This is a genomic window from Pseudonocardia nantongensis (assembly GCF_046546495.1).
In the GTDB taxonomy this organism is placed as follows: Bacteria; Actinomycetota; Actinomycetes; order Mycobacteriales; family Pseudonocardiaceae; genus Pseudonocardia; species Pseudonocardia nantongensis.
On the sequence record NZ_JBKGXT010000001.1, the window covers coordinates 1 to 56,700 of the forward strand.

The following is a 56,700-nucleotide window of genomic DNA, read 5'->3' on the forward strand; positions in this document are numbered from 1 at the left end:
CCGCCTCCACGGCGAGCTCGGCCTGATCCCACCCGTGGAGCACGAAGCCCTACACGCCGCCACCGAGGCCGCCCGGCAACCCGCCGGAGCGTGAGAACCGAGCCTCTACCAAACCCGGGACTTGACAGTGCTGTTCATCGCCTCCCGCGTCGGTGAGCAACGGATCGAGCCGGTCATCCGACGCCTCGTGCCGTTCCTCGTCGCATTGGTCGTGGTGCTGGCCGTGGTCGTCTTCGTCCCGCAGCTGTCGCTGTGGTTGCCCACGCAGCTCGGCCTGCTCTCAGGAGGCTGACGACGCCGGCGATGAGCTGCCTCCCGACGCCGCCATACCGCAGGTAGAAGGGGGTCAGCACGGCATCGGAGCGGGACCGGGCGGGTCAGAGCTTGAACACGTTCCGGGGATTCTCCGACACCAGGGAATGCAGGGTGTCCGCCGCCTCGTCCTCGCCGAGTCGGTGCCGGACGACGAGGTCGGCGAGATGCGCGGCGTCGAGCCGGCGGGACATGTCGTGCCGGGCCGGGATCGAGCAGAAGGCGCGGGTGTCGTCGATGAAGCCGGACGTCCGGCTGAAACCGGCGGTCTCGGTGACTGCAGAGCGCCAGCGCGCGATCGCGTCCGGGGCGTCGAGGAACCACCACGGGGCTCCGATGTAGACCGACGGGTAGAACCCGGCCAGCGGGGCGAGCTGGCGGGAGAACACCGTCTCGTCGGTCGTGAAGACCACGAGGTGGAACCCGGGGGTGGTGCCGAAGCGCTGCAGGAGCGGGCGGAGGGCCTCGGTCAGCTCGATGCCGGTCGGGATGTCGTGCCCGCGGTCCGGACCGAAGCGTTCGAAGGTCGGACCGTGGTGGTTGCGCAGGATCCCTGGGTGCAGGGTCATGACCAGGCCGTCCTCGGCCGACATCGCCGCCATCTCGGTCAGCATGTGCCTGCGGAAGGCCGTCGCTTCCGCGGCCGAGGCGTCCCCGCGCAGCGCCCGACGATAGATGTCGGCGGCGACCGCCTCCTCGAGCGGATCGGTCCGGACGTCGGCGTGGCTGTGGTCGGCCGAGGTCGCGCCGTTGTCGATGAAGTACCGGCGGCGCCGGCGCAGCGCCTCGAGGTAGCCCCGGTAGTCGGCGGTGTCGGTGTCGGCGGCCGCCCCGAGCGCGGCGACGGCTGCGGGCCAGTCGTCGGCGGCGGGCTCGAGATAGCGGTCCGGCCGGAAGGTGGGGATCACCCGTCCGGCCCAGGACGGGTCGTCGCGCAGCGCGCGGTGTGGTCGCAGGTCGTCCGCGGGGTCGTCGGTGGTCGCCAGCACCTCGATCCCGAATCGGCGGAACAGGGCGCGCGGCCGGAACTCCGGTGTCGTCAGGGCGGCCGAGATGTGGTCGTACAGCGCGTCGGCGTTGTCCGCCGAGGGACGCTCGCGGACGCCGAAGATCTCGCTTAGCTCGACCTCGAACCAGTACTGCACCGGGGTGCCGCGGTAGACCGGCCACAGCTCGCAGAACGCGCGCCATGCCTTGCGCGCGGCGCCCTCGTCCAGGGGCGCCCGGGCGCCCACACCGAGGTGCTCGAGCGGGATCCCCGAGGCGTGCAGCAACCGGGTCACGTAGTGGTCCGGGCTGATCAGCAGCGAGGTGGGGTCGCTGAACGGGGTGTCCTCGGCGAGCCACCGCGGATCGACATGACCGTGCGGCGAGACGATCGGCAGGTCCCGGACCGAGTGGTGCAGCTCGCGGGCGATCCGGCGGGTGACCGGGTCGGGCGGGAACAGGCGGTCCGGATGAGGCTGCAGCGCAGGCATGATGCGCAGGATCGACGTCACTCGGGACACCGGGCAAGTGGTTGCCACGGCTTGCGGCAGACCTTGCGACGTTCGCCGGAGCCGACGAGCGTGGCCACATGGCGATCCCGACGCTGCAGGTCCCGATGACCGGATCGGCCGAGACGGTCCTCGAACCCGACGAGGTGCGTGGCTTCGTGGACGACCAGCTCGGCCGGCTGCCGGTGGAAGGGCGGTCGGTGTGCGTCGTCGTCCCCGACGGGACGCGCAGCTGTCCGCTGCCCCTGCTGATCGAACGCATCCACCGCTCGCTGGCCGGCCGCGCCCGGCGGCTGGTCGTGCTGGTCGCGCTCGGTACGCACCAGCCGATGGCCGACGCCCGGCTCGCCACCCACCTCGGCTACGACGCCGACGGCCCGGACCGGGTCTATCCCGGTATGACGGTGCTCAACCACGAGTGGTGGGACCCGGACAGCCTGGTGTCGGTCGGCGTGATTCCCGGCGACCGGGTCCGGGAGCTGTCCGAGGGCCGGCTGGGTGACCCGGTCGACGTCCGGGTGAACCGGCACGTGGCCGAGGCCGACCTGGCGCTGGTGGTCGGGCCGGTGTTCCCGCACGAGGTGGTGGGGTTCTCGGGCGGCAACAAGTACTTCTTCCCCGGTGTGGCCGGTCCGGAGATCATCGATCTGTCCCACTGGCTCGGTGCGCTGATCTCGAGTGTCGAGATCATCGGTACCCGGGGGATCACCCCGGTCCGGGCACTGATCGACGAGGCCGCCGGGATGATTCCGACCGAGCGCCACGCCCTGTGCCTGGTGGTGCGGTCCGGCGCCGTGGATCTGCACGCGATGGCGTTCGGGTCACCGGAGCAGGCATGGGCCGCGGCCGCCGAGGTCTCCGCGCAGACCCACGTCCGCTACCTGGACCACCCGGTGCGTCGGGTGGTCTCGGTGATGCCTGCCAAGTACGAGGACATCTGGACCGCGGCCAAGGGCTTCTACAAGCTCGAACCCGTCGTCGCCGACGGCGGTGAGGTGGTGATCTACGCGCCCGGCATCAGCACGGTCTCGGAGACCCATCCGGAGATCGAGGAGATCGGCTACCACTGTCGGGACTACTTCACCGCGCAGTGGGAGCGGTTCCGGCACGTCCACTGGGGGGTTCTCGCGCACTCGACCCACCTGCGCGGGGCCGGGACCTATGACCCCGTCGGCGGTGAGCGGTTGCGGGTACGGGTCACGTTGGCGACCGGTATCCCGCGAGCGACGGTCGAGGGTGTGAACCTCGGCTGGGCCGATCCCGCCGGGATCGATCTGGAAGCCGCGCGCGCCGACCCGGAGACCCTGGTCGTGGAGCCGGCGGGGGAGATCCTCTACCGGTTGCGCCGGCCTGCCTGACCGGCCGCGGTGCCGGTGGACTCGCGCGCCACCAGCCGGACCGGCAGCCGGGCGCTGCGGACCGTCGTCGGGTCCGGTGACGCCAGCCGCTGCAGCAGGTTGCGCATGGCGGACTCGCCCAGGGTCCGCAGCGGTGCCTCCACCGAGGTCAGCTGCGGCCGGACCAGCCGCCCGAGCGGGATGTTGTCGAACCCGACGACGCCGACCTCGCCGGGGACCCGCACCCCGCGCAGCACGAGCTCCTGCAGGACGCCGATCGCGAGCAGGTCGTTGTACGCGACGACCGCGCCGACCCGGGCCGCGACGACGTCGGCGGCGAGGCGGGCTCCGCCGTCCAGGGTGGGGCTCGCCGTGGCGAGGCGGACGAGCTCGACGCCGAGCGACCGCGCCGCCCGGTCGAGGCCGGCACCGCGCTCGCCCTCGACCGGCGAGGTCGCCGGTCCGGGGAGGTAGCCGATCCGGCGGTGGCCGAGCCCGTGCAGGTGCTCGACCGCCAGCAACGCGCCCCGGGCGTGGTCCAGCACGATGTGCGGGACGTCGGCCGGCGAGCGGTTGAGCACGACGGTCGGTCGAGCGCGGGCGACGGCGCTCACCTCGTCGTCGGTCAGCCGCGAGCTCGCCAGGACGACGCCGTCGACGACCGGCAGGATGCGGCGCAGCACGTCCGCCTCCCGGTCCGCGGACTCCCGGGTGTCGCACAGCAGCATGGTGTAGCCGTGGTCGGCGGCCTGCTGCTCCGCCCCGCGGACGATGTCGGAGACGTGCGGGTTGGTGATGTCCGACATCACCAGCGCGACCACCGACCCGGACTCCGGCGGCGTGACCCCGCGCGGCGCGGTGTACCCGACCTCGGCCGCGACCCGCCGGACGAGCTCGGCGGTGTGCGCGCTGACCCGGCCGGGGCGGGTCAACGCCCGCGACACGGTCGACGGCGCCACGCCCGCTGCCCGAGCGACGTCGTAGATGGTCGGGCGGCCGCTCACGACCGGCGAGCCTAGCGGCCGCAACTCCTGGCAACGCATTGCCGGGACCGCCCGCCGGTTGCCTGAATGACGCCGAGCCGTTGCCGCACCGCCATGACGAGGGAGTCACGAAGTGCTTCGCCCCCAGGACACGCGAACCCGCGAGCGCAAGTCGCTGAACGGCCTCTGGTCGTTCCGGACGGACCCGGCCTCAGCCGGGCGGACGGAGCGCTGGTTCGCGGATCGGTTGCGGGACTCCGTCGAGATGGCCGTGCCGGCCAGCTACAACGACCTGCTCGCCGACGAGTCCGTGACCCGGTACTCGGGCGACGTCTGGTACCAGCGCACCGTGCGGGTCCCGCGCGGCTGGGACGGGCAGCGCATCGTGCTGCACTTCGAGTCGGCCACCCACCGGGCCACCGTCTGGGTCGGGGAGACCGAGGTCGTGTCGCACGAGGGCGGTTACACCCCGTTCGAGGCCGACGTGACCGGGCTCGTCCGCCCGGGCGACGAGGTCCGGATCAGCGCCTGCGTCGACAACCGCCTGAGCTTCCGGACGATCCCGCCGGGAGTCGTCGAGGACACCGCGACCGGGCCGAAGCAGCGCTACTGGCACGACTTCTTCAACTACGCCGGCCTGCACCGCACCGTCTGGCTGTCGGCGACCCCGACCACCTACGTCGACGACGTCACCGTCGTCACCGGGCTCGACGGTGCGACCGGCACGGTCGGCTACACCGTGGCGGCCGTCGGCGCCGATGGGCTGACCGTCCACACCGAGCTCACCGACGCCGAGGGCCGGCCCGCGGGGTCCGCCGACGGGGCCGAGGGCACGATCGTCGTCGAGGACGTGCATCCGTGGGCACCTGGCGACGGGTATCTCTACGACCTCGAGATCCAGCTCGTGGACTCCTCCGGTGCGGTCGTGGACAGCTACCACCAGCCGGTCGGCGTGCGCACCGTCGAGGTGCGGGGCACCGAGTTCCTGATCAACGGTGAGCCGTTCGCATTCACCGGGTTCGGCATGCACGAGGACCACGCCGGGATCGGCAAGGGCCACAACGACGCCCTGCTGGTGCAGGACTTCGGGCTGTTGCGCTGGATCGGTGCCAACTCGCTGCGCACCTCGCACTACCCGTACTCGGAGGAGGTGCTCGACCACGCCGACCGGCACGGCATCGTCGTGATCGACGAGACCGCCGCGGTCGGGCTGAACATGGGCCTCGGCGGCGGGATCTTCGGCAGCCAGGGCTACGAGACCTACTCCGCGGATACGATCAACGACGCGACCCGCGAGGTGCACGCCCAGGCCATCCGCGAGCTCGTCGCGCGGGACAAGAACCACCCCTCGGTGGTGCTGTGGTCGATCGCGAACGAGCCCGAGTCGGACACCGAGGGTGCCGAGAAGTACTTCGAGCCGCTGTTCCGGGTGGTGAAGGAGGCCGACCCGACCCGACCGGCGGGTTTCGTCAACGTCATGCTCGCGCCGCACGGAAAGTGCCGGGTGTCACAGTTCGCCGACGTCCTGATGCTCAACCGCTACTACGGTTGGTACGTCCACACCGGCGACCTCGAGGCCGCCGAGCTCGCCTGGGACGCCGAGCTGGCCGCGTGGTCCGGCGAGGGAAAGCCGATCATCGTCACCGAGTACGGCGCCGACACCGTGCCCGGGATGCACTCGATCGGCTCCGAGCCGTGGACCGAGGAGTACCAGGTCGCCTACCTGGACATGAACCACCGGGTGTTCGACCGGCACGACGCCGTGGTCGGCGAGCACGTCTGGAACTTCGCCGACTTCGCCACCACCGCCGGGATCATGCGCGTCGGCGGGAACAAGAAGGGCGCGTTCACCCGGGACCGGCGGCCGAAGAACGCCGCTTTCGCCCTGCGTCGCCGCTGGCGCTCCGACAGCTGATCCCTCCCAGCGCCCCGTGGGCGCGCAACCCACTCGGAGACCCACGTGAGCTTCACCGTCGAAGCCGAGGCAGCCTCGCTGCGGGCACCGCAGTATCTCGGATACGCCGCCGGGGACGCGGCCAACAACCTCGCGTTCTCGATGACCTCGATGTTCCTGCTCGTCTACTACACCGACGTCGTCGGGATCTCCGCCGCCGCGGCGGGGACGCTGTTCCTGGTCATCCGGATCTGGGACGCCTTCGCCGACGTCGTCGCCGGCCGCGTCGTCGACAGCACGATGACCCGGTTCGGCAAGTTCCGGCCGTTCTTCCTGTTCGGCGCGGTGCCGCTGATGCTGCTGTCGGTGGCGACGTTCTCGGTGCCGGCCCTCGCCGAGGGCGGTACCGCCCTGCTGCTGGCCTACCTCACCTACGGCGTGCTCGGGCTGGTGTACAGCCTGGTCAACATCCCGTACGGGTCGCTGGCCTCGGCCATGTCCCAGGTGCCGGAGGAGCGCGGCAGGCTCGCGAGCTTCCGCATGATCGGCACCGCGACGACGATGATCGTCCTGGCGGTGGTCGTCGCCCCGCAGATCAAGCGGTTCCAGGGCGACCCGGAGGGGTTCCAGCAGTCCCTGCTGGTCACGACCGGGATCTTCGCGGTGGCCGGCGTGCTGCTCTACCTGTTCCTGTTCCGCACCGCCCGCGAGCAGGTCCACCGCGAGGTGCCGAAGGTCAGCCTGCGGCAGAGCCTGGCGACGCTGCGCCGGAACCGGCCGCTGGTCGTCCTGTGCCTGTCGTCGCTGGCGTTCCTCTGCGGCATGTTCACGATGCAGACCGTGCAGGCGTACTACGCGCGAGACGTGCTGCAGAACGCGAACTACATCATCCTGCTCACGATCCTGAGCTCCGGCGCGATCTTCGCCGTCGCCCCGTTCATCCCGCGGGTGGTCCGCTCGATCGGCAAGAAGCGCGGCTTCATCGGGTTCGGCCTGGTCGGCGTCGTCGGTGGCGCCGTCATCACCGCCGGCCCGGCGTCGTTGCCGGTGGTCCCGCTCGTCGGGTTCGCCCTGCTCGGCGTGTCGGTCGCCGGCGTCAACACGCTGATGTGGGCGCTCGAGGCCGACACCGTCGAGTACGGCGAGTGGCGGACCGGGGTGCGGACCGAGGGCACCACCTACGCGGTGTTCTCCTTCACCCGCAAGCTCGGCCAGGCGATCGGCGGCGCCGCCGCGGCCTACGGCATCGGCGTCGGCGGGTACGTGGCGAACGCCCCGGCCCAGCCCGACTCCGCGCTGACCTGGATCGCGGTGACCGCCGGGCTGCTCCCGGCCGCCTTCATCGGCATCGGGGTGCTGCTGTTCCTGCGGTACCCGCTGACCGAGCAGACGTTTGCGACGATGGTCGAGGAGACCCGCGCCCGGCAGGCCGCGGCCGCGGACGGTTCCGGAGAGCGGACGGCGACCTGACGCCGCGGCGTCGGGGTGAGGAGCGAGGATGACGGACGAGACGGTGACCGGCGGGTGGTACGACGCCCTCGACGACGCCGACCGGGCGGCCGCCGACCGCGTGCTGGACGAGCTGCGCGGCGTCCGCAGGGTCGGGGTCGCGCTCTCCGGTGGCGTCGACTCGTCCACGCTGCTCGCCCTCGCCGCCGCGGCGCTCGGGCCGGGCCGGGTCCTCGCGCTCGTCGGGGTGTCGGCGAGCCTGGCCGCCGACGAGCGAGCAGGCGCCCACCGGGTCGCCGCCGTCGCCGGGGTCGAGGTCGTCGAGATCGAGACCACCGAGCTCGACCGGCCCGACTACCGGGCGAACGGCCCGGACCGCTGCTACGCCTGCCGGGACACCCTGTTCACCGCCGTCGACGAGACGGTCCTCGACCGGCACGACCTCGACGCCGTGGCCTACGGCGAGAACCTCGATGACACCCGCCGGACCGACCGGCCCGGGGCCCGGGCGGCGACCGAGCACGGCGTCCTGCGCCCGCTGGCCGACGCGGCTCTCGACAAGCAGGCGGTGCGCCGGATCGCCCGGGCGATGGGCCTGCCGAACGCCGACAAGCCCGCGGCCCCCTGCCTCGCCTCCCGCATCCCGCACTTCGAGCAGGTCACCGCGGACAAGATGGCGCAGATCGAGCGGGCCGAGCGGGCGGTGCGCGCGCTCGGGTTCGACGACGTGCGGGTCCGTCACCACGGCGAGGTGGCCCGGATCGAGCTGCCCGAGGACGCGATCGTGACGGCGTTGGGACCGCGCCGCGCCGAGGTCCTGGCCGCCGTGCGGGAGGCGGGGTTCCGGTTCGTCACCGTCGACCTCGCCGGGCTGCAGTCCGGCGCGTTCACCCTCCCGCTGGTGTCCGCGCGGTGACCGGAGCCGGCGACGAGCCCACCGTGCCGGTGGGCGACTTCGCCCGGCTGGACCTCGGCCGGGAGCGCCGCCGCGGGCACGGCGAGGCCGTGTTCTGCGAGGGCAAGACCGCCGGGCAGGTCCGGGAGATCGCGCGCGAGCTCGTCTTCCGCGGCGCGCGGACGTTGTTCACCCGGGCCTCCGACGGGCACGCGGCGGCCGTGCGGGAGGTGGCACCGGACGCGCGGCACGTCCAGGACGCCCGGATGCTCGCCTGGCCCGCTGAACCACCGGCACCCGCGGGCGGGCCGGTCGTCGTGCTCGCCGCGGGGACCTCCGACCTGCCCGTCGCCCGCGAGGCGGTCGTCACCGCCACCCATCTCGGGCGCGGGACCGAGCTGATCGCCGACGTCGGCGTGGCCGGTCTGCACCGGCTGCTCGCGCACCTGGACACGCTGCGAGCCGCGCGGGCGGTCGTCGTGGCCGCCGGTATGGACGGCGCGCTCCCGACGGTCGTCGCCGGGCTGATCTCGGCGCCGGTGGTCGCGGTCCCCACCTCCGTCGGCTACGGCGCGTCGTTCGGCGGGGTGGCCGCCCTGCTGACCATGCTCAACGCCTGCGCGCCCGGCGTCGCGGTCGTCAACATCGACAACGGTTACGGCGCCGGGCACCTCGCCGCACAGATCGCGGCCCCGGCCTGACGCGCCCGCCCCCCAGCTGATCTTCGGATCAGCCGGCCGGGGCCGGGGTGCCCGGATGCAGGCCGGCCGCCGCGGCCGCCGCGACGGCGGCCTCCAGCACCTGCCGGACCGGCAGATCGCGGTCCGCCGCGAGCGCCGCCACGTCCTCGTACTCCGGAGCGGCGTGCACGATCCTGCCGTCCTCGACGCCCAGCTTGATCCGGATCGGGGCCGACTCGACGGCGACCTGGGTCCAGGTCCGGTCGAGCGCGTGCCGGGTGACGGTCGTCTGGCGCACCCCGAGCGTCGACGTCGCGCGCAGCACGAACGCCCGCAGCGTCCCGGCGAGGTCGGGGCGGGCCAGCACGTGCAGGGTGTGGGCCGGGCGCCCCTTCTTCATCAGGATCGGGGTGAGCCACGCGTCCGCGGCCCCGCGGTCGAGCAGCTCCCGGAGCACGCCCGGCCACACCCGCGGGTCCATGTCGTCGACATTGGTGTCCAGGACGACCAGCTCCTCGGTCGCCGGGGCCGCCGGAGACCGGTCCGGGGCGCCGAGCACCACCCGCACCACATTCGGGCGGCCCTCGACGTCCCGGCCGCCTGCGCCGTAGCCGGCCCGGTCGACGGTCATCGCGGGCATCGGCCCGGACCGCCCGGCGAGGCCGCGCAGCAGCGCCATGCCGGTCGGGGTGGCCAGCTCGCCCTCGCCGCCGGCGGACACCGGCCAGCCGGCGGACAGCTCCAGCACCGCCGGCACCGGCACCGGCAGGTCGCCGTGCTCGGTGCGGACCCGGCCGGACCCGAGCGCGACCGGCCCCGCGACGATCTCGGTCAGCCCCAGGTCGGCGGCGGCCGCGCAGGCCCCGACGACGTCGGTGATCGAGTCCCAGGCCCCGACCTCGTGGAATCCGACGTCGTCGACCGGTACTCCGTGCACCCTGGCCTCGGCGTCGGCCAGCAGGCCGAACACCGCCAGGGTGGCGTCCCGCACGGGCTGCGGCAGCGTGCTCCCGCCGAGCAGCCTGCGGATGTCGGCCCACGAGCGGTGCGGGTGCTCCTCGGCGGTGCTGCGGACGACGGCGCGTGTCGCCCGCAGGCGTGCGCGCCACACCGTCCCGACCTCGATCTCCACCTCGTCCGGGACCACCGCCGCGACCTGACGCCGCACGGCGCCGGGGTCCGCGCCGGCGTCCAGCAGGGCGCCGAGCAGCATGTCCCCGGCGATGCCGGCACCTGCGTCGATCCACGCCGTGCGCCCGGGCCGCTCCACCGTCACCCCTGGAGTGTCCACGCCTCGTTCGCGACGGCGGCGGCGACCACACGGTCGGCCGCCAGATCGGGGTCCAGCAGTCCCAGCACCCGGACCGCGGCGTCGTGCAGCGGGCCGCGCGCGACGTCGGTGAGCTCCCCGGCCATCGGGTCGGCGACCTCGCCCGCGCGCAGCGACAGCAACCAGGCAGCCAGCGTCCGCACGGCGGCGAGCGGCAGCCGCCCGGCCTCGCGCTCGGCCCGCAGGACCGGCAGGACCCGGACCGGGAGCTTCTGCGATCCGTCGGTGGCGATCTGGCTCAGCAGGTGCCGGATGCCCGTGTTGGCGAACCGGTCGGCCAGCTCGGCGCGGTAGCGGGCGAGCTCGTCGTCGGTGAGCGGGACGTGCCGCCGGGCCAGGTCCCACCAGTCCTCGACCCGGCCCCGCACCACCGGATCGGCGATCGCCCCGGCGACCGTCGTGTGCCCGCGCAGGGGCGCGAGGTAGGCGAGCAGCGAGTGCGCCCCGTTGAGCATCAGCAGTTTCCGGCGCTCGTACGCGGTGACGTCCGGGACGAACCGCGCCCCGGCGTCCTCCCACCGGGGCCGCTCGGCGCGGAAGTCGTCCTGAAGGATCCACTCGCTGTAGGGCTCGGTCACCACCGCTGCCGGATCCGGCACGCCGGTGGCGGCACGCACCGTCTCGAGATCGCTCTCGACCGGGCGCGGGGTGATCCGGTCGACCACGGACGACGGGAAGGCGACGTGCTCCTCGATCCACGAGGCGAGGGAGGGGGCGACCGCCCCGGCCGCGTCACGCACCACGCGGGCCAGGACCTGGCCGTTGCCGTCCACGTTGTCACAGGAAAGAACGGTGCACGGACCCGCGCCGGCGGCCCGGCGTGCGGCGAGGCCCGCCAGCACCCGGGCGGGCACCGTGGAGACGGGGGAGCACGGCGAGTGCCGTAGCTTCTCCAGGTCCCCGGCGACGGCCGGGTCGGCCGTGTCGAGGGACCCGTCCCGGCCGCGCCGGTAGCCGGACTCGGTCACGGTCAGCGTCAGGACCTGCACGCGCGCGTCGCCCAGCAGTCGCAGGAATGCCGGGTGGTCGGTGGCGGGCAGGCAGGCGGAGAGGCTGGACACGACCTCGACGGCCGGGCCGTCGGGGCCGAGCGCGGCCAGCGTGTAGAGACCGTCCTGTGCCTGCAGTGACCGTGCGAGGTCGGGGCTGCGACCGCTGAACGCCGCGATGCCCCACGCGTCCCGGTCCGGTGTGTGGTCGGTGTACCAGGCCTGGTGAGCGCGGAAGAAGTTGCCGAGTCCGAGGTGGACCATCCGCACCGGCGCGGCCGGGCGGGCACCGCCGATCCCGCGCGTCAGGCGGGTCCCGGTCGTCGCGACCACCGCCGGCCCCCTCACATCTCGAACGCGTCCGAACACCTGCACTGTGGCTCGCGCCGCGTCGTCGTGACGACGCGTTGCCAGATCTTGCGCTGCGCGGTTCAGTCGGGTCGGGAAGGTTCCGGCGTGACGTGCGTCCTGCGCGGTCCGGTCGACTCACGAACGATCAGGTCGGCGGGCATCTCGGTCGAGCCTCGCACCGAGCTCGTCCGGCCCGCGAGGAGGTCGACGGTGGTCGAGATCGCGCTGCCACCCATGCGGCGCAGCGGCGTGGCGATGGTCGTCAGACGCGGGACGACGAGCCGAGCGAGTGTCGTGTCGTCGAAACCCAGGACGCTGAGATCGGCCGGCACACGGACACCGGCCGCGGCCATGCCGTGGGCCAGTCCGACGGCGATCTGGTCGTTGAAGGCGATGACCGCGGTCGGCGGCGACCCGCGCAGCTTCTCGGCGAAGCCGATTCCGCCCTCGACCGTCGGCAGCACGGGACCCGTCCGGCGCAGGCGGAGTCCACCGTCACGTGCCGCCCCCAGCAGCGTTCGCCAGCGCGCCCCGTCGGCCCAGGAGGCGGCGGGCCCCGCGAGATAGTCGACCGAGTCGTGGCCGAGTTCGCGGAGGTACCGCACCGCCTCCGCGGCTGCGCCGCGGTAGTCCGTCGAGACGCTCGCGACGTCGCGCACCGCGCGGTTCAGCACCACCGTCGGGCGTTGCTTCGCGATCATGCGGATCGCCGAGTCCGGCAGCCGTGAGCTGACGAGGACCACGGCGTCGATCCGGGACATGGCCCGTTCGACGAGTGTCCGTTCGCGAGGGCCGGACTCCCGCGAGTCCGCCACCGCGACCGCGAGGCCCGATGCGAACGCGACGTCCTCCGCGCCGTGGATCAGTTCGAACACGAACGGATTGGTGACGTCCGAGGTGACCAGCAGCACTATGCCGGTCGAGCTCGACGATCGGGGAGCGCCGATCGACGACGTCCGGTAATCGAGGGTCTCGGCCGCGCTCCGAACCCGCTCCGCCGTGACCGCACTGACCTCGCCAGGGCGGGCGAGTGCCCGTGAGACGGTGGACGGAGAGACCCCCGCCGTCTCGGCGACGTCGTAGATCGTGGGCCGTCCGGTCATGAAGCCTCCGCGTGCGTCGATGCCACGGTACGAGCGTCTCGCTGGCCCCCGTGTGCCCATCGCTCGGCGTCGGCGGCGCGGAGGGCGTCGACGATGGCCGGGTACTGGCGGGCGGAGTGCAGGTCGCGGCCGGTGAACTCGCGTCTCCACGTTCCCGCCTTCCAGCCGTCGACGGCATCGATGGAGATCAGCTCGAGACCGTCGAAGAGCTGGTGCGCCGATGTCATCTCGCTCGCGCGAAGCCCACGGACGATCTCTTCGACGTTGATGCCGGTCGTGCACGGGTCGTCGCCACGATCCTGCAAGGACCGGACGTGCTGCACCGCGGGGCGCCCGCGAAGGAAGTCGATGAGGATCGTCGAGTCCAGCAGGCTCGCCCGGCTGCACCTGGACCGAGCAGTAGCCGCCACCGGGACCGGTCCGGTCAGCCGGCGTGGCCGCGGAGGCGGCGCAGCCGCAGGCTGTTGCCGACCACGAACACCGAGCTGAAGGCCATGGCGGCGCCCGCCAGCATCGGGTTGAGCAGCCCGGCCGCTGCCAGTGGGATCGCTGCGATGTTGTAGGCGAACGCCCAGAACAGGTTGCCCTTGATGGTGCCGAGGGTCCTGCGCGACAGGCGGACGGCGTCGACGGCGGCACGCAGGTCGCCGCGGACCAGGGTGATGTCGGAGGCCGCGATGGCGACGTCGGTGCCGGTGCCCATGGCCAGCCCGAGGTCGGCCCGGGCGAGCGCGGCGGCGTCGTTGACGCCGTCGCCGACCATCGCGACGACCTTGCCCTCACCCTGCAGCCGCTCGATCACGGCCAGCTTGTCGGCCGGCATGACGTCGGCGATGACCGTGTCCGGGCCGACCTCGATCCCGACGTCGGTGGCCACCGACTCGGCGACGGCCCGGTTGTCCCCGGTGAGCAGGACCGGCGTCAGCCCGAGCCCGCGGAACCCGGCGACCGCCCCGGCGGAGCTGCCCTTGATCGTGTCGGCGACGACGAGCACGGCCCGGGCCGCGCCGTCCCACGCGACCGCGACGGCCGTGCGTCCCTGCGCGGCCTCGGCTGCTGCGGCGTCGGCGAGCGCGCCGGTCAGCGGGACCGACCACTGCTCGAGCAGCCGTGGCCGGCCGACGAGGACGGCGTGGCCGTCGACCGTGCCCGCGACGCCGAGGCCCTCGTGATTGGTGAAGTCCTCGACGGGCGGCAGGCTACCGGTGCGCTCGGTCGCGCCGTCGGCGATCGCCGCGGCGATCGGGTGCTCGGAGGCCTTCTCCAGCGCCCCGGCCAGTCGCAGCGCGGTCCGTTCGTCGACACCGTCGCCCGCGTGCACCCCGGCGAGGGCCATCTTCCCGGTGGTCACCGTGCCGGTCTTGTCGAGGACGACGGTGTCGACCTTGCGGGTCGACTCCAGCACCTCCGGGCCCTTGATCAGGATGCCCATCCGGGCGCCGCGGCCGGTACCGACGAGCAACGCGGTCGGCGTCGCGAGGCCGAGCGCGCAGGGGCAGGCGATGATCAGGACGGCGACGGCGGCGGTGAACGCGGCGGTCGCGCCGGCGCCGGCGGCGAGCCAGACCGCGAGCGTCGCCGCGGCGATGACGATGACGATCGGCACGAACACACCGGAGATGCGGTCGGCCAGGCGCTGGACGGCGGCCTTGCCGGTCTGGGCGTCCTCGACCAGCTTCGCCATCTGGGCGAGCTGGGTGTCCGAACCGACGCCGGTCGCCCGCGCGACGAGCCGTCCGCCGGCGTTGATGGTGGCACCGACGACAGAGTCGCCGACCTGCACCTCCACCGGCACGGACTCGCCGGTCAGCATGGAGGTGTCGACGGCGGAGCGGCCCTCGACGACCTCGCCGTCTGCGGCGATCTTCTCGCCGGGCTTGACGACGAACCGGTCGCCGACCGCGAGCGCGGAGGTCGGGATGCGGACCTCGGCGCCGTTGCGGATCACCAGCACGTCCTTGGCGCCCAGATCGAGCAGCGCGCGCAACGCGGCACCGGCGCGTCGCTTGGACCGCGCCTCGAAGTAACGCCCGGCGAGGATGAACGTGATGACCCCGGCGACGACCTCGAGGTAGATGTTCCCGGCGCCGTCGGTCCGGGAGACCGACAGCTCGAAGGGGTGCGTCATGCCCGGCATGCCGGCCGTGCCGAGGAACAGGGCGTAGACCGACCAGGCCATCGCGGCGGTCGTCCCCATGGAGATGAGCGTGTCCATAGTGGCCGCGCCGTGGCGCAGGTTGGTCCAGGCGGTGCGGTGGAACGGGGCACCGCCCCAGGCCCACACCGGTGCGGCGAGCACCAGCGAGAGCCACTGCCAGTGGGTGAACTGCAGCGGCGGGACCATCGCCAGGACGACCACCGGCAGGGCCAGCAGCGCGGAGACGAGAAGCCGCTGCCGGAGTGCGCGGAGCGCGCCGGTCTCCTCGGTGCCGTCGTCGTCGCCACGATCGTCGGCGTCGGTCGCCGGGGTCGGCGGCGTCGCGGTGTACCCGGCGGACTCGACGGTGGCGACCAGCTGAGCGGTGCCGATCCCGTCGGGGGCGGACACCGTCGCCTTCTCGGTGGCGTAGTTGACGGTGGCGCTGACGCCGTCGAGCCTGTTGAGCTTGCGCTCGATGCGGTTCGCGCAGGAGGCACAGGTCATGCCGCCGATGGCGAGCTCGACCTGTAGCGGTGCGGTGGTGGTCATGGATCGGTCCTTCGATCGGACCTGGTCCGGGTGGACGGCGTCGAACACCGTGACCCGAGCCGGGTGGCGGGCTCCGGATGTGGGGCTCGGACCCGGCGCCGACGGCCCGCGCGTCGGGCGCGGGCGGGTTCGACCCCGGGAGCGGGGGACCGGCTCAGGAACGGACCAGGCGCGCGATCGCGGCGCTGGCCTCCTGGATCTTCTGGTCGGCGACCTCCCCGCCCTGGCCGGCGGCGTCGGCGACGCAGTGCTTGAGGTGCTCGTCGAGCAGGCCGAGCGCGACGGCCTCGAGCGCCTTGTTGACCGCCGAGACCTGGGTCAGGATGTCGATGCAGTACTGGTCCGACTCGATCATCTTGTTGATCCCGCGGACCTGGCCCTCGATCCGGCGCATCCGCTTGATGTGTGCACTCTTGTTGTCGGCGTAGCCGTGTTGCATCGCCACCTCCTCGGTCGCCCCCGACCATACCCCTAGGGGGTAGGTGTATCAAGTCGCCACCAGCGCGCGCCGTATGCGCTACGGGGGTAAGGTACGCACCCGTTCCGGCTGTTCAGGGGGTGCGAGGTGGAGGAGTTCGTTCCGCCGGCGATCCTCGTTGGGGTGGTTCTGGCGGGCGTGGCGGTGATCGTCGGAGCGTCCCGGCTGGTCCGGGTCGGCCCGGTCGTCGGGGAGCGGCTTCCGCACCTGGGCGGGCTGCCGCCGGTCGAGCACGCGGTCTCGCGGTTCCACGTCCGCTGGTACGCGGTGACGATGGTCTTCCTCGCCTTCGACATGGAGATGATCTTCATGTACCCGTGGACGCTCGTCGTGGCCACGATGGGGACCGGCGTGGTCGTGGAGATGTTCCTGTTCCTCGCCCTCCTGCTCGCCGGGGTCGTCTACGCGTGGCGGGAGGGGGCTCTGCGATGGACCTGACCGCCACGCTCCTGCGGTTCGCCGCCCGGGTGCCGCACGTCCTGCTCGTCCCCGTACCCGGTCGCCCCGGGCTGCGGATGGACGCCGAGCACGCCGTCGCACACCGCGGATGGCCGGAGGCGACGGGTCCCGCCGATGCCGATGTGCTCCTCGTCGCCGGGACGCCGGGGCCCGAGCTGGACGGGGTGGTCGGGAACGTCTGGCGCCGGATACCCGCGCCCCGTATCCGGGTCGATCTCGACGACGGCAGCACGGCCGCCGATATCGAGGTCGTGCTCGACCGCGTCCCGGGGAGCCTGGCCGACCCGCGACGGGCGCGGGAGGAGGCGACCGCCGCAGTCACCGCTGCCGACGTGACCGACGCCGGATCGCACGACGAGCACGGCGGGCAGGACCACACCGACGGCACCGACCACACCGACGGCACCGGCCACACCGACGGCACCGACCACACCGACGAGGCCGCCTCCGGCGGGCACCACCACGATGACCACATGGACATGTCCCTGCCCGGGGGCCTGTCCATGGCCGATGTCGCCGAGGACCGCGACGGCCTGGCCCTCGACGTCCTCCGTCTCCCGCTCGGTCCGGTGCTCCCGGACTGGCCGGCCGGCCTGGTGGTCGACGTCGAGCTGCAGGGCGACGTGGTCACCGCGGCCGAGGCCCGTCTGCTCGACGCCACGGGGCCACGCCCCCCTGCGACGGCTCCGGTCCTCGCGGCTCCGGTCCCCAGGGCAGTGCGGGACCTCGACGTCGTGGCGCGCGTGCTCGCCGTCGCGGGCTGGCCGGGCCCGGCCGCGCGGGCGCGGGACCTGCGGGACCGGATCCGGGCCGGTGACCCGGCCGCGGACCTCGCGAGCCTGCTCCGCACGGTCCGCCGGTCCCGCGTGCTGCGTCTGATGCTGCGCCGGATCGGCGACGGTCACGGAGCCGACGTGGCCGGCCTGCTGGAACAGCGCCTGGCCCGGCTCGACGCGTACGGCGCCGGTGCGGCGGTCGACGAGCTGCACCGTCCGGGCCCGGCCGATCTCGGCGCCCGTCTCGCGGGAGCGGAGCTCGCCGCGGCCCGGCTGCTGGTCGCGGCGCTGGACCCGGACGTCGATGGCGCCGTGTCCGTGGCCGGCGTGGGTGACGGGCAGGAGGACGGCCGGTGAGCGCGTCGACGGTGCTGCTCCCGCTGCTGATGGTCGGCGCCGTGTGGCTCCTCGCGGCGCTCGACGTCGCACTGGGCGCCCGGGCGGCCGGACGCCCGGCCGGGGCCGGGTCGGCCGCTGTCGAGCCGGTCCGCGCCACGGCGCGGCTCCTGGTTACCCAGCGGCGCGGCACCCTGGCCGCCGACGGCACGTTGCGGTGGGCGGGCATCGTCGCGCTGATCGTCGCCGCGGTGCTGGCGGCGGCCGTTGTCCCGCTCGGCGAGCGTCCGGTGGCCGATCTGTCGGTCGGCGTCGTCTGGTTCAACGCGATGGAGGTCGTCGCGTGGGCCGCGGTGTGGCTGGTCGGGTGGGGGCCCAACGGCGCGTTGTCGATGATCGGGGGGTACCGGTTCGTCGCCCAGGGGCTGTCCTACGAGCTCCCGCACATGTTCGCGATCATCACCGCGGCACTCGCCGCGGGCAGCCTGCGGATCACCGACATCGTCGACGCCCAGGCGGACCTGTGGTTCGTCGTCCTGATGCCGGCCGCCTTCGTCGCCTACCTGCTCAGCGCCGCCGCGATGGCCTTCTGGGGCCCGTTCGACGCCCCGGTCGCCCGGGACGCCGCGGGCGGCGCGGCCGCGGAGCTGTCCGGCGTCGACCGGCTGCTGTTCGAAGGCGGGCGCCGGCTGCTGCTCGTCGCCGCCGCGGCGGTGGCGGTCCCGCTGTTCCTCGGTGGTGGCCACGGGCCGTGGCTGCCCGCGTGGGCCTGGGTGTTGCTCAAGACGGTCGCGGTGCTCGCCCTGCTGGTCTGGCTGCGCCACCGGCTCCCGACGATCCGGACGGACCGGTGGGCCGAGATCTCCTGGATCGTGCTGTTGCCGCTGACGATCGTGCAGGCACTCGTCGTCGCGCTGGTCGTGCTGGCAAGGGGAGGGTTCTAGATGACCGTCGTCGTGTTCTGCGTGCTGGCCGTGCTGGCGATCATCTCCGGCGTGCTGGTCTTCGTCGTCGACTCGATGGCGCGCGCGACGTTCGCGCTGCTGGTGTCGTTCCTCGCCGTCGCCGCACTGGTGCTGATGACCGGGCTCGCCTACCTGGGCACCGTCATCGCCCTGATGATGATCATCGAGATGGTGATCATGGCGGTCTTCATGGTCATGTTCATGATGAACCCGGGCGGGCTCATGCCGATGTCGATGTTCCACAACACCCGCGGTGCGGCGGTCATCTCGGGTCTCGTGTTCGCCGGACTGGCCGTCGGGATCGTCGCCGCGGACTGGCCGCAGCGGCGCGGCGTGCCGCCGCCGGATCCGACCCTCGCACTGGGGGAGGCGCTCATGGGCGGGCACATGCTGACGATGATGACGCTCGGGGTGACGTTGTTCGCCACGATCGTCGCCACCGTCGTCCTGGCCACCGGACGCGGTCGCTACGACCGCCTCGGCGACGACCTGGACGCCGAGCATGCCGACGATCCGGCCGGAGGGGGAGCCGGCCGATGATCCTCGAGGCGTTCCTGCTCGTCGCCGCCGCGCTGTTCTGCATCGGGCTGTTCGGCGCGCTGACCCAGCAGTCGATCGTGATGCTGATGATGGGCCTGGAGCTGATGATCAACGGGATCATCCTGGCCGCGGCCGCGTTCTGGTACTTCCTCGCCCCGGCGTCGTCCGACGGCCAGGTGATCGTGGTCGCCGTCGTGACCGCGATGGCGATCGAGATGGCGATGGGCTTCGCCGTCGTGACCGCGATCTACCGCGCCAAGCAGATCGACATGACCGACGCCGCCGCCGAGCTGGAGGGCTGAGCCCGTGCTGCTCGTCGCGCTCGTCGGCCTGCCCACCGTCGCCGGGGCGGTACTCCTGCTGGCCCGCCCGCCCCGCGGCGCGACCGCGGCCGGCGTCGGGACGGCCGCGGTCACCCTCGCCGTCGCCGTGGCCGCCGCGGTGACCCGGCCCGCGTCCGACGTGGCGTTGCTGGCCGGCGTCCGGGCCGGGTTCGCCGTCGACGGGTTGTCGGCGGTGCTGGGCGTCCTCGTCGCGGCGGTGCTGCTCGCGGCGCTCGTCGTCGGCGCCGCCGAGGCCGACCTGCGGACCGGCCGGTTCCACGGCCTGATGCTGCTCTTCGCCGGCGCGATGCTGGCCACCGTCACCGCGACGACGTTGCCGCCGCTGCTCATGGCCTGGGAGGTCATGGGCGCGACCAGCTGGGCGCTGATCGGTTACCGGATCGACGACCGGGCGGCCGCACGGGCCGGCACGGTCGCGTTCCTGACCACGCGCACCGCCGACCTGGGCCTCTACGTCGCGGCCGGGGCACTTCTGGCGGGCGGGGCGGGCGCGATGGCGTTGACCGACCTGGCCGTGCTCGACGGCGGCTGGCTGCACGTCGCGGTCGCGGGTGTCGTCGCCGCCGCGCTCGGGAAGTCCGCGCAGCTGCCGTTCAGCTTCTGGCTGTCCGGGGCGATGCGCGGCCCGAGCCCGACCTCGGCGCTGCTGCACTCCGCGACGATGGTCGCGGCCGGTGGCTACCTGCTGCTGCGGACGGCCCCGGCGCTGGACGCCGCCGGCTGGGCGGCCCCGCTCGTGGCGTGGGTCGGCGTGGCGACCGCGCTGCTGCTCGGCCTGGTCGCCGCCGTCCAGGACGACCTCAAGCAGCTGCTCGCCGCCTCCACCTGTTCCCAGATCGGGTTCATCGTGCTGGCCGCCGGGACCGTGGCCACGCCGGCCGGAGCGCTGCAGACCGTCGCGCACGGCGCGGCGAAGAGCCTGCTGTTCCTGGTCGCCGGCCTGTGGCTCGCCGCGCTCGGCACCCGCAGCCTGAGCGATGGGCTGCGCGGAGCCGCCCGCCGGCACCCCGCCATCGGTGTCGCCTTCACCGTGGGGGCGCTCAGCCTGGCCGGGCTGCCGCCGCTCGGGCTGTGGGTCGGTAAGGACGCGGTGCTGGCCGCTGCGCTGGATGCCTCGCCGGCCCTGTACGTGGTCGGCCTGGCCGCCGGGTGGACCTCGGCGCTCTACAGCGGACGGGCGCTGTGGTTCGTGTGGCGGCCGATCGCTCCGGGCGGTGCGACCACCGCCGGCGACCGGACCGGGACGCCCGCGCACGCCGGCGGCGACCGGGCCGGGACCCCCGTGCCGGCCGTGGCGACGGTGGGCGGGCTCGCCGTCGCGGCTGCGCTCGCAGGCCTCCTGGCGCTGGGTCCGGAGCCGCTGCGACCGGACCCGGCGCCGCACGCCTGGGAACTCGTGCTGTCCGCGGTGCTCGCCGGAGCCGGCCTGCTCGTCGCATGGCGGTTCGCCGAGCGCTTCCCCGTCCCGCGCCCGCTCGTCCGGTGGCTCGGCCTGGAGGACCTGGCGCACCGCACGCTGGTCCGGCCCGTGCTGGCACTGGCCGCCGTCCTGGCCCGGCTCGACGACCGCGGACTGGCCCGCGTCCCGTCGGGCGTCGCGCACGCCGCCGTGGCCCTGGCCCGCCGCACCGACACCGACGGCGAGCGGGCCGTCGACCGGACCGTGGCCGGGATCGCCGACGGCGCCCGTGCGCTCGGCCGGGTCGCCCGCCGTCCGCAGACCGGGCAGCTGCACCAGTACTACGCGCAGGCATCGGTCGGGTTCGCCCTGCTCACGGTGCTGGCCGTCCTCGTGATGTCGTGAGGTGACCCGGTGCTCTCGCTGATCGTGTTCCTGCCCGCGCTGGTCGGGGTGGTGCTGTCGGCGCTCCCGGCCCGATCCGGTACCCGGGTGTTCGCCGGCGCCTGGGTCGCGACCGGGCTGGCGCAGCTCGGACTGGTCGTCGTCGTCTGGGCGGGCCTGCCCGCGACCGGGTACGGCTCCGTCGAGCGGTACGCGTGGATCCCCAGCGCGGGGATCTCCTACCACCTCGGCGTGGACGGGCTCTCGCTGCCGCTGCTCGCGCTGACCGCGGTCGTCTACACCGCGACGGCGGTCTACACGCTGCGCGGGATCGACCGTCCGAAGAGCTTCGTGATCCTCTTCCTGGCCCTGCAGGCGGTCAGCGCGGGACTGTTCGTCGCCCTCGACCTGATCCTGTTCTTCCTGTTCTTCGACCTGTCGATCGTGTTCATGTACTTCGTGATCGCCGGGTGGGGGACCGGCGCGCCCGCCCGCCGGGCGGCGCTGACCTTCTTCCTCTACACCTTCCTGGGCTCGCTCGCCCTGCTGCTGGGCTTCATCCTGCTCGCCCTCGCCGGGCCGCGGGTCACGTTCGACATCCCGACGCTGGCCGAGCAGAACCCGCTCGCCGGCGGTGGCGTGTACGGCGCGCTGACGCTGCTGGTGATCGGGATCGGCCTGGCGGTGAAGACCCCCGTCTTCCCGTTCCACACCTGGCTCCCGCCCGCGCACACCGAGGCGCCCGCGGCCGGGTCGGCGATCCTGGCCGGGATCCTGCTGAAGATGGGCACCTACGGCTTCGTGCGGGTCGCGATGCCGCTGCTGCCCGCGAGCTGGCGGCAGTTCGCGCTGGTCGCCGTGGTGGTCGGGGTGATCTCGGTGATCTGGGGGGCGCTGGTCGCGCTGGCCCAGACCGACCTCAAGCGGATGATCGCCTACACCTCGGTCAACCACATGGGCTACGTGCTGCTCGGGCTCGGCGCGGCCGGCCTGGTCGCCGCCGGTGACGAGCAGGCCCGCCAGCTCGCCACCTCGGGCGCGACCTACCAGATGGTGAGCCACGGCCTGATCACCGCGGCGCTGTTCCTGCTCGCCGGGTCGCTGCACGAGCGCGGGCACACCTACGACATGAGCGCCTACGGCGGGCTCGCGACCCGCACGCCGCGGTTCGCCGGGCTGTTCGCCGTCGCCGCGCTCGCCTCGCTCGGCCTTCCCGGGTTCTCCGGGTTCATCGCCGAGTTCCAGATCTTCGCCGGCGCCCTGGGAGCGGTGCCGATCCCGACGGTCGTCGCGGTGACCGGGGTGCTGCTCACCGCGGCGTTGTTCCTGGTCGCGATGGGGCGGATGCTCTCCGGCGAGGTCCGGGTGCCGGACGCCCCCGGTACGCCGCGCCCGTTCGCCGACCTTGACGCCCGGGAGCTGCTGGCGATCGGTGCGCTGCTGGTCCTGGCCACCGTCCTCGGCCTGCTGCCGCGGGTGGTGCTCGACGTGGTCGAACCGGCCGCCCGGACGCTCAACGACCTCGTGGCGCGGTGACCCGGCCATGATGGTGCACAGCGACCCGTCGACCCTGATCCCCGAGCTCGCGCTGCTGCTCGGCGCGGTCGTCGGGCTGCTGCTCGGTGCCTGGACCCCGCGCCGCCGCCAGTGGACGATCCGGGCGCTGGCCGCGCTCGCCTGCGTCGTCGGCCTCGCGGCGACCGCCGTCGCCGCGACCCGGCCACCCGGGGTGGTGTTCGGGACCTACGTCCTCGACACCGCGACGCACGCGACCCGGGCGATCGTGCTGGTCGCGACGTTGCTGGTGGTCACGCTGTGCGGCGACACCGTCGCCGGGCACCGGCGGGAGACCGAGTTCGTCGTGCTCGTCCAGCTCGGAGCGCTGGGCTCGATGCTGCTCGGCGGCGCGGGCGATCTGGTCCTGCTGTTCGCGGCCTTCCTGCTCGCGAGCGTCCCGCTCTACGCGCTGGCCGGCTGGTCCAAGCAGGGCAGCGCGCCCGAGGCGGCGCTGAAGTACTACCTGGCCGGTGCGCTCGCCGGGGTGACCACGGTGGCCGGGGTGACGCTGCTGTTCGGCGTGGCCGGCGCGACCGGCTACGACGCCGTCGCCGACGGGATCACCCGCGGCCCGGGCGGCGCCGCCGCGGTCGGGCTCGTGGCCGTCCTCGCCGGGCTGGCGTTCAAGGCCGGCGCGGTCCCCGCGCACTTCTGGGTACCCGACGTCGCCGACGGCACGCCGCCGGCGGTCGCCGCAGCCCTCACGACGTTGCCGAAGATCGGTGCGCTGGTCGCCATCTACCGGCTGCTGGACACGGCGATCCCCTCCGGGATCGTCGACTGGCCGCTGGTCGTCGCGATCCTGGCCGCGGCCAGCATGACGCTCGGCAACCTGGCGGCGTTCGCCCAGACGTCGGTGCTGCGGCTGCTCGGCTACTCGACGGTCTCGCAGGTCGGCTACCTGCTGATGGCGGTCGCGGTCGCCGGGAGGGCCCCGCTCGCCCAGCCGGCGCTGCTGTTCTACCTCGCCGCCTATGCCGTCACCAACGTCGCGGCGTTCGCCGTCGTCGCGGCCACCGCGCAGCGCACCCTCGACGGCCACCGGGGGCTGTTCCGCCGGGACCCGCTGCTCGCGGTGGCGCTCGCCGTCGCCCTGCTCGGCCTGGTCGGGACACCGCCCACCGCGGTGTTCCTCGGCAAGCTCGTCGTGTTCACGGCGGGCGTGAACGGCGGTCTGCCCTGGCTGGTCGTGCTCGCCGTGCTCAACAGCGTCGCGTCGCTGTTCTACTACCTGCGCTGGGTCGCGCCCGCGTTCCGCGACCCGGAGCCCGACCACGAGGGACCGGTGACCCGGGTTCGCCCCTGGGCGCGGGGAACCGCGCTCGGCGCCGCCGCGGTGTCACTGCTGCTCGGCGTGGGCGGTGGCGTGGTCCTGGCCGCCTTCGGAGCGACCACATGATCGGCGGGCACCGGTTCGCCGGTAGCGTGCGGTGCGTGCGGAACGGTCGAAACGGGCGGCTCCTGCTGGTGCTCGTCCTGCCCGTTCTGCTCGGTCTGGTGGGGATGCACGCACTCGTCGTCCCGGCGCCGACGACGGCCACGTCACCGACGGTCGCGAGGATCCCGGTCGAGCACGCCACCCCGCAGCACGGCCCGGTGGTGCCCGCAGGCGGTGCGGGCGAGCACGGGGCGCCGGCCGGCCACGACGACCACCACGACGACGGTGCCTCCCACCTGATGCACCTGTGCCTGGCGGTCCTGGCCGCGGTCGGTGTCGCGCTGCTGTCGGCGTGGTTGTTCCTCGGCCGTCTCTCGCTCCCCGGGTCGTCCACGCCGGTGCGGCGGTGGACGGGCGGCATGCCGGCGGCGCGGCCGCCGCCGGTGCCCAGGCGTCTCGCCCAGCTCTGCGTGCTGCGGAACTGATCGGCCCCCGGCGCGGGAGAGCGCCGGAATCGGGAAGATCACACGTTCCGACACGGGAGCCAGAACTCACTATGAAGATCAAGAACGTGGCGTCCGCCGCCACGGCGCTGACCGCTGTCCTGGTCCTGACCGCCTGCGGCGGTGCGGACACCTCCGGGACCGCCACGAGTCCCGCGCCGGTCGCCCCCACCAGCGCGGCCGCACCGGGCGCACAGGTCTCGGCCGAGCACAACGACGCCGACATCGCCTTCGCGCAGGGCATGATCCCGCACCACCGGCAGGCGGTCGAGATGTCGGCGCTGGCCACCGGCCGGGCGGGCAGCGACGAGGTTCGCCGGCTCGCGGCGGCGATCGAGCAGGCCCAGGCCCCGGAGATCGCGCAGATGCGCGGGTTCCTCGCCGCCTGGGGTGCCCCCGAGCCCGGCGGGATGGGGCACGGCGGCATGGGGCACGGCGGGATGGCCGGGATGATGACCGGGGACCAGATGCGCCGGCTCGAGCAGTCGACGGGTGCCGCCTTCGACCGGATGTTCCTCGAGATGATGATCGCCCACCACGAGGGCGCGGTGCAGATGGCGCAGACCGAGCTCGCCGACGGGGTCGACCCGCAGGCGAGGGCACTCGCCCAGGAGATCATCGACGCGCAGCAGTCGGAGATCACCGTGATGGGTCGACTCCTCGGCTGACCGGCCGGCCGCGGCGGGCGGCATCCGGGGTGCCACGGGCCCGGCGAGCCTGATGCGATGAAGGAGCCACTCCCTTGACGCCCGCGGCGGCGTCAAGGGAGTGGTTGTCACCACGGTCCTTGCCCACCCGGACTCGATCGACGCGGGCATCGTGCACGTGCGTGACGAGGTGATGCCCACGCTGCGGGGGATCGACGGCTACGTGGCCTGTCGATGTTGGTCGATCGGACCTACGACGGGTTCTGCAGCGCCAGCCTGCTCGTCGACCGTGGTTCGGGACTTGCGGTGTCCTCGGTGACCTACGACGGCGTCGAGATCATGGCGCGCAGCCGTGATCGGGCGGATGCGTTGCGGGGTTCCGGTGCGCGGGAGGCGAGCACTCACTTGGCCGGAGAGCGGGATCGGGTGCGCGGGATCTGCTGGGCGAACTCGACGACGAACCCGTCCGGGTCGGCGACGTGGAGCGTGCGGTGGCCCCATGGCCGGTCTGCAGGTGGAGAGAGCACTGTCGCGCCGCGCCGGCGAATCTCGTCTGCGGTGGCGTCAACGTCGTCGACGAGGAGGACGACCTCCCCCGCGGGACCGGGGCTCACCGGCCGGCCGGTCAGCCACTCGGCGCGACGGCGCTCGTAGAGCGCGAGCCGCGCACCGCCGGTGTCGAACTCGGCGTAGCCGGCATCGGTGAAGCGGTGGGTCAGCCCGAGGACATCGCGGTAGAAGCGCACCGAGGCGTCGAGGTTCGAGGCGTAGAGGATCACATGGCCGAGCCGGGGCATGCTCGAGAGTATCGGGGCTCCGTGCGGTCCTGTCACGATCGAGGTGCCATCTCGACCACGACCGGCATTCTGATTGCGGTCGGTGCAGCGGAGGGGCGGAGTCGTCACTCGAACGAAAGGTGACGGTGTCACCCGTTCGCTGTGTCCTGGCAACGATCGGTTGCAGCACGACGGTCGCTGGGTACCGTTCCGGCAAATGCGTACCTCGATCTGCCCGCGCCGTTCCGACCGACTGCATGCCGTCGTCACGAGCAAGACGGCATGGCTGGTTGTCGTGGCGGTTCTGGTCGCCGGTGGCGGATTCGCGCCGCAAGGGGATGTCGCGAACAGGTCGGGCGGAGGTGTCGTCACCGCTTCGGGCGAGAGCGTTTTCGGTGACAGTGGGTCCGCTTTCCGGGAGACGGCTTCCGGATCGTCCGCGGAGAACGATTCTGTCGGCCCGACGATCTCGATCGACGGTGCCGCCTATCCGGACCCCTTACGGTTCACCAACGGCGGTCCGGTAGGGAGTCCGGAGATGTGGGAAAGCACCCGCCGTGGTGAACTGCTGGCCCAGTTCCGGGAGCACGTCTACGGGCAGAGCCTGCCGGAGCCGACCGAGCAGACCTTCGACGTGGCCCCGGCCGAGGTCGGAGGTGTCACGCGCAAGACCGTCACGATCAACGTCACCGGCCCGGAAGGGTCCGGCAGCTTCCCCCTGAAGCTGTTCGTCCCGAAAACCGGCGCCAAGCCGCGCGGGACCTTCCTGATGATCGACCATCGCGGTTCGGTGCCCGACGACCCGGGCGGGTCCTCGGACTACGCACCGGTCTCGAAGATCACCGACGCCGGCTACGCGTTCGCCTCCCTCGACGCCGAGCAGATCGCGCCCGACGACAGCGAGAGCTACCGCAGCAAGATGATCGACCTGTTCCACCCGTCCGACCAGGAACTGCCCGACGACGCCGGCCGGACCATCAGCGCCTGGGCGTGGGGAGCCAGCCGGGCCATGGACTACCTGCAGACCGATCCCGACATCGACCCGGAGAAGGTGGCCGTCATCGGTCATTCGCGGGGCGGTAAGGCGTCGTTGTGGGCCGGGGCCCAGGACACGCGTTTCGCGGCGGTCATCACGAACAATTCGGGGTCGACCGGCACCAAACCGGCCCGTCGTGGGGACGGCGGCGTCGGTGCCGAAACGGTCGAACGCGTCAACAGTTCTTTTCCGCACTGGTTCCCGCAGACCTACAAGGAATACGGCGACGATGTGAGTTCACTGCCGGTCGACCAACACCAACTGCTGGGGCTCGTTGCGCCACGTCGAGTGGTCGTCGGAAGCGCGGCGGGCGACACGAATGCCGACCCGGAGGGTGAGTTCCTGTCGTACGTCGCGGCCTCCAGGGTCTATGAATTGTACGGGCTGGGCGGCACCGGGCTTCCCTCGCCGAAATGGAAGCCGACCACCGATACGGCATTCCGTGGCCCGGCGATGAGTTACCATCTTCGGTCCGGCGAGCACGGTCTTAAATCGCAGGATTGGGACACCTACCTGAACGGAGATCTGTTCTCGCGATAGTCGTTCGATCTGCCCGGTCGGCCGCGCCCACGCCGCCGATCACGGCCGGGCCTCGAGCACGATGTTGACGGGTGTCTCCGCGGCGTGGCGGAACCGGGTGAACCCGGCTTCGGCCATGACCTCACCCATGCGGGCCGGGCCGGCCTGGGCGCCGAGCCCGAGGCCCACCGGCTGGGACAGCGAGTGGGGGGTGCACAGGAAGAGTGACGCCCCGTAGTACATCCGGCCGATCGGATTGAGGTTGTCCTCGACCCGGTCGCCGGCGGCCGGTTCGACCAGCAGCACGGTGCCGTCGGGGTCGAGAGCCTGGTGGGCCTGCCGGGCCGCGCCCACAGGATCGCCCATGTCGTGCAGGGCATCGAAGAAGCACACCAGGGCGTAGCCGCTGCCGGGCAGGCCCGCTGCGTCGGCGACCTCGAACCTGACCCGGTCGGCGACCCCTACCTGGGCGGCGTTCTTGCGAGCGGCCTTGATCGAGGCCTCGTGGTAGTCGACCCCGAGGAACACCGAGTTCGGGAAGGCCTGGGCCATCACGATCGTCGAGGCGCCGTGCCCGCAGCCGACGTCGGCCACCCGGGCGCCTGCGGACAGCTTCTGCTCGACCTCGTCCAGGGCGGGGATCCACTCGGTGACCAGGTGGGCGCGATAGCCGGGGCGGAAGAACGCCTCGGTGCCCGCGAACAGGCGCGGGTGGTGCTCGTGCCAGCCCACGCCCTCCCCGGTGGTGAACGCCTCCTCGATGCGGTCGGCGCCGGCGAAGATGGCCGCGAGCAGGTCGAACCCGCCGGCCAGGTACACGGGACTGTCCGGGTCGGCCAGGATCATCGCCCGCTCGTCGGACATGGTGTAGGTACCGGCGTCGGGGTCGTAGTCGACGTAACCACCGGCGGCCTGGTTGTTCAGCCACTCGCGCACGTAGCGCTCCCGGGTCCCGGTGACCTCGGCGAGCGTTCCGGAGCTCATCGGGCCGGCCCCGGCCATGGCCTGATACAGGCCCGCCTTGTGCCCGACCAGCGCGGCGGCCATGGATACCGCCGCAGCCATGTCACCCACCGTGGCGAACAGCGCCTCCTCGACCTTGCCCTGATCAACAGTCATGACGCCCGTCCTGTCCCAGCGGGGCGGGTGGTTCCCACACCCTCGAGGACAGGTTCGGCGACACCCGGCGCGGGCGTCATGAGCAGTCGAATGCTCAGTTCTGCGGATCCCGGCTGCTCACGGACGGCCGTAAACTCGCGCGATGTCGCCCGCGTGGACGTTGGTGGGCAGGCAGGACGAGCTGGGGCGCATCCGAGCGGCGATGAGCCGGCCGGATGCGCGAGGGCTGGTCGTGACCGGGCCGGCGGGGCAGGCAAGACCCGGTTGGTGGAAGAAGCCCTGACTCGGGTGCCTGCAGCGAGGTTCTCGGTGCGCCGAGCCACGGCGACGCGCGCTGCGGCGAGTATGCCGCTCGCAGCCCTGAACCATCTGCTGCCCGAGCGTGTCCACGAGGTCTTCGGGTGGTCGGACCTGTTGCGGCGCACCGCCCGCGATCTCGTCGCTCGCGGTCATCCCTGCCGGGTCGTGGTGGCGGTCGACGACGTGCACCTGCTCGACGAGGCGTCGGCCGCTCTGGTGCATCACCTCGCGACGGCCTCACCGGTGTTCGTACTCGCCACGACGCGTGACGGCGAGCCCGGGCCGGACGCCGTGCGACGGCTGGGCAAGGATCACGTTCTTGAAGAGCTGGCGTTGGCCCCCCTGTCGGCAAACGAGGTGGGCGCCGCGGTGCGCCGCGTCCTGGACGGTCCGGTCAGCGGATCCGTCGTGCACCGCCTGACCGCCCTCTCGGGCGGCAACCCGTTGCTTCTCACCGAGCTGGTCGACACCGCCCTGGCCGAAGGCCGCTTGACCCGCAGCGCGGGCCTGTGGTGCCTCAGCGGGCTGTGGGTGAGCGCGCAATCCCTCCCGGAACTGGTCCGCGATCGCCTCTCCCGCCTGCACCCCGACGTCTACGCCGCGACCGAACTGCTCGCCCTCGGGGAACCGCTGGGTGCGGCCGACGTGGAGGCGATGATTCCTGCCGAGGTCGTCACCGCAGCCGAACGCGAGGGGTTGGTCGTGGCGAGTCCCAGCGGGCGGCGCCAACAGGTCCGGCTGGTCCATCCGCTGTACGAGGAGGCCGTCCGGGCAGCGATCACGCCGCTGCGGGCGCGGGCGATCTACCGGCAGCTGGCCGCCTCCGTGGCCGCCTCGGGCGCGCGCCGGCGTGGGGACGTGCTGCGCCTCGCGCTCTGGAGTCTGGAAGGTGGGCAGACCGCCGACCCGGAGCTGCTGATGCGGGCGGCCCGCGAGGACGGAGCCCTCTACGACCGCGACACGGCCGAGCGGCTGGCGCGGGCCGCGGAGGAGGCCGGCGGGGGGCTGCCGGCACGCCTGCTCCGGGTCGACGCGCTGCGATGGCTGGGCCGTGCCGAGGAAGCCGATGCGTTGCTCGGCGAGGTGGACCTGCGAACCGCAGGTCCCGAGCAGCGATGCCGGGTCGCGGCGGTTCGCGCCAGCAACCTCTACTTCGGGCTGAACCGGTCGGCCGAGGCCGAACGTGTCGTCGGCGAGGCACGCGAAGGCGTGGGCGCCCACGCGCTGTGCGGGGCGCCGGAGCCCGGGTCGGATTTGTGCAGCGAGCTCGACGCGCTCGAAGCGGAGTTCCGATTCAACGCCGGCCGCGTCGGGGAGGCCGTCGACCTCTCCAGCGACGTCCTCTCCCGCTCCCACGTCAGTGCTCGCACATACGCCGACGTCGCCGTGATCGCCACGATCGCCCGAGCGTTCTCCGGGCAGACCGACGACGCCGGGACGGTGGTCGAGGGCGCCCTGGACTACCTCGGGCAGGCCCACGGCGACGTCTCGTTCGGTGCGGAGCAGCGCCTCCAGCTGAGCCGTTGCCTGGCGCATCTGCACGCCGGTCGTCTCGAGCCCGCCGGCCGGCTCGCCCACGAGGGCTATCGGCAGGCACTCGAACTCCACGCCGAAACCCCGCAGGGGCAGTGGGCACTCGCGCTCGGTCAGCTGGCCCTGGCCCGCGGCCAGGTGGCCACGGCCCGGCGATGGCTCCAGGAGTCCGCCGCCCTCATCGAAGCGCGCTCACCGACCCTGGGTCGCTATGGCGTGGCCTACGCGCTCACGTTCCTCGCCGAAGCAGCGGCGCTCGCGGGAGACCACGACGCGGTGGACGCCGCCCTGACCCGAGCAGACACCTTGATCCCCGGGACCGCGCTGCTCTGTAACAGGGAGCGTGGCCGCGTCTGGGCCGCGGTCGCCCGCGGGGAGCTCACGACGGCCCGTCGTCTCTCCCTGGACAGCGCCGACGCCCTCGCCCGGCGTCGAGCCCACCTGTACGAGGCCAAGGCCTGCCATGACCTCGTCCGGCTCGGCTCCCCGAAGCCGGTGCTCGAGCGCCTCGACCGGTTCGCCGCCAGAGATCAGGGCAGGTTCGGCGCGATCTACGCGCGGCACGCACGGGCGCTCGCCGTCGGCGACGGCTGCGACCTGAGCGAGGTGGCGACGGAGCTCTCCGGCCTGGGGGCGAACCTGCACGCGGCCGAGGCCGCCGCGCAGGCCTGCGATGCTCACCGCCGAGCCGGTCGGAGAGCCGGCGCCGCGGCCGCTTCGGAACGCTCGCGCGAGCTCGCGGCCCTCTGCGAAGGAGGCCACACACCGGCCCTCGCGCTCGCCGGCGAGCCGCTGCCGCTCACCCCCCGAGAACGGGAGATCGCCACGCTCGCCGCACGCGGGCTGAGCAACCGTGACATCGCCGAGGCGGTGGTCGTCTCCGAACGCACCGTGCACAACCACCTGCACCGCGCCTACGCCAAGCTCGGAATCAACAGCCGACGCCAACTGCGCTCCATCCTGCCGTGATGTGCCTGCCCGGCCGGTAGCGGCGTTCGCATTTGCACGAACGAACCCGGAACGTCAGGAGCGCACGTCGGCGCCGAGACGCCGGGCCTCGTCGCGAGCGATCGCCCGCGCCGTCCCGCAGTTCGGGCATCGCGTCTCGAGGCGGCTGCGCAGCGGCAGGACGGGCACGAAGAACAGCGTGAACCGGGTCCGGCGATGCACCAGGGACAGCGGACCGGGATGCCCGCAGGCCGGGCAGCCGAGCGCGATCAGGCCCAGCGGCCGTTCTTTGTGGGACAGGCCGAAGATGACCAGCATCAGGCCGTCACCGCAGGTGCGGCCGGTCGGTGTGCGGGCGAGAGCTCACGGGCCCACCTTCCTGACGTCGTTCCGTTCCAGCCTAGGTGACCGTCAGCCTACGCAACCGTCGCGACGGCGACGGCGTCCTGCGCCGTCGCCGGTTCCGGCCCGGTCCGCCGCGTGGCACGATTCGCTCGTGACCAGCAGGCCCGCCGCGGCACACCAGCATCTGCGTGACCTCGTGCGGCTGCGCCGCGTCCGCGACCGGATGGACCGCGAGTACGCCGAACCGCTCGACGTCGAGGCGCTGGCGCGCGGCGAGCACATGTCGGCCGGCCACCTGTCCCGGGAGTTCCGCCGCGCCTACGGCGAGTCGCCCTACAGCTACCTCATGACCCGCCGCATCGAACGCGCGATGGCGCTGCTGCGCCGCGGCGACCTGTCCGTCACCGAGATCTGCTTCGCCGTCGGATGCTCGTCGCTGGGGACCTTCAGCACCCGGTTCAGCGAGCTCGTCGGCATGCCCCCGAGCGTCTACAGGCAGACGGTGGCCCACGAGACCGATGGCATCCCGTCGTGCCTGGCCAAGCAGGCGGGCAGACCGGTCAGGAATCGAGAAGTCCGGGACACCGCGCCGGTCCTAGCGTGACCGGCATGGATATCAGCATCCACTCCAGCTTCCTCCCGCACGACGACGCGGAGGCCGCTCTGGGCTTCTACCGCGACGCCCTCGGTTTCGAGGTCCGCCTCGACGTCGGCTACGGCGACATGCGCTGGATCACCGTCGGCCCGCCCGGCCAGTCGAACACCTCGATCGTGCTGGCACCGCCTGCGGCCGACCCCGGGACCACCGACGAGGAGCGTCGCGTCGTCACCGAGATGATGGCCAAGGGCACCTTCGCGGCGGTCCTGCTGGCCACCCCGGACCTCGACTCGACGTTCGAGAAGCTGCAGGCCACCGGCGCCGACGTCGTCCAGGAACCGGTCGACCAGCCCTACGGCGTGCGGGACTGCGCCTTCCGTGACCCCGCCGGGAACATGGTCCGCATTCAGGAACGCGGCTGAGCCGAGCCGGGCCCTGGCCCGTCCGGCGTAACGACCGGCCCGCCCCGACGACACACCGTCGGAGAGCGACGTATCCGCCCGGGACCGGGCGACGAGGGGGAGACCTGATGAGTGCGGCCACCCGGCAACCCGCCGCCCGGCACGGCGCCGACAGCCACGACCTGATCCGCGTGCACGGCGCCCGCGAGAACAACCTGCGCGAGGTCAGCGTCGAGCTGCCGAAGCGCCGGCTGACACTGTTCACCGGTGTCTCCGGCTCGGGCAAGAGCTCGCTGGTCTTCAGCACGATCGCTGCCGAGTCCCAGCGGATGATCAACGAGACCTACAGCGCGTTCGTGCAGGGCTTCATGCCGACGCTGAACCGGCCCGACGTCGACGTCCTCGACGGGCTGACCACCGCGATCATCGTCGGGCAGGAGCGGATGGGTGGCGACGTCCGCTCCACCGTCGGCACCGCCACCGACACCGGTGCGCTGCTGCGGATCCTGTTCAGCCGGATCGGGCGACCGCACGTCGGCGGGCCGCAGGCGTTCTCGTTCAACGTCGCCTCGATCAGCGGCGCCGGCGCGGTCACCTTCGAGAAGGGCGGCCGGGAGGTCAAGGAACGTCGCGACTTCAGCATCACCGGCGGCATGTGCCCGCGCTGCGAGGGGCGCGGCACGGCGTCGGACTTCGATCTTACCGCGCTCTACGACGACCGCAAGTCGATCAACGAGGGTGCGCTCACGATCCCCGGCATGAGCATCGACGGCTGGTTCGGCCGGATCCTGCGCGGCTGCGGATACTTCGACCCGGACAAGCCGATCGCCCGGTTCACCACGCGTGAGCGCAACGACCTGCTCTACCGGGAGCCGACCAAGCTCAAGATCGAGGGCGTCAACCTGACCTACACCGGGTTGATCCCGCAGATCCAGAAGTCCTTCCTGGCCAAGGACCGGGAGGCGATGCAGCCGCACATCCGGGCGTTCGTGGACCGCGCCGTCGTCTTCGCCGAGTGCCCGGACTGCGGCGGGACCCGGCTGAGCGAGGCCGCGCGGTCCTCGACGATCGACGGCATCCACATCGGGCAGGCCTGTGCGATGCAGATCAGCGACCTCGCCGGGTGGGTGCGCGGGCTCGACGAGCCGACCGGGGACGCGGAGCGGGACGCGGCCGTCAAGGGTGTCGGGCCGCTGCTGACCTCGTTGCGGGAGACCCTGGACTCGTTCGTCGAGATCGGGCTGGGCTACCTCTCGCTGGACCGCCCGGCCGGCACGCTGTCCGGCGGCGAGGCACAGCGCACCAAGATGATCCGGCACCTCGGCTCGGCGCTGACCGACGTCACCTACGTGTTCGACGAGCCCACCATCGGGCTGCACCCGCACGACATCGACCGGATGAACACGCTGCTGCTGCGGTTGCGGGACAAGGGCAACACCGTGCTCGTGGTCGAGCACAAGCCGGAGACGATCGCCATCGCCGACCACGTCGTGGACCTCGGACCGCGGGCCGGGACCGCCGGTGGGGAGATCGTCTTCGAGGGCTCGCTGGACGGGCTGCGGACCAGCGGCACGCTCACCGGCCGGCACCTCGACGACCGAGCCTCGCTCAAGGCATCGGTGCGGACGCCGACCGGCGCGCTCGAGATCCGCGGCGCCGACACGCACAACCTGCGGAAGGTCGACGTCGACATCCCGCTCGGCGTGCTCGTCGCCGTGACCGGCGTGGCGGGCTCGGGCAAGAGCTCGCTGATCGCCGGGTCGGTGGCGCAGCGGGACGGCGTCGTGGTCGTCGACCAGGGCGCGATCAAGGGCTCGCGGCGCAGCAACCCGGCCACCTACACCGGGCTGCTGGAGCCGATCCGCAAGGCCTTCGCGAAGGCCAACGGGGTGAAGCCCGCCCTGTTCAGCGCGAACTCCGAGGGCGCCTGCCCGAACTGCAACGGTGCCGGGGTGATCTTCACCGATCTCGGGATCATGGCGAGCATCTCCACCCTCTGCGAGGTGTGCGAGGGGAAGCGGTTCGACGCGTCGGTGCTGGAGTACCGGCTGGGTGGCGGTGGGGGGAACGACGATCCCGGCCGGGACATCAGCGAGGTGCTCGCGATGTCGGTGGACGAGGCGGTCGAGTTCTTCGGCGCGGCCGGGCCGGCCCGCACCCCGGCCGCGCACAAGGTCCTGGTCCGGCTCGCCGACGTCGGGCTCGGCTACCTGACCCTCGGCCAGCCGCTGACGACGCTGTCCGGCGGCGAGCGGCAGCGGCTCAAGCTCGCCACCCGGATGGCCGAGGACGGCGGGATCTACGTCCTCGACGAGCCGACCACCGGCCTGCACCTGGCCGACGTCGAGCAGCTGCTCGGGCTGCTGGACCGGCTCGTCGACTCCGGCAAGTCGGTGATCGTGATCGAACACCACCAGGCCGTCATGGCGCACGCCGACCGGATCATCGACCTCGGCCCCGGCGCCGGTCACGACGGCGGGCGGGTCGTGTTCGAGGGGACGCCCGCCGAGCTCGTCGCGGACCGCTCGACGCTCACCGGGGAGTACCTGGCGTCCTACGTCGCGGGCTGAGCCGGTCTTCGCGAGCCGACACGCGAGCGGATCGACGGCAGCACCGGCTGGTGAGCGAGCTGGACGCCGTCGCCGCGCAACGCCGGCGGCTGCCGATGGTCCGGATGCCCGACTACGTCCTGGAGGGGGCGGACGGCCCGGTCCGCCTCGCCGACGTCTTCGACGGCCGATCCCAGCTCATCGTCTACAACCACATGTGGTTCCCGGGGGAGCGGTGGCAGTGCGGGGGCTGCACCGGGTTCACCACGCAGTTCACCCGGCTGGAGATCCTGGAGAACTTCGACGCCCGGTTCGTGATCGTCACCCAGGCTCGGGTTCGGCTTCGGGTTGATCGACGTGCTGCCCTACGGGCGTCAGGAGGAGTGGCAGGACTCGCCCGAGGGGTGGCCGCAGTCGCCGACCTACAGCCGGTGGGCCGGCTCGGAGGAGATCGCCGACGCCTACGGCGACCCCGAGGCGTGACCCCCGTGGCCGGCCAGGCCGGTCAGCGTCTGGACCAGGCCATCCCAGGCGGTGAGGGCGTCGCCGTCGTCGGCGTGCGGTGCCCGGAACCAGCGCAGGAACTCGCCCAGGTCGGCCAGCCCCCAGCTGAGCCGGTAGAGCTCCAGCGCCACCGGGTCCGGCTCGTGCCCGGAGAGGGCCGCGTAGCCGGCCAGGTCGTCCGGACCGGTGTCGAGCACCGCCAGGTCCCGTTCCGGCACGGCGAGCCCGGCCGTGTCCCAGTCGATGAGCAGGAAGCCGTCCGCGGTCTGCAGCAGGTTCCCCGGATGCGGCTCCCCGTGCGTGACGACCGGCGACCGTGCGGCGTCGCGCACCCGCTCGACCAGGCGGTCGGCTTCGGCCAGCCGGGCCCGGACCGCGCCCGCGTGCGTCGCGACGGCCTCGCGGGCGGGTTCGGAGTACTGCCCGCCCTCCCACGGGGTCCCGAGGTCGCCGAGCGCGCGGTCGATCACCGCACGGTCCGGGACCACCGGCACCTGCGGTGGCGTGCCGGCGGGCGGGTCCACGGCGTGCAGGCGGGCGAGCAGCACGAGGACGTCGTCCCGCTCGTGCGCCGAGAGCGGGGAGAAGAAGTCGAACGTCCTCGCCTCGACGTGGCGGAAGACGGTCAGCGCCCAGCGGCCGTCCAGGTCGACCGCGAGGTCGCCGCCCGGGGCCGGCTCCGGTGCGAGCACGAACTCCAGCCCCGCCCGGCGCAGCTCGGCCGCGGTCCGCAGGGTCGCCCGGTACCCGGCGAGCGCCGTCCCCGGATCGGCACCGCACTGCGGCTTGTCCGCCAGGTCGGAGATCTTGACGAACCAGCTCCGGCTGTCCGCGCCGGCCACGTGCCAGTGGTAGTCGCCGAACCCGACCGCCCGGTAATGCAGCTCGCGGGCGTCGATCCCGTGGTGCCGGCGCAGCGCGGCGCGCACGTCGTCGTCGTCGAAGCCGGCGGGGCGGTGCTCCATGCGGGTCATGCTCCCGAAACCCGTAGCCCGTTGACGAGCCGGTTCCGGTGCGGTGACCCGGACGTTGACGGTCGTCGCCACCCGAAAGCATGATGCGCGCCACATCCGATGTGTTCACCGAACGGTGAGGGGCCGACGTTGTCCACCGCACCTGCGCATGACCGGACCGATCCGTACACACTCACCGCGGACGGGATCAAGGAGCCGCCCGTCGGTTGGAGGGCGAGCGCCCGCTACCTCGGACCCGGCTTGATCCTCAGCGCCTCGATCGTCGGATCCGGGGAGCTCGTCGCGACCACCGCACTCGGCGCGGAGGCCGGGTTCGTCCTGCTGTGGCTGGTCGTGTTCTCGACGTTCGTGAAGGTCGCGGTGCAGATCGAGCTCGCGCGCTGGACCATCGCGACCGGGCAGCCGGCGATCACCGGCTTCAACAAGGTCCCGCCACGGATCGGCCCGCTCGGCTGGATCAACGTGTTGTGGGTGCTGCTCGCGCTGAGCAAGCTGCTCCAGCTCGGCGGGATCGTCGGCGGGACGGCGATCGCGTTCAGCACCCTGATGCCGATCGGCGGCGACCCGCTCGGCTTCACCTCGATCCTCGCGTGGACCTGCTTCGTGGCCGTCGGCAGCATCGCGCTGCTGTGGTCGAACCGCTACACGCTGATCGAGCGTGGCGCGATGCTGCTGGTCGTCGTCTTCACGTTCGTCACCGTGCTCATCGCGCTCGGCCTTCCGCTGACCCCCTTCGCCTACGACGGCGCGGCCCTCGCCGGTGGCCTGACGTTCCTGATCCCGGCCGGGGCACTCGGCGCCGCGCTGGCGATGTTCGGGATCACCGGCGTCGGCGCCGACGAGATCACCTTCTACACCTACTGGTGCCTGGAGAAGGGTTACGCGCGCTGGACCGGCCCGAACGACGGCAGCGACGAGTGGGCTCGCCGCGCTCGCGGGTGGATCCGGGTGATGTACAAGGACGCCCTGGTCTCCTGGGTGATCTACACCTTCGGCACGCTGGCCTTCTACCTGATGGGTGCGTCCGTGCTGCACCCGCAGGGCCTGGTGCCCGAGGGCAACGAGACGATCACCACGCTGTCCCGGCTCTACACCGACGTCCTCGGGACCTGGGCGAGCGTGGTGTTCCTGATCGGCGCGATCGCCGTCCTCGGCTCGACGATGTGGGCGTCGATCCCGAGCTGGTCGCGGATGTACACCAACGTGCTCGCGCTGTTCGGCGTCCTGGACTGGCACGACCCCGTCGCGCGGCTGCGCTGGATCCGGATCTTCACCGTCGCGCTGCCGCTGATCTGGGCGGCCGCCTACCTGACGATTCAGTCCCCGGTGGTCATGGTGCAGATCGGCGGGGTGGCCACCGGGATCTTCCTGTTCGCGGCGGTGGTCGCCGTCTGGTGGCTGCGCCGGCACGAGACGGACCCGAGACTGCACGGTGGACGGACGTTCACGGTGCTGCTGGTCGTCTCGAGCGTCGCGATCGGGCTGCTCGGCGTCTACACGATGCTCGACGTGTTCGGGGTGACCCCCGGCTGAGCAACCGATCGTCGGGGGCCGGTGCCCGCCGCCGACTTCGGTCGCGCGACGACCCACCTTCGCCGGGTGCGGTGCCGCCCCGGCCCGCGGCAACCTCGTCGCATGAACGGGGAGGGCGAGCGGCCGGCGGGCGGCCGGTGGAAGCGCGTGAACCGGGGGAGGAGGCCCTGACTCGGACCCGGACCCTGACCCTGACCCGGACCCCGTCGTTCCCGAGGGAACCGTCTGGACACCTGCGGCGTCGGGCCTATGGTCGACGCGTGCCGGTCAGCCCCGCGGTGACGTCCGCGGCCCTCGTGGTCGCCGTGGGCGTGACCGGCTGGCTGTTCTCCGGTGACTGGACGGTCACCGACACCGCCGGGGTACTGCGCGTGCTGCTCGGCCTGGTCGGGATGGTGACGATCCCGTGGCGCTACCGGTACCCGTGGGAGTTCGCGGTGCTGGGCGTCGTGTTCGCGGCGTTCGCCCCGTTGGCCTCCTACCTGCCCCTGGTCGGCGTGTTCGTCGTCGCCACCCGCAGGCGGCCGTTCGAGACGGTCGCGATCACGGTGCTGTCGATGGCCGGCGCGGCGTACACGATGGTCAGCGAGGTCCCCGACCCGACGGGTATGTGGGTGGCGCTGCTCGGGGCCTGGACGCTGCAGTTCGCCTCGGTCGCCGCCGGGCTGCTCGCCGGGACCCGGCGCGCGGTGATCGCGGACCTGCGCGGCCGGCTGGCCACCGCCGAGGCGGAACGGGCCGAGCGCGACGAGCGGGCCCGGGCGGCCGAGCGGCGCCGGATCGCGGGCGAGATGCACGACCTGCTCGGGCACCGGCTCTCGCTGCTGTCGGTGCACGCCGGCGCGCTGGAGCTGCGCTCGGACCTGTCCGCGGACACCGTCCGGGAGAGCGCCCGGGTGCTGCGCGACACCACCCACCGCGCGATGGAGGACCTGCGCACGATCGTCCAGGTGCTGCGCGAGCCGGTCGGCGACGACCCCGTCCTGGACCCGCCGGGCGAGGGCCTCGGCGGGATCGAGTCGCTGGTCGCCGAGGCACGCGCGGCCGGGGCCGAGATCCGGCTGCGGTCCACCGAACTGCTGCTCCTGACCCCGCCGCCGGACCCGCTCGCCGGGGTCGCGTACCGGGTGGTGCGCGAGGGCCTGACCAACGCGACACGGCACGCACCCGGCGCCGCCGTCGAGGTGCGGCTGGACGGCCGCCCGGGCCGGGATCTCGCCGTCACCGTCACCTCGGGGTGCACCGGTGACCGGCCACCCGCGCCGGTCGGTGCCGGGACCGGCCTGATCGGACTGCGCGAGCGGGTGGAGACACTGACCGGCGGGACGCTGGCACACGGCCCGCTGCCCGACGGCTACCGGCTGCGCGCCGTGCTGCCCTGGCGGAAGGAGAACCGGTGACCGAGTCGGACGCCCCGGAGATCCGGGTGCTGCTCGTCGACGACGACCCGCTGGTCCGCGGCGGGCTCAAGGTGATGCTGGACGGCCACGTCGTCGCGGCCGGCGAGACCGCGCCGCAGCGCCGGATCCGGGTCGTCGGCGACGCCGGGGACGGCGACGAGGTCCCGGACGCGGTCCGGACCGGCCGCCCGCACGTGGTGCTGATGGACCTGCGGATGCGGCGGGTCAACGGCGTCGTCGCCACCCAGCGGCTGACCCGGGAGCCGGAGGCGCCGACCGTCGTCGTGCTCACCACGTTCGACGCCGACGAGCACGTGGTGCGCGCGCTGCGGGCCGGGGCGAGCGGGTTCCTGCTCAAGGACGCCGCGCCGGAGGGGATCGTGGGGGCCGTCCGGGCCGCCGCCGACGGCGACGCCGTGCTCTCGCCCTCGATCACCCGCCGGCTGATCGGGATGGTCGCCGGCGGCTCCGGGCCGGTGGACCGGCGGCGCGCGGCCCGGGCCCGGCTGGAGCGACTCGCTGAGCGCGAACGCGACGTGGCCGATGCGGTCGCCCGCGGCGGCTCGAACGCCGACATCGCCGAGGAGCTGCACATGTCGGTGGCGACGGTGAAGTCCTACGTGTCCAAGCTGCTGCGCGAGCTGGGCCTGGACAACCGGGTGCAGATCGCGCTGCTGGTGCGCGACGCCGGGGACTGACCAGCAGGATCAGCGGGGCCAGCCGTTGCGGGCGCAGCCGTCCAGGCCGAGGGTCTGCTGCTGCATCACCGGAGCCGGGCGACCCGGGCCCGGGCAGGCCTCGTGCTGGTGGCCCAGCCAGTGGCCCACCTCGTGGTTGACCAGGTAGCGGCGGTAGCCGGTGAGGTCTCCGGCGTAGTCCGGGACGCCGGTGACCCAGCGCTCCAGGTTGAGCACGACCCGGTCGCCGTTGCGGCAGGACAGCTTCCCGACGGTGTCCAGCGGCCGGCAGAGCCGGTCCGCGCTCGCCGGTGTGGCGAGCACGATCCGCAACGGCGCGGGCCCGTCGGTGCGGGCGAAACCGACCGAGCCGTCCCCGCCCCAGCTGCGCGGGTCGGCCAGCACACCGGTCACGAACCCGGCGAACGCGACGCCGTCGACCGGGACCCCGCGCTCGACCTCGACCCGGACCGCGACGGTCCGGCTGCGGCCGGGTGGCGGTGCGCCGCGCCCGGGCACGACGACCGTCTTGCCGGGCCCGCTCTGCGGCACCGTCCGGCCGAGGACACCGGCCGCGCGGTCGGCGGCCGGGATCGCGGCGGCCGGTCCGGACGAGCGCGCGGCCGGGGGTGCGGCCGTGGCCTCCCCCATCGGCGGCCCCGGTGCGGGCGCGGCGCCGTCCCCGCCGTCCGGGATCCCGGCGGCCCCGGCGCAACCGGCCAGCAGCACCGCGGCCGCGAGCAGCACCGCCGCGTGCCGGGCCGCGCGCGCCGCGACCGGCACCGCACGGCGGGTCACGGTCGTGTGTGTAGCCGGCACGGTCGTCAGCGTGGCAGAGGACACCGGGTCGCACGACCCGCCGCGCGGACGAGCTGGTGAGCGCCCTCACCTGCACCTGCGCACGCCCGGGGGCCGGAGCCATCATCGGGGAGTGACCGAGACGTACCCACCACCCGCCGACCTGGCCGCCACCGCGAACGTCCCGGCCGGGGTGTACGCGGAAGCCGCCGCCGACCCGGAGGCGTTCTGGGCCCGGCAGGCCCGCCGGCTGGAGTGGGACCGGGCTCCGGAGCAGGGCTACGACGGCTCCGCATGGCCCGAGGTCACCTGGTTCGCCGACGGCACGCTGAACGTCGCCCGCAACTGCGCCGACCGGCACGTCGAGGCCGGGCGCGGCGACACGGTCGCGCTGCACTGGGAGGGCGAGCCGGGGGACCGGCGCACCGTCACCTACGCCGACCTGCAGCGCGAGGTCTCCCGGTGCGCGCACGCGCTCACCGAGCTGGGCGTCGGACGCGGCGACGTGGTGGTCGTCTACCTGCCGGTGCTGGTGGAGACGATCGTGGTGATGCTGGCCTGCGCCCGGATCGGCGCGATCCACTCGCTGGTCTTCGGCGGGTTCTCGGCGTCGGCGCTGCGGTTCCGGCTCACCGACGGCGAGGCCAAGCTGCTGGTCACCACGGACGGTCAGTACCGCCGCGGCAAGGCCGTCCCGGTGAAGGCGAACGCAGACGAGGCCGCCGACGGCGTCGAGTCGCTGGAGCACGTGCTCGTGATCCGCCGGACCGGCTCGGAGATCGACTGGACCGAGGGCCGCGACGTCTGGTGGCACGACGTCGTCGACCGGCAGCCCGGCGAGCACCGGGCCGAGGCGTTCGGGGCGGAGAGCCCGCTGATGCTGGTCTACACCTCGGGCACCACCGGCACCCCCAAGGGTCTGCTGCACACGATGGGCGGCTACCTCACCCAGACGTCGTGGACGTCCTGGGCCTGCTTCGACCACAAGCCCGACGACGTCTACTGGTGCACCGCCGACCTGGCCTGGGTCACCGCGCACACATACGAGGTCTACGGGCCGCTCTCCAACGGCGTCACGCAGGTGATCTACGAGGGCACTCCGGACACCCCGGAGCCCGGCCGGCACTTCGAGATCATCGCCCGGTACGGCGTCACCGTGTACTACACCGCGCCGACCCTGGTCCGCACCTACATGAAGTGGGGCGAGGAGGTGCCCGCACGGTACGACCTGTCCTCGCTGCGGCTGCTCGGGACCGTCGGCGAGGCGATCAACCCGGAGGCCTGGCGCTGGTTCCACCGGGTGATCGGCGGTGGCCGCTGCCCGATCGTCGATACCTGGTGGCAGTCCGAGACCGGAGCCGCGATCTGCGCCCCGCTGCCCGGCGTCACCCCGCTCAAGCCGGGCTCGGCCACGCACCCGCTGCCGGGGCTGTCGGTGCGGGTGGTGGACCGCCACGGCCGCACCTGCGACGCCGGCGAGGGCGGCCTGCTGGTGATCGACCGGCCGTGGCCTGCGATGGCCCGCACGGTGTGGGGCGACCCGCAGCGGTACCGGTCGTCCTACTTCGACGACTTCGCGGAGCAGGGCTGGTACAAAGCCGGGGACGGCGCGGTGATCGACGCCGAGGGCTACGTGACGATCCAGGGCCGGGTGGACGAGGTCATGAACGTCTCCGGGCACCGGCTCGGCTCGATCGAGCTGGAGTCGGCGCTGGTCTCGCACCCGCGGGTGGCCGAGGCCGGGGTGGTCGGCGCGCCGGACCCGACGACCGGGCAGGCGGTCGTCGCCTTCGTGACGGTCACCGGGGACGCCGACGACGCGCTGCCCGAGGAGCTGCGGGCGCACGTCGCCCGCGAGCTGGGGCCGGTGGCCCGTCCGCGCGAGGTGGTGCTGGTCGCCGAGCTACCCAAGACCCGCTCGGGCAAGATCATGCGACGGCTGCTGCTCGACGTCACCGCCGGGCGCGAGCCGGGGGACACCACGAGCCTGGTGGATCCGGCCGCCTTCGCGGACCTCGCGGCCGGGTACCGGACGCGCTGAGGCACCGCCGGCCACGGCACCTCGTGAACCCGGGTTCTCGAGGTGTACCGGTGGTCCGCGGCGCCCACCACGACCATCCGGGAGACGTGTTATGTCTCAGGACATCGGTGACGATCCTGTGTCAGGACATCGGTGACAACTGCGGGCGTTCTTGGTGGTGACACTTCCGCCGTGAGGCTGCCGCGGTGGCTGCCCATGAACCCATCGATCCCCGTGTCCGCCTTGCGATCTCGCAGTGGCCTGACGACGCGCCGCGGGGGGCGGTCTCGACGTTCTGTATCGAGCACGGCATCTCGCGTAAGTCGTTCTACGAGCTGCGCAAGCGCGCTCGCGTTGACGGGCCTGCGGCGGTGCTCGAGCCCAGGTCCAGACGGCCGCGGTCGAGCCCGTCGATGCTGACCGAGCAGGTCAAGGCCCAGGCCGTGCAGGTGCGAGCCGCACTCGAGGCGTCCGGGCTGGACCACGGCCCGATCAGCGTTCACGAGAAGATGCGTGCGATGGGCCTGGCCTCGGTGCCCTCGACGGCGTCGCTGGCGCGGATCTTCCGTCAGGCCGGTATCGCCCGGGCGGAGCCGCGCAAGAAGCCCCGCTCGGCGTGGCGGCGGTTCGTCTACCCGGCGCCCAACGCGTGCTGGCAGCTCGATGCCACCGAGTACGTGCTGACCGGCGGAGGCAAGTGCGTGATCTTCGGAGCTCATCGACGACCACTCCCGCTACGCGGTCGCCTCCCACGCCGCGGCCGCTGAGACCGCCAAGGACGCGATCGCAGTCTTCGACAAGGCCGTGGCCGCCCACGGCGTGCCGCAACGACTGCTGTCCGACAACGGGCTCGCGCTCAACCCTTCGCGGCGCGGCGTGGTCGGCCGGCTTGTCGCCCAAGTCGCCGCGCTGGGTGTCGAGGCGATCACCGGCAAGCCGCACAAGCCGACCACCCAGGGCAAGAACGAACGCTTCCACCAGACCCTGTTCCGCTACCTCGACAAGCAACCGCTCGCCGCCACACTCGCGCAGCTCCAGGCCCAGATCGACGCCTTCGACCACGTCTACAACACCGAGCGCCCTCACCAAGGGCTGCCCGGGCGAATCACGCCGCAGGCCGCGTGGGAGGCGACGGCCAAGGCCGATCCACCCCGCCCGAAACCGGACCGGCCCGTCTACCGGCCGCCGGCCCTCGCCATGTGACCCCGACCGAAGCCACCGGAAGGCCTACCCGCCGGCACACGCCTGAGAACGGTGAGCTCCGCCGGAGTCGTCCACGTCGACAAGGTGTTCTACAAGATCGGCGTCGTCCACGCGTTCGAACATGTCCTCGTCGTCAGCGACGGCGACCAGCCCGGCGACACGATCACCGTCACCGACCTCGAAGGCGAGATCCTCGCCGAACGCACCAGACCCACTCCCGGCACCCGCTACGTCGGCAACGGTCGACCCCGCGGAAGACAGCCGAAGAACCCGGGAGCGTCACCGAAGTCCTGACACATCAACCGTCACCGATGTCCTGATGCAGAACTGTCACCGATGTTCTGAGACATCACAACCATCCGGGAGACGCGTGATTCGCAATTGCGAACAGATGTTCGATAAAGATGTCTTGACCAGGTAGAATCGAGGCATGACCGCGGTTCATGATCCCCCGTTACCGGACACCGGCGAGTCCGGGTTCCCGACCCTCGACCTCTCCCTGATCCAGATGGCTGTGGAGCAGGCCGCGCACGCCGACGCCGCGAGGTGCACCGAGGCCGAGCTGATCGACCAGATCGCGCAGCTGCAGACGCTGCAGACCTCGCTCGCCGCGCTGCAGAGCGCGCGCATCCGCGCGTTCGCCCGCACTCATGTCGCAGCGCGGACCGTGTCCGGGCGGGTTGAGCCGGAGAAACTCGACCGCAGTGTCCGAGCGCAGGTTGCCCTCGCCACCCGCACCTCACCGACCGTCGCCGCCGGGCGGGTCCGGGTGGCCCGGGACCTGCACGACGGCCTCGATCACGTCCGTGAGCTGCACACCGCCGGCGCGCTCAACGCCGAGGCCACCGCCGCGATCGCGGCCGCCACCGAGCACCTGGATCGGGCCGAGCGGGCCGAGGTCGATCGCCGCCTCGCCGAACACGATCTGAGCCGTCTCGGGCTGGGACGGATCCGCGACCTCGCCCGCAGCATCGCCGCGCAGGTCGCGCCGGAGAAGTTCCACCACCGGGCCCGAGAGGCCCGCGCCGAGCGGCGGGTCACCGTGCGCCCCGCCCCGGACGGGATGGCCTACTTGACCGCCTACCTGCCACTGGAGCAGGCCGTCAGCTGCCTGGCCGCGCTGATGAAGGCGCACACCGCGGCGTCGGTCAGCCCGGAGCCGCTGACCCGGGGCCGCGGGCAGTTCGTCGCCGACACCCTCGTTGAGCGACTCACCGGCAGGTCCCACCCGGGCGAGGTCGACCTGGAGATCCAGGTGCTGGTCCCCCTCGAAGTTCTCATCGACCCGAACAGCCCGTTGCCGGTCGAGATCCCGGGCTACGGGCCGGTGCCCGCCGACCTGCTCGCCAGCGCCCGGGGCCGGATGAGCTGGCGACGTCTGACCAGCCGACAAGGAACGGTCGTCGGCGGCGACTCCCGGCAGCGGAACTTCACCGGCTTTCTCGCCGACGTCATCCGCGCCCGCACCCGCAATCGCTGCGCCGAGCCCTACTGCGACGCCCCGGTCCGCCACATCGACCACATCCACCGCGTCGACGACGGCGGTGCCACCGATCTCGATACCGGCCGCGGTGTCTGCGAGTTTCACAACTACGTCCGCGAACAACCCGGATGGACCGTCCGACGCACACCCGGAGGCGTCACCACCACGACACCGACCGGGCACGCGTACCCCGAACCGCGGTCTCCGGCAAACTAGGCGATCCGGCGCAGCTTCTGGATCGCCAGGTCGCCGTCGAGCAGTTCGCCCATGGCCCCGACTGCGTTCGTCAGGTGCGGGCTCCGCATGTGCTCCTCGAGTGCGGCCTCGCTCGTCCAGTTCTCATAGAAGAAGAACACTGCCGGGTCGTCGGTGCCCTGGTGGAGGTCATAGCTGACGTTGCCCGCCTCCTGCGTGGTCGGTTCGATCAGCTTCTCCAGCTCGGCGCGCAGCTCGTCCTCCTTGCCCGCCTTCGCCCGCATCCGGGCGATCACGGTGAGGAGCTCGCGGTTGTCGTCGGTCGGGGTGGGCATCGTCGCCTCCACGGTAGATCGATCTTCCGTGATCATCCTGACGCATCCGGCGGGTGAATGCCGCCGCGACTCGCTACGGTCGACCGCATGACCGGCGGTGCGGGGACCCGGGAGACGGCGAGGGCGATGGCCGAGGCGGCCTGCGCCTGGCTGGACACCCTCGACGCGGAACAGCGGGAGCGGGCCACCGGCCATGCCCCGGCTGCGGACGGTGACACCGACGCCGAGCGACGGCGCTGGTTCTACACCCCGACCGACCACGGTGGGCTGACCTTCCACGACCAGTTCCCACCGCAGCAGCGCGCGGCGATGAAGCTGCTCGGCACCGGGCTGTCCCGGGCTGCCTATGTCACCGCGGCGACGGTGATGGGCCTGGAGAACGTCCTCGACCACACCGAGGGTTTCGTGTCCATGTTCGACCGCAGCCGCGGCCGCGACCCGTTCATGTACTACCTGCGGGTCTTCGGCGAGCCGGGCGATACCGGGGCCTGGGGCTGGCGGTTCGGCGGGCACCACATCTCGATCAACATGCTGGTCGTCGACGGCGAGGTCGCCGCGACGACGCCCTGCTTCCTCGGCGCCGACCCGGCCACCTCCGAGCTGCTCGGCGGCACCACCCTCCGCCCGCTCGGCCGGGTCGAGGACCTCGCCCGGGACCTGGTCCGGTCGCTGCCCGGGGAGCTGCGTGACCGGGCCGTGCTGCTCGGCAAGGCGCCACCGGACCTGGTCGCGGCCAACCGCACCGAGCCGCAGGACGGCGACGACTGGATCCCGCTCGCGGGGATCTGGCGAGCACCGTTCGCGAGCGACACCGAGCAGGCGAAGCTCGAGACGGGGAGCCGGGGCATCGAGGAGAAGGCCGGCTTCAGCGACGCCGAGAAGGCCGCCGTGCGGCTCTCCCGTACCCCGCGCGGCGTGCCGGCATCCGACCTCGACGGCGAGCAGCGCGAGATCCTGGGAATCCTGCTCGGCACCTACCTGGAGCGCGTCCCGGAATCGCTGTCCCCGATCACCCGCTACGACGACGCCGCCGTCCTGGACGACGTCCACGTCGCCTGGGCCGGCTCGCTGGAGCCCGGGGCGCCGCACTACTACCGGATCCAGGGCCCGCGGCTGCTGATCGAGTGGGACAACACCCAGCGCGACGCCAACCACGCGCACTCCGTGTGGCGCGACCCGTCCCGGGACTTCGGTCTGGACGTCCTCGGTGCGCACCGCGCCGCGCACCATCTCGGCTGACATCTCGCACATCACGGCAAGCGTTGACAAGCTTGCGCAAGGTGCTGCACTCTTCGTGCCGTCCCACCGACGGGCCGGCCGAGGAGGAGAGCAGTGGCGCCCACCCTGACCGACGTGGCCCGCACGGCCGGCGTCGCGCTGTCCACCGCGTCCCGGGCGTTCAGCGACCCGGACCGGCTCGGTGCCGACACCCGCCGCCGGATCCTCACCGCGGCCCAGGAGCTCGGCTACGCGCCGCGCCCCACGGTCACGACGGCGCCCCCGACCACCGCGACCGTCGCCGCGGTCGTCCCCGACATCGCGAACCCGGTGTTCTCCCGGTTCGTCAAGGCGGCGCAGTCCCGCGGCCGCGAGTCCCGCACCACCGTCGTCGTCGCCGACACCGACTACGACGCCGACCGCGAGCGCGAGACCATCGCCGGGCTGTGCGCGCGGGTCGACGGCATCGTCGTGCACTCCTCGCGCCTGGACGGGGCCGAGGTGCTCGACCTCTGCGGCGCGACGCCGTCGGTGCTGGTCAACCGGCACGTCCCGGGCGGCGACTGCGTGATCGCCGACTCCACCCAGGGCCTGCGCCAGGCCGTCGACCACCTGGACGCGCTCGGCCACCGTCGGATCGCCTACGTGCAGGGAAGCTCTGACTCCTGGTCCAACCAGCACCGGGTCGGCCTGGTACGGGAGCTGGCCGCCGAGTACGGCCTGGACCTGGAGCTGCTCGGCTGGCACACCGAGACCGTCGACGGCGGGACCGCCGCCGCGGCGCGGGTGCTCGCCACCGGCGCCACCGCCGTGCTCACGCACAACGACCTGGTCGCGCTCGGCCTGGTCGCCGGGGCCCGCACGCTCGGCGTCCGGGTGCCCGACGACCTGTCGGTTCTCGGCAGCGACGACATCCCGTTCGCCGCGCTCGCCGACCCGGGCCTGTCCAGCATCGCGACCCCGATGGACCGGGCCGGGACCCTCGCGCTGGAGATCCTGACCCGCGCCGAGCGCGCGGCCCCGCGGGCCGTCCGGCTCCCGACCCATCTCGTCGTGCGCGGCAGCACCGGCCCCAAACCGACCCGTATCCGCGCCCTGGAGGTCCAGTCGTGAAGATCGTCGTCGCGGACCAGAACCTGGCCGGACTGCGGGCCGAGACCGAGGCCGCGCTGCCCGCCGGCAGCAAGGTCGTCTGGTCGGCGAGCCGGGAGGCGAGCGACCTCGTGGCCCTGGTCGCCGACGCCGACGTGCTGATCTCCGGCCGCTGCCCGAAGGGGGTCGGTGCCGCCGGGGCCGGGCTGCGGCTGGTGCACGCCGCGGGCGCGGGCACCGACGGCATCGACCTCGGCGCGCTCCCGGCCGGCTGCACCGTCGCCAACACCTTCCACCACGAGGACTCGATCGCCGAGTACGTCCTCGCCTCGACGATCCTGCTGCGCCGCGGGTTCCTCGCCCAGGACACCGCGCTGCGTGCCGGTGACTGGCCCACCCCGGCCCACGACCCGACCGCCCCGTGGGCCGAGTCGCTGCAGGGGGCGACGGTCGGGCTGGTCGGGTTCGGCCACATCGGTGCCCGGACCTGGGACCGGCTGCGCGCGTTCGGCGCGCGCGGGGTCGCGGTCAGCCGGCGCGGCACGATCGACGCGGCCACGCACGGCCTGGCCTGGGCCGGCAGCACCGCCGAGCGGCTCGACGCCCTGCTCGCCGGATCCGACGTCGTCGTCGTCAGCGCGCCGCTGAACCCGGAGACCGAGGGCATGATCGGCGCCGCCGAGCTGGGGTCCATGAAGGACTCAGCGGTGCTGGTCAACGTCGGGCGCGGCCCGCTGGTCGACGAGGCGGCGCTGTACGCGGCCCTGCGCGACGGCACGATCGGCGGCGCCGCGATCGACGTCTGGTACGGCTACCCCGAGCCCGGCACCAGCCACGGCGAGCCGTCCTCGCTGCCGTTCCGCGAGCTCGGGAACGTGCTGATGACCCCGCACAGCTCCGGGCTGACCCGGCAGACCTTCCTCGGTCGCGCCGCCGAGATCGGTGTCAACGTGCACCGGCTCGCCGCCGGGGAGGAGCTCGCGAACGTCGTGGCGGTGGTCCGATGACGGACCGGATCGTCGCTGCCGAGGTGCTGGTCACCTCGCCCGGCCGCAACTACGTCACCCTCAAGATCAGCACCGCGGACGGCCTGGTCGGCTGGGGCGACGCGACGCTCAACGGCCGCGAGCTCGCCGTCGACGCCGTCCGGGAGCGCGGGTTCACCGCCATCCGGGTGCAGACCGGCGTCCCCGGCCTGAACACCGTCTACGGCGTCGAGCGCGGCTACGACTACGAACCCGCCCTGCTGCCGGTCGCGCGCCGGCGCGACGGCTCGATGACGGGCTGGTGAGCGCCGTGCCCACCCCGACGACCACCGGAATCGTCCACCTCGGACTGTCCAACTTCCACCGGGCGCACCAGGCGGTGCACACCGCCGCGGCACTCGGCGCCGACCCCGGCGCGTGGGGGATCCTCGGCGTCGCACCGCGGTCCGCGGCCGTCGCCGACGCGATGGCCGCGCAGGACGGCCGATACGCCGTCGTCGAGATCTCGCCGGAGGGGGAGCAGGCGGTCGTCCCGGGCGTGCACACCGGCACCCTGGTCGCCGCCCGCGACCCCGAGCCGGTGCTCGGCGCGCTCGCCGCCCCGAGCACCCGGATCGTGTCGCTGACCGTCACCGAGCACGGCTACACGATCGACCCGCGCACCGGCGGGCTCGACCTCGACCACGACGGCGTCCGCGCCGACCTGGCCGGCGGCTCGGGTACCGCGATCGGGCTGGTGGCGCGCGGCCTGCTCCGCCGCGCCCGCGGCCACGGCGCCCCGGTCAGCGTCCTGAGCTGCGACAACCTGCTCGGCAACGGCGACGTCACCGCCCGGCTGGTGCGCGAGTTCGCCGAGGCGCTGCCCGCCCCGGAGCGGAACGCGCTGCTGCCCTACCTGGACACCATCACCTTCCCGAACGGGATGGTGGACCGGATCGTCCCGGCCACCACCGACGCCACCCGGGCCGCCGCCGCCCGCCTGGCCGGGTTCGACGGATTCGTCGATGCCGTCCCCGTCCCGGCCGAGCCGTTCAGCATGTGGGCGCTGGAGGACCGGTTCGCCGCGGGCCGTCCGGCCTGGGAGCACGCCGGGGCGGGCGTGCCCGGTGCCGTGTTCACCGACGACGTCGCCGGCTACGAGCTGCTCAAGCTGCGGTTCCTCAACGGCACGCACTCGCTGATCGCCTACCTCGGCGCGCTCTCCGGCGAGGACCTGATCGCCCGCTCGGTCGCCCGCCCGGCGATCCGTGCCGCGGCGCAGCGCGTGCTGCACGACGACTACCGCTCCACCGTGCGAGTCCCGGCAGGCGTCGACGCGGACGCCTACGCCGCACAGCTGTTCGTGCGCTGGTCCAACACCGCGCTCGGGCACCGCACCCGCCAGGTAGGTTCGGACGGCTCGCTCAAGCTCGCCCAGCGGATCCCCGGCCCGGCCGCCGAGCACCGGGCCGCCGGCCGGCTGCCGCACCACCTCGCGCTGACCGTCGCCGCCTGGCTGGCCTGCGTCGCGCCGCCGGACGGGTTCGATCCGGGCCCGCACGCCGCGGCGATGGCCGAACCCGCCCGCGACCGGCTCGCGACGACCGCCGGCGGCCCGCTCGACGCGCACGTCCGTGCCGGGCTGGAGCTGCTCGGCGGCGACCCGGACCCGGACCTCGCCGCCCGTACTACCGAGCTTCTGGCCCTGCTGGTCGGGCACGGCGTCGACACCGCGGTCGCCGAGGCCGCCGGGGAACGGAGCGCCGCATGACCACCACGCTCCCGGAGCGCACCCGCGCCGCCGTGCTGCACGCCGCGCAGGACCTGCGGGTCGAACACATCCCGATGACCGGGCCGGAGCCCGGTGAGGTGCTGGTCGCGATCGAGGCGGTCGGTGTCTGCGGCTCGGAGCCGTCGGGTGCGGGCACTACCACCTGTGCCTGTCCGGGACCTGCCTCGGCTCGCGCCCGCCATCGGGCTCGCCGCGTCCGCCCGGGCGACCGGGCCTGACCTGCCACCGCCCTACGGGGCCCGATCCATCCGAGGAGGCATGGACACCAGCGGAAGCACACCAACCCCGTCCACAGTAGACCCAGACCGCCCGGCCGACCCGCGGGCGACCCGCAAGGCCGCCTGGGCCGGCCTGGTCGGGACCACGCTCGAGCAGTACGACTTCGTCATCTACGGCACCGCGTCCGCGCTGGTGTTCTCGCAGCTCTTCTTCCCGAACGTCTCCCCGGCGGTCGGCATCCTCTCCAGCTTCGCCGCCTACGCCGTCGGCTTCCTGGCCCGGCCGCTGGGCGGGCTGTTCTTCTCCCGCTACGGCGACCGGCTCGGCCGCAAGTGGGTGCTCGTCGCCACGCTGATGCTGATGGGCGGCTCCACGCTGCTGATCGGCCTGCTGCCGACCTACTCCACGATCGGCCTCCTGGCGCCGGCGCTGCTGGTGGCGTGCCGGTTCCTCCAGGGCTTCGGCGCCGGGGCCGAGCAGGCAGGCGCCGCCACCCTGCTCACCGAGACGGTCGGTCGCGGCCGGCGCGGCCGGTACGCCTCGCTGGTCATGGTCGGCGCCGCGCTGGGCACCGCGCTCGGCGCGGTCGTCTGGATCGCGGTCCAGCAGCTGCCCGAGGATCAGCTGATGAGCTGGGGCTGGCGCCTGGTGTTCGTGTCCAGCCTGGTCGTCACCGCGGTCGCGATGGTGATCCGGCGCAGGCTCGACGAGAGCCCGGTGTTCGCGGAGCTGAAGGAGAACCACGTCGAGCCGCGCAAGCCCGCGGGCGAGGTGTTCCGGCACGGCCGACGGCCGATGCTGCTGGCGCTGTTCATGAACGTCGGAACCAGCGCGCAGTCCTACACCTTCCAGGTGTTCATCGCGTCCTATCTGGTCTCGACGGTCGGCGTGGACTCGTCGTTCGTCCCGCAGGTGCTGCTGATCGGCGCGATCTGCGGCGGCATCGCCGCGGTCGGCTTCGGCGCGCTCTCCGACCGGATGGGCCGCAGGCCGGTCTACTCGTTCATCATGCTGGCGAGCGTGCTGCTGCCCGGACCGGCGTTCGTCGCGCTGAACACCGGCAATCCGGTCGCGATCGTCGTGACGATCGTCGTCGGCTTCGTGCTCGCCGTGAACGGCGCCGTGGGCGTCCAGATGAGCTACTTCCCGGAGATGTTCGGCAGCCGCTACCGCTACGCCGGCGTCACCCTGGGCCGGGAGTTCTCGGCCGCGGTCGGCGGCGGCGTCGCCCCGCTGATCTGCGCCGCACTGCTCAGCGCGTTCTCCGGGTCCTGGATCCCGGTCGCGGTCTACATGTCCGTGATGGCGCTGATCAGCCTGATCGCCGCACGGATGGCCCCGGAGACCGTGGACCGCGACCTCACCGTCCCGGAGGACGCCGGCGCCCCCGTCACCGGGACGATCGCTCGCGCACCCCACTGACGGCGGCCACCGGACCGGACGACGAGGCAGCGGATCAGGCCGGGACCGGACTCCGCCGGGCGAAGGCCGGAGCGCGCTCCGGCCGGAACCCGACGCCGACCAGGTAGGCCGGCACGATCCGGGCCGCCGGGAACCGCTCCATCACCCGGATCAGCGGCGCCGGCGGGCCGGAGAGGGTCCCCTCCAGGGCCGGCCCGGCGAGGTTCGCGTGCATGATCCGCTGCAGGCCCTGGACCAGGATCGTCGGCAGCAGCCGCCGGTTGCGCACCCGGGCCAGGTCCTTCCCGGTGGCCGTGCCACGGGACAGCGGGACGGCGAGCAGCGTCGCCGCCGCCACCGCGTCCTGGATCGCGAGGTTGATGCCGACCCCACCGACCGGGGACATCGCGTGCGCGGCGTCACCGAGGCACAGCATGCCGTCGACGTGCCACCGCTTCAGCCGGTTGAGCCGCACGTCGAGGTGTCTGACGTCGTCCATCGAGGCGATCTCGCCGACCCGGTCCGCGCAGTCCGGGATCAGCTCGGCGACGTCGGCCCGGAACGCCTCGATCCCGCGGGCCCGCAGCCCCGCGTCGGCGCCCTTGCCGGCGAGGTAGCCGACCTGGAAGTAGCCCTCCCGCGGGATGACGACGGCGAACCGGCCGCGCCCGATCCGTGGCGTGAGCATCGAGACGCCGTCGTCGGCGTGCCGGGGCAACCGGAACCACCAGGCGTCGAACGGGACGGGGTACTCGGTCACCGGCAGCCCGGACTCCGCGCGCAGCACCGAGTGCCGGCCGTCGCAGGCCACCGTCAGGTCCGCGTGCAGCACGCCCTCGGTCCCGTCCGCGCTCGAGTACCGCACGCCCGCCACCCGGCCGTGCTCGCGGACCACCCCGGTCACGTCGGTGTCCATCCGCAGGTGGAAGGCCGGCTCGGCCCGTCCGGCGTCGGCGAGCAGATCCAGCAGGTCCCACTGCGGCACCATCGCGATGTAGGGATGCCGGACGTTGAGCCGGGCCAGCCGGCCGAGGTCCCCGATGACCTGGTAGCTGTGCCCGTCCCCGCGGGGGAGGGCGACCTCGCTGATCCGGCTCTGCGGCAGCGCGGCAAACCGCTCGCCCAGCCCGAGGTCGTCGAGCAGGTCCAGGGTGGTGGGGTGGACGGTGTCCCCGCGGAAGTCCCGCAGGAAGTCGCCGTGCTTCTCCAGCACGGTGACCTCGACCCCGGCCCGGGCCAGCAGCAGCCCGAGCATCATCCCGGCCGGGCCGCCCCCGACCACACAGCACGTCGTCCGCTCCATCGCGACCCACCTCATCTCCACATATTTCAACGCCTGTTGAATTGAGTATGCGCCTGTCGGAGCGGCTCCGCAACACTCAGGAGTGGGCCGCGGCCGGAACGCCGGCCGGTGCCCAGCCCGCCGTCCCAGCCGTAGCGGCCGTCCGGCTCCACGCAGAGTCCGATGCCCACCCGGCGCCGTCGGTCACGCGAGCCGGCGGGGACGTGGAACCCGGTGTCGTGCATGCCGAGCGGGTCGAGCACGCGCTCGCGGAGCAGCGTACGAGCGCTGGATCGGCAGCTCCGGCGGGAAGCGTGGCGGCATCCGGTGCCTCCCGCGGTCGGGGCCGATGGAACTCAGGGCTTGCGGCCGATCCCGCCCGCGATACAGCGCTGCGCGGGCAGCAGCTCACCGACCTCCGGCCCGTCCGGCCACCACCGGACGCAGAGCTCGATCCCCGGGGTGACCATCTCCAGGCCGGGGAACATCCCCTGGATCTCCGCGCGGGTGCGGAACCGGCCGCTGCCCATCGGGCTGTGCAGGAAGACGTTCTCCAGCCGGCGGGCCAGCTCGGAGTTCTCGTCCTCCGGGTCCAGGAAGTGCGAGACCGCGACGTAGGAGCCGGACGGCAGCGCGTCCACGTAGGCCTGCATGATGCTCTGCGGTGTGCGGCCCGGGTCGTCGTAGTGGTGCAGCGTCCCCAGCTGGAACAGCGCGATCGGCTGGTCGAAGTCCAGGAACGTGCGGATCTGCGGGTCGTCGACGACGTTGCGCGGGTCGAAGATGTCGGCCGGGCTGAACATCGTGCGGTTGTTGTCCTCGAGCAACGCCTGCCCGTGCGCGATCACGGTGGGGTCGTCGTCGACGTAGACGACGCGTGCCTCGGGCTGCATTCGCTGGGCGACCTGGTGGGTGTTCTCCGCGGTCGGCAGCCCGGACCCGCAGTCCAGGAACTGGGTGATGCCCGCCTGACCGGCCAGCCAGCGCGTCGCGCGGACGAGGAACGCGCGGTGGTCGACGGTGAACTGACTGATCTCCGGCGCGACCGTGGCGAGCTTCTCGACGGTGGCCCGGTCGATCTCGTAGTTGTCCTTGCCGCCGAGGGCCGCGTCGTAGACGCGCGCGATGCTGGCCTTGGTGGTGTCGATGCGGGCGGGTGGCCGCCCCGGCGTCGGCTCGGCTGCGGTCATCGGACGCTCACCCCTCTCGCTTGACGCCGACCCCGCCCGCGATGCACCGCTGGACGGGATCCTCCTGACTGATCTGCGGGCCGTCCGGCCACCACTGGAAACACGGCACGACCCCGGGCTCGATCATGTCCAGCCCGGGGAACAGCCCCTCCAGCTCGGCCCTCGTCCGGAACCGGCCGCTGCCCATCGGGCTGTGAACGAAGACCTGCTCCATCCGCCGGGCCAGCTCGGTGTCGGCGTTCTCCGGGTCGAAGAAGTGCGCGACGGCGACGAAGCTGCCCACCGGGAGGCGCTCGACGAACTCGGCCATGATCCGCCGCGGATCGTCGGCGTCGGCGAAGTGGTGGATCGTCCCGATCTGGAACAGCGCGATCGGCTGCTCCAGGTCGAGGAACTCCTGGATCGCCGGATCGCCGAGCACGGCGGCCGGGTCCCGGATGTCGGCCGGGGAGAACATCGTCTGGTCGTCGTCCTCGAGCAGCGCCCGCCCGTGCGCGATGACGGTCGGGTCGTTGTCCACGTAGGCGACCCGGGCCTCGGGCTGCAGTCGCTGGACGATCTGGTGGGTGTTCTCCGCGGTCGGCAGGCCGGAGCCGCAGTCCAGGTACTGGGTGATCGAGGTCTGAGTGGCGATGAACCGGGCCGCGCGGATCAGGAAGGCCCGGTTGTCCACCGCGAGCTGGTTGACCTCCGGGGCGACCTTGCGGACCCGCTCGATGGTCTCCCGGTCGACCTCGTAGTTGTCCTTGCCGCCCAGCGCGTAGTCGTAGACCCGCGCGATGCTGGCCTTCGTCGTGTCGATGTAGGCGGGCGCGCGACCCTCGGTCGGCTGGGCCATCGGCGGATTCCTCACTGAACGCTCGGACGGGTGGGTGGCCGGTCTGGCCGGTTCGAGGGCACCCTAGCGAGCCCCTCCCGCGTGCTGTCACGGCACCACACGCAGTGATCACCATCGCTGACGGAGCGGCCCGGCGTGTGTAGGGTAGGTCACCCGAACGGTCCGGGTGTGGCATGCCGTCGC

At 72.9% G+C, this 56,700-nt stretch carries 51 protein-coding genes and 4 pseudogenes; 37 read left to right on the top strand and 18 right to left on the bottom strand.

Annotation, left to right across the window (positions count from 1 at the left end):
* Positions 1-127 precede the first annotated feature (127 nt).
* Positions 128-292 carry a hypothetical protein gene (locus ACLFMI_RS00005; protein WP_410945584.1) on the top strand — a complete coding sequence of 55 codons (165 nt, stop codon included), beginning with the start codon at positions 128-130 and terminating at the stop codon, positions 290-292.
* A gap of 85 nt (positions 293-377) precedes the next feature.
* Here ACLFMI_RS00005 and uxaC read toward each other — a convergent pair whose 3' ends face one another.
* Positions 378-1,790 (bottom strand): glucuronate isomerase, encoded by a 1,413-nt coding sequence (gene uxaC, locus ACLFMI_RS00010; RefSeq protein ID WP_410945585.1) that lies wholly within the window; start codon positions 1,788-1,790, stop codon positions 378-380.
* A gap of 98 nt (positions 1,791-1,888) precedes the next feature.
* Between uxaC and ACLFMI_RS00015 the strand changes: the two genes are divergently transcribed.
* Positions 1,889-3,166, top strand: coding sequence for a lactate racemase domain-containing protein (locus tag ACLFMI_RS00015; protein ID WP_410945586.1), 1,278 nt, complete (start codon positions 1,889-1,891; stop codon positions 3,164-3,166).
* On the opposite strand, the gene ACLFMI_RS00020 is transcribed toward ACLFMI_RS00015, so the two are convergent.
* Positions 3,142-4,149 (bottom strand): LacI family DNA-binding transcriptional regulator, encoded by a 1,008-nt coding sequence (locus ACLFMI_RS00020; protein WP_410945587.1) that lies wholly within the window; start codon positions 4,147-4,149, stop codon positions 3,142-3,144. The two genes, ACLFMI_RS00015 and ACLFMI_RS00020, sit on opposite strands and share 25 nt — an antisense overlap.
* A gap of 112 nt (positions 4,150-4,261) precedes the next feature.
* Between ACLFMI_RS00020 and uidA the strand changes: the two genes are divergently transcribed.
* The 4 genes from uidA to larB are packed head-to-tail and all read left to right on the top strand — an operon-like array spanning position 4,262 to position 9,067.
* Positions 4,262-6,043, top strand: a complete 1,782-nt coding sequence (gene uidA, locus ACLFMI_RS00025; RefSeq protein ID WP_410945588.1) for a beta-glucuronidase — start codon at positions 4,262-4,264, stop codon at positions 6,041-6,043.
* 45 nt (positions 6,044-6,088) lie between these two features.
* A complete protein-coding gene (locus ACLFMI_RS00030; protein ID WP_410945589.1) occupies positions 6,089-7,492 on the top strand; it encodes a glycoside-pentoside-hexuronide (GPH):cation symporter in 1,404 nt (467 codons plus the stop codon).
* Positions 7,493-7,520: 28 nt separating this feature from the next.
* Positions 7,521-8,387, top strand: a complete 867-nt coding sequence (larE, locus tag ACLFMI_RS00035) for an ATP-dependent sacrificial sulfur transferase LarE (protein ID WP_410945590.1) — start codon at positions 7,521-7,523, stop codon at positions 8,385-8,387.
* A complete protein-coding gene (gene larB / locus ACLFMI_RS00040) occupies positions 8,384-9,067 on the top strand; it encodes a nickel pincer cofactor biosynthesis protein LarB (RefSeq protein ID WP_410945591.1) in 684 nt (227 codons plus the stop codon). The genes larE and larB overlap by 4 nt, the downstream gene beginning before the upstream one ends.
* Positions 9,068-9,095: 28 nt before the next feature.
* Here the strand turns inward: larB and larC are convergent, their stop codons facing one another.
* The 7 genes and pseudogenes from larC to ACLFMI_RS00075 form a co-directional block, all read right to left on the bottom strand.
* On the bottom strand, positions 9,096-10,322 hold the full coding sequence (gene larC / locus ACLFMI_RS00045) for a nickel pincer cofactor biosynthesis protein LarC (protein WP_410945592.1): 1,227 nt from the start codon (positions 10,320-10,322) through the stop codon (positions 9,096-9,098).
* Positions 10,319-11,698: a mannitol dehydrogenase family protein gene (locus ACLFMI_RS00050; protein ID WP_410945593.1), complete on the bottom strand. Its 1,380-nt coding sequence runs from the start codon at positions 11,696-11,698 to the stop codon at positions 10,319-10,321. The genes larC and ACLFMI_RS00050 overlap by 4 nt, the downstream gene beginning before the upstream one ends.
* Positions 11,699-11,796: 98 nt before the next feature.
* The gene (locus ACLFMI_RS00055) at positions 11,797-12,627 is read right to left on the bottom strand and encodes a LacI family DNA-binding transcriptional regulator (RefSeq protein ID WP_410945931.1); all 831 of its coding nucleotides are present in this window, start codon (positions 12,625-12,627) and stop codon (positions 11,797-11,799) included.
* A gap of 54 nt (positions 12,628-12,681) precedes the next feature.
* A pseudogene (locus tag ACLFMI_RS00060) lies at positions 12,682-12,879 on the bottom strand (LacI family DNA-binding transcriptional regulator); the annotation flags it as partial.
* A complete protein-coding gene (locus ACLFMI_RS00065; protein ID WP_410945594.1) occupies positions 12,816-13,229 on the bottom strand; it encodes a PIN domain-containing protein in 414 nt (137 codons plus the stop codon). The pseudogene ACLFMI_RS00060 and the gene ACLFMI_RS00065, both read right to left, overlap by 64 nt.
* A gap of 14 nt (positions 13,230-13,243) precedes the next feature.
* The gene (locus tag ACLFMI_RS00070; RefSeq protein WP_410945595.1) at positions 13,244-15,508 is read right to left on the bottom strand and encodes a heavy metal translocating P-type ATPase; all 2,265 of its coding nucleotides are present in this window, start codon (positions 15,506-15,508) and stop codon (positions 13,244-13,246) included.
* A 154-nt stretch (positions 15,509-15,662) separates the two neighbouring features.
* Positions 15,663-15,947: a metal-sensitive transcriptional regulator gene (locus ACLFMI_RS00075; protein ID WP_410945596.1), complete on the bottom strand. Its 285-nt coding sequence runs from the start codon at positions 15,945-15,947 to the stop codon at positions 15,663-15,665.
* 162 nt (positions 15,948-16,109) lie between these two features.
* On the opposite strand from ACLFMI_RS00075, the gene ACLFMI_RS00080 reads away from it, so the two are divergent.
* The 10 genes from ACLFMI_RS00080 to ACLFMI_RS00125 all read left to right on the top strand — a co-directional run bounded on the left by ACLFMI_RS00080 (position 16,110) and on the right by ACLFMI_RS00125 (position 25,295).
* Positions 16,110-16,424, top strand: coding sequence for an NADH-quinone oxidoreductase subunit A (locus ACLFMI_RS00080; protein ID WP_410945597.1), 315 nt, complete (start codon positions 16,110-16,112; stop codon positions 16,422-16,424).
* Positions 16,415-17,578, top strand: a complete 1,164-nt coding sequence (locus tag ACLFMI_RS00085) for a hypothetical protein (RefSeq protein ID WP_410945598.1) — start codon at positions 16,415-16,417, stop codon at positions 17,576-17,578. The genes ACLFMI_RS00080 and ACLFMI_RS00085 overlap by 10 nt, the downstream gene beginning before the upstream one ends.
* On the top strand, positions 17,575-18,501 hold the full coding sequence (locus tag ACLFMI_RS00090; RefSeq protein WP_410945599.1) for a complex I subunit 1 family protein: 927 nt from the start codon (positions 17,575-17,577) through the stop codon (positions 18,499-18,501). Before ACLFMI_RS00085 ends, ACLFMI_RS00090 begins: the two co-directional genes overlap by 4 nt.
* A complete protein-coding gene (locus ACLFMI_RS00095; RefSeq protein WP_410945600.1) occupies positions 18,502-19,062 on the top strand; it encodes an NADH-quinone oxidoreductase subunit J in 561 nt (186 codons plus the stop codon).
* Positions 19,059-19,364 carry an NADH-quinone oxidoreductase subunit NuoK gene (gene nuoK, locus ACLFMI_RS00100; protein ID WP_410945601.1) on the top strand — a complete coding sequence of 102 codons (306 nt, stop codon included), beginning with the start codon at positions 19,059-19,061 and terminating at the stop codon, positions 19,362-19,364. Before ACLFMI_RS00095 ends, nuoK begins: the two co-directional genes overlap by 4 nt.
* 4 nt (positions 19,365-19,368) lie before the next feature.
* Complete coding sequence (locus ACLFMI_RS00105; protein WP_410945602.1) at positions 19,369-21,210, top strand: proton-conducting transporter transmembrane domain-containing protein; 1,842 nt, start codon at positions 19,369-19,371, stop codon at positions 21,208-21,210.
* A gap of 9 nt (positions 21,211-21,219) precedes the next feature.
* Positions 21,220-22,725 carry a complex I subunit 4 family protein gene (locus ACLFMI_RS00110; RefSeq protein ID WP_410945603.1) on the top strand — a complete coding sequence of 502 codons (1,506 nt, stop codon included), beginning with the start codon at positions 21,220-21,222 and terminating at the stop codon, positions 22,723-22,725.
* 7 nt (positions 22,726-22,732) lie between these two features.
* Entirely contained in the window at positions 22,733-24,145 is a 1,413-nt protein-coding gene (locus ACLFMI_RS00115) for an NADH-quinone oxidoreductase subunit N (protein WP_410945604.1), read from the top strand.
* A gap of 35 nt (positions 24,146-24,180) precedes the next feature.
* Positions 24,181-24,609, top strand: coding sequence for a DUF6153 family protein (locus ACLFMI_RS00120; RefSeq protein ID WP_410945605.1), 429 nt, complete (start codon positions 24,181-24,183; stop codon positions 24,607-24,609).
* Between the two features lie 71 nt (positions 24,610-24,680).
* Positions 24,681-25,295, top strand: a complete 615-nt coding sequence (locus ACLFMI_RS00125) for a DUF305 domain-containing protein (protein ID WP_410945606.1) — start codon at positions 24,681-24,683, stop codon at positions 25,293-25,295.
* Between the two features lie 380 nt (positions 25,296-25,675).
* On the opposite strand, the gene ACLFMI_RS00130 is transcribed toward ACLFMI_RS00125, so the two are convergent.
* Positions 25,676-26,071, bottom strand: coding sequence for a VOC family protein (locus ACLFMI_RS00130; RefSeq protein WP_410945607.1), 396 nt, complete (start codon positions 26,069-26,071; stop codon positions 25,676-25,678).
* A 196-nt stretch (positions 26,072-26,267) separates the two neighbouring features.
* Between ACLFMI_RS00130 and ACLFMI_RS00135 the strand changes: the two genes are divergently transcribed.
* The gene (locus ACLFMI_RS00135; protein ID WP_410945608.1) at positions 26,268-27,626 is read left to right on the top strand and encodes a dienelactone hydrolase family protein; all 1,359 of its coding nucleotides are present in this window, start codon (positions 26,268-26,270) and stop codon (positions 27,624-27,626) included.
* 39 nt (positions 27,627-27,665) lie between these two features.
* Here the strand turns inward: ACLFMI_RS00135 and ACLFMI_RS00140 are convergent, their stop codons facing one another.
* Positions 27,666-28,724 (bottom strand): class I SAM-dependent methyltransferase, encoded by a 1,059-nt coding sequence (locus ACLFMI_RS00140; protein ID WP_410945609.1) that lies wholly within the window; start codon positions 28,722-28,724, stop codon positions 27,666-27,668.
* A gap of 345 nt (positions 28,725-29,069) precedes the next feature.
* Here ACLFMI_RS00140 and ACLFMI_RS00145 point away from each other — a divergent pair, with 345 nt between their 5' ends.
* The gene (locus ACLFMI_RS00145) at positions 29,070-31,526 is read left to right on the top strand and encodes a LuxR C-terminal-related transcriptional regulator (protein WP_410945610.1); all 2,457 of its coding nucleotides are present in this window, start codon (positions 29,070-29,072) and stop codon (positions 31,524-31,526) included.
* A 54-nt stretch (positions 31,527-31,580) separates the two neighbouring features.
* On the opposite strand, the gene ACLFMI_RS00150 is transcribed toward ACLFMI_RS00145, so the two are convergent.
* Positions 31,581-31,823, bottom strand: coding sequence for a zinc ribbon domain-containing protein (locus tag ACLFMI_RS00150; RefSeq protein WP_410945611.1), 243 nt, complete (start codon positions 31,821-31,823; stop codon positions 31,581-31,583).
* Between the two features lie 178 nt (positions 31,824-32,001).
* Between ACLFMI_RS00150 and ACLFMI_RS00155 the strand changes: the two genes are divergently transcribed.
* The 5 genes and pseudogenes from ACLFMI_RS00155 to ACLFMI_RS00175 all read left to right on the top strand — a co-directional run bounded on the left by ACLFMI_RS00155 (position 32,002) and on the right by ACLFMI_RS00175 (position 35,881).
* Positions 32,002-32,454, top strand: a complete 453-nt coding sequence (locus ACLFMI_RS00155; RefSeq protein WP_410945612.1) for a helix-turn-helix transcriptional regulator — start codon at positions 32,002-32,004, stop codon at positions 32,452-32,454.
* A 5-nt stretch (positions 32,455-32,459) separates the two neighbouring features.
* The gene (locus ACLFMI_RS00160; protein ID WP_410945613.1) at positions 32,460-32,870 is read left to right on the top strand and encodes a VOC family protein; all 411 of its coding nucleotides are present in this window, start codon (positions 32,460-32,462) and stop codon (positions 32,868-32,870) included.
* A 107-nt stretch (positions 32,871-32,977) separates the two neighbouring features.
* On the top strand, positions 32,978-35,419 hold the full coding sequence (locus ACLFMI_RS00165) for an ATP-binding cassette domain-containing protein (protein ID WP_410945614.1): 2,442 nt from the start codon (positions 32,978-32,980) through the stop codon (positions 35,417-35,419).
* A gap of 104 nt (positions 35,420-35,523) precedes the next feature.
* Positions 35,524-35,676 (top strand): annotated as a pseudogene (locus ACLFMI_RS00170) (DUF899 family protein); the annotation flags it as partial.
* A gap of 79 nt (positions 35,677-35,755) precedes the next feature.
* Positions 35,756-35,881, top strand: a complete 126-nt coding sequence (locus ACLFMI_RS00175; protein ID WP_410945615.1) for a hypothetical protein — start codon at positions 35,756-35,758, stop codon at positions 35,879-35,881.
* Here ACLFMI_RS00175 and ACLFMI_RS00180 read toward each other — a convergent pair.
* A complete protein-coding gene (locus ACLFMI_RS00180; protein ID WP_410945616.1) occupies positions 35,860-36,867 on the bottom strand; it encodes a phosphotransferase in 1,008 nt (335 codons plus the stop codon). The genes ACLFMI_RS00175 and ACLFMI_RS00180 overlap by 22 nt on opposite strands.
* Before the next feature lie 249 nt (positions 36,868-37,116).
* On the opposite strand from ACLFMI_RS00180, the gene ACLFMI_RS00185 reads away from it, so the two are divergent.
* The 3 genes from ACLFMI_RS00185 to ACLFMI_RS00195 all read left to right on the top strand — a co-directional run bounded on the left by ACLFMI_RS00185 (position 37,117) and on the right by ACLFMI_RS00195 (position 40,507).
* The gene (locus ACLFMI_RS00185) at positions 37,117-38,409 is read left to right on the top strand and encodes an Nramp family divalent metal transporter (protein WP_410945617.1); all 1,293 of its coding nucleotides are present in this window, start codon (positions 37,117-37,119) and stop codon (positions 38,407-38,409) included.
* Positions 38,410-38,669: 260 nt separating this feature from the next.
* Positions 38,670-39,809 carry a sensor histidine kinase gene (locus ACLFMI_RS00190; RefSeq protein WP_410945618.1) on the top strand — a complete coding sequence of 380 codons (1,140 nt, stop codon included), beginning with the start codon at positions 38,670-38,672 and terminating at the stop codon, positions 39,807-39,809.
* Positions 39,806-40,507, top strand: a complete 702-nt coding sequence (locus tag ACLFMI_RS00195; RefSeq protein ID WP_410945619.1) for a response regulator transcription factor — start codon at positions 39,806-39,808, stop codon at positions 40,505-40,507. Before ACLFMI_RS00190 ends, ACLFMI_RS00195 begins: the two co-directional genes overlap by 4 nt.
* Before the next feature lie 9 nt (positions 40,508-40,516).
* Here the strand turns inward: ACLFMI_RS00195 and ACLFMI_RS00200 are convergent, their stop codons facing one another.
* On the bottom strand, positions 40,517-41,284 hold the full coding sequence (locus ACLFMI_RS00200) for a DUF3152 domain-containing protein (protein ID WP_410945620.1): 768 nt from the start codon (positions 41,282-41,284) through the stop codon (positions 40,517-40,519).
* 133 nt (positions 41,285-41,417) lie between these two features.
* Between ACLFMI_RS00200 and acs the strand changes: the two genes are divergently transcribed.
* From acs to ACLFMI_RS00220, 4 genes and pseudogenes are all read left to right on the top strand, one after another.
* Positions 41,418-43,325 carry an acetate--CoA ligase gene (gene acs / locus ACLFMI_RS00205; RefSeq protein WP_410945621.1) on the top strand — a complete coding sequence of 636 codons (1,908 nt, stop codon included), beginning with the start codon at positions 41,418-41,420 and terminating at the stop codon, positions 43,323-43,325.
* Positions 43,326-43,510: 185 nt separating this feature from the next.
* Positions 43,511-44,453, top strand: a pseudogene (locus tag ACLFMI_RS00210) (integrase core domain-containing protein); the annotation flags it as partial.
* Between the two features lie 105 nt (positions 44,454-44,558).
* Positions 44,559-44,801 carry a hypothetical protein gene (locus tag ACLFMI_RS00215; protein WP_410945949.1) on the top strand — a complete coding sequence of 81 codons (243 nt, stop codon included), beginning with the start codon at positions 44,559-44,561 and terminating at the stop codon, positions 44,799-44,801.
* A 136-nt stretch (positions 44,802-44,937) separates the two neighbouring features.
* On the top strand, positions 44,938-46,206 hold the full coding sequence (locus ACLFMI_RS00220) for a DUF222 domain-containing protein (RefSeq protein WP_410945622.1): 1,269 nt from the start codon (positions 44,938-44,940) through the stop codon (positions 46,204-46,206).
* Here the strand turns inward: ACLFMI_RS00220 and ACLFMI_RS00225 are convergent.
* Positions 46,203-46,520: a putative quinol monooxygenase gene (locus tag ACLFMI_RS00225; protein WP_410945623.1), complete on the bottom strand. Its 318-nt coding sequence runs from the start codon at positions 46,518-46,520 to the stop codon at positions 46,203-46,205. The two genes, ACLFMI_RS00220 and ACLFMI_RS00225, sit on opposite strands and share 4 nt — an antisense overlap.
* A gap of 87 nt (positions 46,521-46,607) precedes the next feature.
* Between ACLFMI_RS00225 and ACLFMI_RS00230 the strand changes: the two genes are divergently transcribed.
* The 7 genes and pseudogenes from ACLFMI_RS00230 (at position 46,608) to ACLFMI_RS00260 (ending at position 53,228) form a co-directional block, all read left to right on the top strand.
* Entirely contained in the window at positions 46,608-47,759 is a 1,152-nt protein-coding gene (locus ACLFMI_RS00230) for a DUF3500 domain-containing protein (RefSeq protein ID WP_410945624.1), read from the top strand.
* 93 nt (positions 47,760-47,852) lie between these two features.
* Positions 47,853-48,851 carry a LacI family DNA-binding transcriptional regulator gene (locus tag ACLFMI_RS00235; RefSeq protein ID WP_410945625.1) on the top strand — a complete coding sequence of 333 codons (999 nt, stop codon included), beginning with the start codon at positions 47,853-47,855 and terminating at the stop codon, positions 48,849-48,851.
* Positions 48,848-49,837, top strand: coding sequence for a 2-hydroxyacid dehydrogenase (locus ACLFMI_RS00240; protein WP_410945626.1), 990 nt, complete (start codon positions 48,848-48,850; stop codon positions 49,835-49,837). The genes ACLFMI_RS00235 and ACLFMI_RS00240 overlap by 4 nt, the downstream gene beginning before the upstream one ends.
* Positions 49,834-49,974: pseudogene (locus tag ACLFMI_RS00245) on the top strand (bifunctional D-altronate/D-mannonate dehydratase); the annotation flags it as partial. The gene ACLFMI_RS00240 and the pseudogene ACLFMI_RS00245, both read left to right, overlap by 4 nt.
* Positions 49,975-50,117: 143 nt before the next feature.
* Positions 50,118-51,566, top strand: a complete 1,449-nt coding sequence (locus tag ACLFMI_RS00250; RefSeq protein ID WP_410945627.1) for a mannitol dehydrogenase family protein — start codon at positions 50,118-50,120, stop codon at positions 51,564-51,566.
* Complete coding sequence (locus ACLFMI_RS00255) at positions 51,563-51,805, top strand: hypothetical protein (protein ID WP_410945628.1); 243 nt, start codon at positions 51,563-51,565, stop codon at positions 51,803-51,805. The genes ACLFMI_RS00250 and ACLFMI_RS00255 overlap by 4 nt, the downstream gene beginning before the upstream one ends.
* 40 nt (positions 51,806-51,845) lie before the next feature.
* Positions 51,846-53,228: an MFS transporter gene (locus tag ACLFMI_RS00260; protein ID WP_410945629.1), complete on the top strand. Its 1,383-nt coding sequence runs from the start codon at positions 51,846-51,848 to the stop codon at positions 53,226-53,228.
* Between the two features lie 34 nt (positions 53,229-53,262).
* On the opposite strand, the gene ACLFMI_RS00265 is transcribed toward ACLFMI_RS00260, so the two are convergent.
* From ACLFMI_RS00265 to ACLFMI_RS00275, 3 genes are all read right to left on the bottom strand, one after another.
* A complete protein-coding gene (locus ACLFMI_RS00265; RefSeq protein ID WP_410945630.1) occupies positions 53,263-54,510 on the bottom strand; it encodes an FAD-dependent oxidoreductase in 1,248 nt (415 codons plus the stop codon).
* A 335-nt stretch (positions 54,511-54,845) separates the two neighbouring features.
* Complete coding sequence (locus ACLFMI_RS00270) at positions 54,846-55,679, bottom strand: SAM-dependent methyltransferase (protein WP_410945631.1); 834 nt, start codon at positions 55,677-55,679, stop codon at positions 54,846-54,848.
* 7 nt (positions 55,680-55,686) lie between these two features.
* A complete protein-coding gene (locus ACLFMI_RS00275; RefSeq protein ID WP_410945632.1) occupies positions 55,687-56,517 on the bottom strand; it encodes an SAM-dependent methyltransferase in 831 nt (276 codons plus the stop codon).
* Between the last annotated feature and the right edge of the window lie 183 nt (positions 56,518-56,700).

What these genes read in the sequence shown, in the direction of transcription:
- uxaC (WP_410945585.1), bottom strand. Translation starts at nt 1,790, where the DNA reads ATGCCTGCGCTGCAGCCTCATCCGGACCGCCTGTTCCCGCCCGACCCG.
- ACLFMI_RS00015 (WP_410945586.1), top strand. Translation starts at nt 1,889, where the DNA reads ATGGCGATCCCGACGCTGCAGGTCCCGATGACCGGATCGGCCGAGACG.
- larE (WP_410945590.1), top strand. Translation starts at nt 7,521, where the DNA reads ATGACGGACGAGACGGTGACCGGCGGGTGGTACGACGCCCTCGACGAC.
- ACLFMI_RS00070 (WP_410945595.1), bottom strand. Translation starts at nt 15,508, where the DNA reads ATGACCACCACCGCACCGCTACAGGTCGAGCTCGCCATCGGCGGCATG.
- ACLFMI_RS00075 (WP_410945596.1), bottom strand. Translation starts at nt 15,947, where the DNA reads ATGCAACACGGCTACGCCGACAACAAGAGTGCACACATCAAGCGGATG.
- ACLFMI_RS00085 (WP_410945598.1), top strand. Translation starts at nt 16,415, where the DNA reads ATGGACCTGACCGCCACGCTCCTGCGGTTCGCCGCCCGGGTGCCGCAC.
- ACLFMI_RS00095 (WP_410945600.1), top strand. Translation starts at nt 18,502, where the DNA reads ATGACCGTCGTCGTGTTCTGCGTGCTGGCCGTGCTGGCGATCATCTCC.
- nuoK (WP_410945601.1), top strand. Translation starts at nt 19,059, where the DNA reads ATGATCCTCGAGGCGTTCCTGCTCGTCGCCGCCGCGCTGTTCTGCATC.
- ACLFMI_RS00115 (WP_410945604.1), top strand. Translation starts at nt 22,733, where the DNA reads ATGATGGTGCACAGCGACCCGTCGACCCTGATCCCCGAGCTCGCGCTG.
- ACLFMI_RS00125 (WP_410945606.1), top strand. Translation starts at nt 24,681, where the DNA reads ATGAAGATCAAGAACGTGGCGTCCGCCGCCACGGCGCTGACCGCTGTC.
- ACLFMI_RS00130 (WP_410945607.1), bottom strand. Translation starts at nt 26,071, where the DNA reads ATGCCCCGGCTCGGCCATGTGATCCTCTACGCCTCGAACCTCGACGCC.
- ACLFMI_RS00135 (WP_410945608.1), top strand. Translation starts at nt 26,268, where the DNA reads ATGCGTACCTCGATCTGCCCGCGCCGTTCCGACCGACTGCATGCCGTC.
- ACLFMI_RS00140 (WP_410945609.1), bottom strand. Translation starts at nt 28,724, where the DNA reads ATGACTGTTGATCAGGGCAAGGTCGAGGAGGCGCTGTTCGCCACGGTG.
- ACLFMI_RS00145 (WP_410945610.1), top strand. Translation starts at nt 29,070, where the DNA reads ATGCCGCTCGCAGCCCTGAACCATCTGCTGCCCGAGCGTGTCCACGAG.
- ACLFMI_RS00150 (WP_410945611.1), bottom strand. Translation starts at nt 31,823, where the DNA reads ATGCTGGTCATCTTCGGCCTGTCCCACAAAGAACGGCCGCTGGGCCTG.
- ACLFMI_RS00160 (WP_410945613.1), top strand. Translation starts at nt 32,460, where the DNA reads ATGGATATCAGCATCCACTCCAGCTTCCTCCCGCACGACGACGCGGAG.
- ACLFMI_RS00165 (WP_410945614.1), top strand. Translation starts at nt 32,978, where the DNA reads ATGAGTGCGGCCACCCGGCAACCCGCCGCCCGGCACGGCGCCGACAGC.
- ACLFMI_RS00180 (WP_410945616.1), bottom strand. Translation starts at nt 36,867, where the DNA reads ATGGAGCACCGCCCCGCCGGCTTCGACGACGACGACGTGCGCGCCGCG.
- ACLFMI_RS00220 (WP_410945622.1), top strand. Translation starts at nt 44,938, where the DNA reads ATGACCGCGGTTCATGATCCCCCGTTACCGGACACCGGCGAGTCCGGG.
- ACLFMI_RS00225 (WP_410945623.1), bottom strand. Translation starts at nt 46,520, where the DNA reads ATGCCCACCCCGACCGACGACAACCGCGAGCTCCTCACCGTGATCGCC.
- ACLFMI_RS00230 (WP_410945624.1), top strand. Translation starts at nt 46,608, where the DNA reads ATGACCGGCGGTGCGGGGACCCGGGAGACGGCGAGGGCGATGGCCGAG.
- ACLFMI_RS00255 (WP_410945628.1), top strand. Translation starts at nt 51,563, where the DNA reads ATGACCACCACGCTCCCGGAGCGCACCCGCGCCGCCGTGCTGCACGCC.
- ACLFMI_RS00260 (WP_410945629.1), top strand. Translation starts at nt 51,846, where the DNA reads ATGGACACCAGCGGAAGCACACCAACCCCGTCCACAGTAGACCCAGAC.
- ACLFMI_RS00265 (WP_410945630.1), bottom strand. Translation starts at nt 54,510, where the DNA reads ATGGAGCGGACGACGTGCTGTGTGGTCGGGGGCGGCCCGGCCGGGATG.
- ACLFMI_RS00270 (WP_410945631.1), bottom strand. Translation starts at nt 55,679, where the DNA reads ATGACCGCAGCCGAGCCGACGCCGGGGCGGCCACCCGCCCGCATCGAC.
- ACLFMI_RS00275 (WP_410945632.1), bottom strand. Translation starts at nt 56,517, where the DNA reads ATGGCCCAGCCGACCGAGGGTCGCGCGCCCGCCTACATCGACACGACG.